Annotated in this window: 45 protein-coding genes, 3 tRNA genes and 2 pseudogenes (2 of these 50 only partly in view); 25 read left to right on the top strand and 25 right to left on the bottom strand. The window is 65.0% G+C overall.

Annotation, left to right across the window (positions count from 1 at the left end; all coding sequences use genetic code 11):
• The 5 genes and pseudogenes from SJY20_RS04700 to typA form a co-directional block, all read right to left on the bottom strand.
• Positions 1-1,201, bottom strand: the 5' portion of a protein-coding gene (locus SJY20_RS04700) for a 3-methyl-2-oxobutanoate dehydrogenase (2-methylpropanoyl-transferring) subunit alpha (RefSeq protein ID WP_380785438.1). It extends 80 nt beyond the left edge of the window; 1,201 of the gene's 1,281 nt are visible here — the first part of the coding sequence; its start codon is at positions 1,199-1,201; its stop codon lies off the left edge, out of view.
• A 125-nt stretch (positions 1,202-1,326) separates the two neighbouring features.
• Complete coding sequence (locus SJY20_RS04695) at positions 1,327-2,328, bottom strand: fumarylacetoacetate hydrolase family protein (RefSeq protein WP_380785437.1); 1,002 nt, start codon at positions 2,326-2,328, stop codon at positions 1,327-1,329.
• 47 nt (positions 2,329-2,375) lie between these two features.
• Entirely contained in the window at positions 2,376-3,602 is a 1,227-nt protein-coding gene (locus tag SJY20_RS04690; protein ID WP_380785436.1) for an NAD(P)/FAD-dependent oxidoreductase, read from the bottom strand.
• Between the two features lie 41 nt (positions 3,603-3,643).
• Positions 3,644-3,728 (bottom strand) — tRNA-Leu (locus SJY20_RS04685).
• 400 nt (positions 3,729-4,128) lie between these two features.
• Positions 4,129-5,974, bottom strand: a pseudogene (gene typA, locus SJY20_RS04680) (translational GTPase TypA).
• A gap of 191 nt (positions 5,975-6,165) precedes the next feature.
• Here typA and SJY20_RS04675 point away from each other — a divergent pair.
• The gene (locus SJY20_RS04675; protein ID WP_380788560.1) at positions 6,166-7,374 is read left to right on the top strand and encodes a toxic anion resistance protein; all 1,209 of its coding nucleotides are present in this window, start codon (positions 6,166-6,168) and stop codon (positions 7,372-7,374) included.
• 4 nt (positions 7,375-7,378) lie between these two features.
• Positions 7,379-8,089, top strand: coding sequence for a hypothetical protein (locus SJY20_RS04670; RefSeq protein WP_380785435.1), 711 nt, complete (start codon positions 7,379-7,381; stop codon positions 8,087-8,089).
• A 10-nt stretch (positions 8,090-8,099) separates the two neighbouring features.
• On the opposite strand, the gene SJY20_RS04665 is transcribed toward SJY20_RS04670, so the two are convergent.
• From SJY20_RS04665 to ubiA, 3 genes are read right to left on the bottom strand one after another with little or no spacing between them, the layout of a single operon-like run.
• On the bottom strand, positions 8,100-8,891 hold the full coding sequence (locus SJY20_RS04665) for a 3'(2'),5'-bisphosphate nucleotidase CysQ (protein WP_380785434.1): 792 nt from the start codon (positions 8,889-8,891) through the stop codon (positions 8,100-8,102).
• Entirely contained in the window at positions 8,884-10,230 is a 1,347-nt protein-coding gene (locus SJY20_RS04660; RefSeq protein WP_380785433.1) for a TldD/PmbA family protein, read from the bottom strand. The genes SJY20_RS04665 and SJY20_RS04660 overlap by 8 nt, the downstream gene beginning before the upstream one ends.
• Before the next feature lie 15 nt (positions 10,231-10,245).
• A complete protein-coding gene (gene ubiA, locus SJY20_RS04655; protein ID WP_380785432.1) occupies positions 10,246-11,154 on the bottom strand; it encodes a 4-hydroxybenzoate octaprenyltransferase in 909 nt (302 codons plus the stop codon).
• 84 nt (positions 11,155-11,238) lie between these two features.
• Here ubiA and SJY20_RS04650 point away from each other — a divergent pair, with 84 nt between their 5' ends.
• The 3 genes from SJY20_RS04650 (at position 11,239) to SJY20_RS04640 (ending at position 13,754) form a co-directional block, all read left to right on the top strand.
• Positions 11,239-11,397, top strand: coding sequence for a hypothetical protein (locus tag SJY20_RS04650; protein ID WP_380785431.1), 159 nt, complete (start codon positions 11,239-11,241; stop codon positions 11,395-11,397).
• A 166-nt stretch (positions 11,398-11,563) separates the two neighbouring features.
• A complete protein-coding gene (locus SJY20_RS04645) occupies positions 11,564-12,310 on the top strand; it encodes a 16S rRNA (uracil(1498)-N(3))-methyltransferase (RefSeq protein ID WP_380785430.1) in 747 nt (248 codons plus the stop codon).
• 76 nt (positions 12,311-12,386) lie between these two features.
• Entirely contained in the window at positions 12,387-13,754 is a 1,368-nt protein-coding gene (locus tag SJY20_RS04640; RefSeq protein ID WP_380785429.1) for a glutamate--cysteine ligase, read from the top strand.
• A gap of 135 nt (positions 13,755-13,889) precedes the next feature.
• Here the strand turns inward: SJY20_RS04640 and SJY20_RS04635 are convergent, their stop codons facing one another.
• Positions 13,890-15,167 (bottom strand): methyltransferase family protein, encoded by a 1,278-nt coding sequence (locus tag SJY20_RS04635; RefSeq protein WP_380785428.1) that lies wholly within the window; start codon positions 15,165-15,167, stop codon positions 13,890-13,892.
• Between the two features lie 115 nt (positions 15,168-15,282).
• Here SJY20_RS04635 and SJY20_RS04630 point away from each other — a divergent pair.
• Positions 15,283-15,356: transfer RNA gene (locus tag SJY20_RS04630), tRNA-Gly, on the top strand.
• 31 nt (positions 15,357-15,387) lie between these two features.
• Here the strand turns inward: SJY20_RS04630 and SJY20_RS04625 are convergent.
• The 5 genes and pseudogenes from SJY20_RS04625 to SJY20_RS04605 all read right to left on the bottom strand — a co-directional run bounded on the left by SJY20_RS04625 (position 15,388) and on the right by SJY20_RS04605 (position 20,747).
• Positions 15,388-15,786: a transcriptional regulator gene (locus SJY20_RS04625; protein ID WP_380785427.1), complete on the bottom strand. Its 399-nt coding sequence runs from the start codon at positions 15,784-15,786 to the stop codon at positions 15,388-15,390.
• A gap of 21 nt (positions 15,787-15,807) precedes the next feature.
• The gene (locus SJY20_RS04620) at positions 15,808-16,266 is read right to left on the bottom strand and encodes a hypothetical protein (RefSeq protein ID WP_380785426.1); all 459 of its coding nucleotides are present in this window, start codon (positions 16,264-16,266) and stop codon (positions 15,808-15,810) included.
• A gap of 22 nt (positions 16,267-16,288) precedes the next feature.
• Positions 16,289-17,203, bottom strand: coding sequence for a helix-turn-helix transcriptional regulator (locus tag SJY20_RS04615; RefSeq protein ID WP_380785425.1), 915 nt, complete (start codon positions 17,201-17,203; stop codon positions 16,289-16,291).
• 1,356 nt (positions 17,204-18,559) lie between these two features.
• A pseudogene (locus SJY20_RS04610) lies at positions 18,560-19,186 on the bottom strand (WcbI family polysaccharide biosynthesis putative acetyltransferase); the annotation flags it as partial.
• Between the two features lie 1,393 nt (positions 19,187-20,579).
• Positions 20,580-20,747 carry a hypothetical protein gene (locus SJY20_RS04605; RefSeq protein ID WP_380785424.1) on the bottom strand — a complete coding sequence of 56 codons (168 nt, stop codon included), beginning with the start codon at positions 20,745-20,747 and terminating at the stop codon, positions 20,580-20,582.
• Positions 20,748-21,107: 360 nt separating this feature from the next.
• On the opposite strand from SJY20_RS04605, the gene SJY20_RS04600 reads away from it, so the two are divergent.
• A complete protein-coding gene (locus tag SJY20_RS04600; RefSeq protein WP_380785423.1) occupies positions 21,108-21,362 on the top strand; it encodes a hypothetical protein in 255 nt (84 codons plus the stop codon).
• A gap of 670 nt (positions 21,363-22,032) precedes the next feature.
• Positions 22,033-24,492 (top strand): TonB-dependent receptor, encoded by a 2,460-nt coding sequence (locus tag SJY20_RS04595; protein ID WP_380785422.1) that lies wholly within the window; start codon positions 22,033-22,035, stop codon positions 24,490-24,492.
• A 144-nt stretch (positions 24,493-24,636) separates the two neighbouring features.
• Here SJY20_RS04595 and SJY20_RS04590 read toward each other — a convergent pair whose 3' ends face one another.
• Together SJY20_RS04590 and SJY20_RS04585 are read right to left on the bottom strand one after the other, a co-directional pair.
• A complete protein-coding gene (locus SJY20_RS04590; RefSeq protein ID WP_380785421.1) occupies positions 24,637-25,884 on the bottom strand; it encodes a VWA domain-containing protein in 1,248 nt (415 codons plus the stop codon).
• Positions 25,885-26,384: 500 nt separating this feature from the next.
• Positions 26,385-26,756 carry a hypothetical protein gene (locus tag SJY20_RS04585; protein WP_380785420.1) on the bottom strand — a complete coding sequence of 124 codons (372 nt, stop codon included), beginning with the start codon at positions 26,754-26,756 and terminating at the stop codon, positions 26,385-26,387.
• Positions 26,757-27,443: 687 nt separating this feature from the next.
• Between SJY20_RS04585 and SJY20_RS04580 the strand changes: the two genes are divergently transcribed.
• Positions 27,444-27,752, top strand: a complete 309-nt coding sequence (locus SJY20_RS04580; RefSeq protein ID WP_380785419.1) for a hypothetical protein — start codon at positions 27,444-27,446, stop codon at positions 27,750-27,752.
• Here the strand turns inward: SJY20_RS04580 and SJY20_RS04575 are convergent.
• The 6 genes from SJY20_RS04575 to SJY20_RS04550 all read right to left on the bottom strand — a co-directional run bounded on the left by SJY20_RS04575 (position 27,729) and on the right by SJY20_RS04550 (position 33,810).
• Positions 27,729-27,947: a hypothetical protein gene (locus tag SJY20_RS04575; RefSeq protein ID WP_380785418.1), complete on the bottom strand. Its 219-nt coding sequence runs from the start codon at positions 27,945-27,947 to the stop codon at positions 27,729-27,731. The two genes, SJY20_RS04580 and SJY20_RS04575, sit on opposite strands and share 24 nt — an antisense overlap.
• 138 nt (positions 27,948-28,085) lie before the next feature.
• Positions 28,086-28,424, bottom strand: coding sequence for a hypothetical protein (locus SJY20_RS04570; RefSeq protein WP_380785417.1), 339 nt, complete (start codon positions 28,422-28,424; stop codon positions 28,086-28,088).
• Between the two features lie 790 nt (positions 28,425-29,214).
• Positions 29,215-29,934 (bottom strand): glycosyltransferase, encoded by a 720-nt coding sequence (locus SJY20_RS04565; protein ID WP_380785416.1) that lies wholly within the window; start codon positions 29,932-29,934, stop codon positions 29,215-29,217.
• Between the two features lie 458 nt (positions 29,935-30,392).
• Entirely contained in the window at positions 30,393-31,841 is a 1,449-nt protein-coding gene (locus SJY20_RS04560; protein WP_380785415.1) for a Hint domain-containing protein, read from the bottom strand.
• 544 nt (positions 31,842-32,385) lie between these two features.
• Positions 32,386-33,204 (bottom strand): tyrosine-type recombinase/integrase, encoded by an 819-nt coding sequence (locus SJY20_RS04555; protein WP_380785414.1) that lies wholly within the window; start codon positions 33,202-33,204, stop codon positions 32,386-32,388.
• Between the two features lie 519 nt (positions 33,205-33,723).
• Positions 33,724-33,810 (bottom strand) — tRNA-Tyr (locus tag SJY20_RS04550).
• Positions 33,811-33,970: 160 nt separating this feature from the next.
• On the opposite strand from SJY20_RS04550, the gene rlmB reads away from it, so the two are divergent.
• Positions 33,971-34,717 carry a 23S rRNA (guanosine(2251)-2'-O)-methyltransferase RlmB gene (gene rlmB, locus SJY20_RS04545; RefSeq protein WP_380785413.1) on the top strand — a complete coding sequence of 249 codons (747 nt, stop codon included), beginning with the start codon at positions 33,971-33,973 and terminating at the stop codon, positions 34,715-34,717.
• A gap of 157 nt (positions 34,718-34,874) precedes the next feature.
• Here rlmB and SJY20_RS04540 read toward each other — a convergent pair whose 3' ends face one another.
• Positions 34,875-35,192 (bottom strand): 2Fe-2S iron-sulfur cluster-binding protein, encoded by a 318-nt coding sequence (locus SJY20_RS04540; protein WP_380785412.1) that lies wholly within the window; start codon positions 35,190-35,192, stop codon positions 34,875-34,877.
• 54 nt (positions 35,193-35,246) lie between these two features.
• On the opposite strand from SJY20_RS04540, the gene SJY20_RS04535 reads away from it, so the two are divergent.
• The 10 genes from SJY20_RS04535 (at position 35,247) to SJY20_RS04490 (ending at position 50,487) form a co-directional block, all read left to right on the top strand.
• Positions 35,247-35,870, top strand: coding sequence for a DNA-3-methyladenine glycosylase family protein (locus SJY20_RS04535; RefSeq protein WP_380785411.1), 624 nt, complete (start codon positions 35,247-35,249; stop codon positions 35,868-35,870).
• 497 nt (positions 35,871-36,367) lie between these two features.
• Positions 36,368-37,252, top strand: coding sequence for a VacJ family lipoprotein (locus tag SJY20_RS04530; RefSeq protein WP_380785410.1), 885 nt, complete (start codon positions 36,368-36,370; stop codon positions 37,250-37,252).
• A 269-nt stretch (positions 37,253-37,521) separates the two neighbouring features.
• Positions 37,522-38,838, top strand: coding sequence for an Nramp family divalent metal transporter (locus tag SJY20_RS04525; protein WP_380785409.1), 1,317 nt, complete (start codon positions 37,522-37,524; stop codon positions 38,836-38,838).
• Positions 38,839-38,992: 154 nt separating this feature from the next.
• On the top strand, positions 38,993-41,374 hold the full coding sequence (locus SJY20_RS04520) for a glycogen/starch/alpha-glucan phosphorylase (protein ID WP_380788558.1): 2,382 nt from the start codon (positions 38,993-38,995) through the stop codon (positions 41,372-41,374).
• Positions 41,371-43,521, top strand: a complete 2,151-nt coding sequence (glgB, locus tag SJY20_RS04515) for a 1,4-alpha-glucan branching protein GlgB (protein ID WP_380785408.1) — start codon at positions 41,371-41,373, stop codon at positions 43,519-43,521. The genes SJY20_RS04520 and glgB overlap by 4 nt, the downstream gene beginning before the upstream one ends.
• A gap of 134 nt (positions 43,522-43,655) precedes the next feature.
• Entirely contained in the window at positions 43,656-44,918 is a 1,263-nt protein-coding gene (gene glgC / locus SJY20_RS04510; protein ID WP_380785406.1) for a glucose-1-phosphate adenylyltransferase, read from the top strand.
• Between the two features lie 154 nt (positions 44,919-45,072).
• Positions 45,073-46,521 carry a glycogen synthase GlgA gene (glgA, locus tag SJY20_RS04505; RefSeq protein WP_380785405.1) on the top strand — a complete coding sequence of 483 codons (1,449 nt, stop codon included), beginning with the start codon at positions 45,073-45,075 and terminating at the stop codon, positions 46,519-46,521.
• Positions 46,518-48,137 carry an alpha-D-glucose phosphate-specific phosphoglucomutase gene (locus SJY20_RS04500; protein WP_380785404.1) on the top strand — a complete coding sequence of 540 codons (1,620 nt, stop codon included), beginning with the start codon at positions 46,518-46,520 and terminating at the stop codon, positions 48,135-48,137. Before glgA ends, SJY20_RS04500 begins: the two co-directional genes overlap by 4 nt.
• Complete coding sequence (gene treF, locus SJY20_RS04495; RefSeq protein ID WP_380785403.1) at positions 48,134-49,651, top strand: alpha,alpha-trehalase TreF; 1,518 nt, start codon at positions 48,134-48,136, stop codon at positions 49,649-49,651. Before SJY20_RS04500 ends, treF begins: the two co-directional genes overlap by 4 nt.
• Complete coding sequence (locus tag SJY20_RS04490; RefSeq protein WP_380785402.1) at positions 49,648-50,487, top strand: HpcH/HpaI aldolase/citrate lyase family protein; 840 nt, start codon at positions 49,648-49,650, stop codon at positions 50,485-50,487. The genes treF and SJY20_RS04490 overlap by 4 nt, the downstream gene beginning before the upstream one ends.
• Positions 50,488-50,597: 110 nt before the next feature.
• On the opposite strand, the gene SJY20_RS04485 is transcribed toward SJY20_RS04490, so the two are convergent.
• Positions 50,598-51,731 carry a PQQ-dependent sugar dehydrogenase gene (locus SJY20_RS04485; protein ID WP_380785401.1) on the bottom strand — a complete coding sequence of 378 codons (1,134 nt, stop codon included), beginning with the start codon at positions 51,729-51,731 and terminating at the stop codon, positions 50,598-50,600.
• 179 nt (positions 51,732-51,910) lie between these two features.
• Here SJY20_RS04485 and rimP point away from each other — a divergent pair, with 179 nt between their 5' ends.
• The 3 genes from rimP to SJY20_RS04470 are packed head-to-tail and all read left to right on the top strand — an operon-like array spanning position 51,911 to position 54,398.
• A complete protein-coding gene (gene rimP, locus SJY20_RS04480) occupies positions 51,911-52,504 on the top strand; it encodes a ribosome maturation protein RimP (protein ID WP_380785400.1) in 594 nt (197 codons plus the stop codon).
• The gene (nusA, locus tag SJY20_RS04475) at positions 52,504-54,165 is read left to right on the top strand and encodes a transcription termination factor NusA (RefSeq protein WP_380785399.1); all 1,662 of its coding nucleotides are present in this window, start codon (positions 52,504-52,506) and stop codon (positions 54,163-54,165) included. Before rimP ends, nusA begins: the two co-directional genes overlap by 1 nt.
• On the top strand, positions 54,165-54,398 hold the full coding sequence (locus SJY20_RS04470) for a 4-oxalocrotonate tautomerase family protein (RefSeq protein ID WP_380785398.1): 234 nt from the start codon (positions 54,165-54,167) through the stop codon (positions 54,396-54,398). The genes nusA and SJY20_RS04470 overlap by 1 nt, the downstream gene beginning before the upstream one ends.
• Positions 54,399-54,648: 250 nt before the next feature.
• Here the strand turns inward: SJY20_RS04470 and SJY20_RS04465 are convergent, their stop codons facing one another.
• Complete coding sequence (locus tag SJY20_RS04465) at positions 54,649-54,957, bottom strand: GIY-YIG nuclease family protein (RefSeq protein WP_380785397.1); 309 nt, start codon at positions 54,955-54,957, stop codon at positions 54,649-54,651.
• 116 nt (positions 54,958-55,073) lie between these two features.
• Between SJY20_RS04465 and SJY20_RS04460 the strand changes: the two genes are divergently transcribed.
• Together SJY20_RS04460 and infB are read left to right on the top strand one after the other, a co-directional pair.
• Entirely contained in the window at positions 55,074-55,796 is a 723-nt protein-coding gene (locus SJY20_RS04460; RefSeq protein ID WP_380785396.1) for a DUF448 domain-containing protein, read from the top strand.
• On the top strand, positions 55,793-57,671 hold the 5' portion of the coding sequence (infB, locus tag SJY20_RS04455; RefSeq protein WP_380785395.1) for a translation initiation factor IF-2. Its footprint extends 932 nt past the window's final position; only the first 1,879 of its 2,811 coding nucleotides appear in the window; it begins with the start codon at positions 55,793-55,795; the stop codon falls past the right edge of the window. Before SJY20_RS04460 ends, infB begins: the two co-directional genes overlap by 4 nt.

The following is a 57,671-nucleotide window of genomic DNA, read 5'->3' as shown; positions in this document are numbered from 1 at the left end:
TTTCCTCGAACACGCCGTCGAACAGCGTGTCGAGCGGCTGGTGCAGGCCGTGGCCGAGGATGCCGTTCTTCTCGGCCTCCTTCTGCGCCGCCTTGACCTGGTCGCCGACTTCCTTGTCCTGCGCGATGTGGCGATCCTCGTCCCATTCGCCGAGCGCGACCAGGTGATCCTTCAGCCGCACGATCGGATCGCCGAGCGGCCACGCTGTCGGTTCACCTGCGCTGCGATACTGGCCGGGATCGTCGGAGGTCGAATGGCCTTCGGTACGATAGGTGAAATGCTCGATCAGCGTCGGGCCCTGGTTGGTCCGCGCGCGCTCGGCCGCCCACTGCGTGGCCGCATAGACCGCGAGCGCGTCGTTGCCGTCGACGCGCAGCCCGGCGATCCCGTATCCGATCGCGCGCGCGGCAAAGGTCGTCGACTCGGCGCCGGCGAACCCGGAGAAGCTTGAGATCGCCCACTGGTTGTTGACGACGTTGAAGATCACCGGTGCGCGGTAGACGCTGGCGAAGGTACAGGCCGAATGGAAGTCGCCCTCCGCGGTGCTGCCCTCACCGCACCAGGTCGCAGCGATCCGGGTGTCGCCCTTGGCCGCGGACGCCATCGCCCAGCCTACCGCCTGCGGATATTGCGTGGTCAGGTTGCCCGAGATCGAGAAGAAGCCGGCTTCCTTGACCGAATACATGATCGGCAGCTGCTTGCCCTGCAGGCGATCGGCGCTGTTCGAATAGATCTGGTTCATCATGTCGACCAGGTCCCAGTTCCGCGCGATCAGCAGGCCCTGCTGGCGGTAGGACGGGAAGCACATGTCGTCGTAATCGAGCGCATAGGCGGCCGACACCGCGACCGCCTCCTCGCCCAGCGCCTTCATGTAGAAGCTGGTCTTGCCCTGTCGCTGCGCGCGGAACATCCGCTCGTCGAACGCGCGGAGCAGGACCATGCTGCGCAACATCCGGCGCAGCACGTCGGGCGACAACTTAGGGTCCCAAGGGCCGACCGCGTTGCCCTCATCGTCGAGCACGCGGATCAACGTGTAGGATAGTTCGTGGAAACTATCGGCTTTGTCCGCGGTATCTGGGCGGCGCGCCGACCCCGCGGGTGGCACGTCGACGCTGGCGAAATCCACCGCGTCGCCGGGGCGGAATTTCGGTTCGGGCACGTGCAGCGCAAGCGGCTGCAGGTTCGCGCGGTTGGTCGCCACTCGAGTCTCCTAAGGTCGTTCGCGCTGCTTCGAACGCGTCGGCAGCCTATTCGGAGCTTTGTTATTAAATTTCAAGCGTTGTGAATCGGTGTCCGGCTCCCCTCCCCGGAAGGGAGGGGGAAAGGTCAGCCTACCGTCTGTTCGATCGTCCCGAAGATCGGTCGATGGCGTTCATCTTCGGCCCAGATCTTGACCGTGTCGCCAGCCTTGAGGAACGGCGTCACCGGCTTGCCGCCTTCGATCGTCTCGATCGTGCGGAGTTCGGCGAGGCAGGAATAGCCGACGCCCCCAGCGGCGATGGTCTTGCCCGGACCGCCGTCCGCGCCGCGGTTCGACACCGTGCCCGAGCCGACGATCGTGCCTGCGCCCAGCGCGCGCGTCTTCGCGGCATGCGCGACCAGCGTGCCGAAATCGAAGGTCATGTCCTCGCCCGCCTCGGCGCGGCCGAACGGCTGGCCGTTGAGGTCGACCATCAGCTTGCGGTGCAGCTTGCCGCCCTGCCACCAGTCCCCGAGCGCATCGGGGGTGACGAAGACCGGCGAGAACGCACTGGCAGGCTTCGATTGGAAGAAGCCGAAGCCCTTGCCGAGTTCGCCGGGGATCAGGTTGCGCAGCGACACGTCGTTGGTCAGCCCGACCAGCCGGATCGCCGCCAAAGCTTCCTCGCGAGTCGCGCCCAGGGGCACGTCGCCGGTGACGACGACGACCTCGCCCTCCATGTCACAGCCCCAGGCTTCGTCGGCGAGCGGGATCGGTTCGCGCGGCCCGAGGAACCCGTCCGATCCGCCCTGATACATCAACGGGTCGTGCCAGAAGCTGTCGGGCATTTCCGCGGCGCGCGCCTGGCGGACCAGCGCGACGTGGTTCACATAGGCGGAGCCATCCGCCCATTGATACGCGCGGGGCAATGGCGACGCTGCGGCGTGTTCGTGGAACCGCCGCATCGGGATCATCTCGTGCTCGAGATCGGTCGACAGATTCTCCAGCAACGGCGCGGTGCGGTCCCAGTCGTCGAGCGCGGCCTGCAGCGTCGGCGCGATATGCGCGGCGTCGGCGTACCAGGCGAGATCCGTCGACACGACGACGAGCGCACCGTCGCGTCCGCTCTTGAGGCTGGCGAGTTTCATGGCAAATCCTCTCGTTGTTTCCCCCATCCTAGCGGTGTCGCGGGGGGCTACGCCAGCGTCTTGAGAGGAACGGCGGGGTCGGCGAGCAGCGCCGGGTCGACAACGGCACCGCGTTCGACCAACGCACGGCCCTGGACATAGTCGCGGGTGGCGTTGACGCAGTCGAGCGCGATCACGCGGCCCTGCTTCAGATAAATCACCGAGAAGGCGCGGGTGTCGGCATCGCCGCGGACGATCGCGGTGTCGTGGCCGATCGACAGGCCGACGGTCTGCAGCTTCAGGTCGTACTGGTGCGACCAGAACCATGGTATCGCGTCATAGCGCTCCGGCGTGCCGGTCAGCAGCTTGGCGACGGTGTTCGCCTGGTCGTTGGCGTTCTGCACCGATTCGAGCCGGATCGTGGCACCGTCGGCGAAGCGGTTGGCATGCGCGGCACAGTCGCCGATCGCGAACACATCGGGCAGCGAGGTGCGGCAACAGTCGTCGACCGTGACCCCGTTGCCGCCCGCCACGCCCGCAGCGAGCAGTGGCGCGACCGCAGGTTCGATGCCGATGCCGACGATCACCATCTCGCAGCTGAGGACGGTGCCGTCGGCCAGCCGCACGCCGACCGCAGCGCCGTCCCGCTCCTTGATACAGGCGACAGCGACACCCAAGCGGATGTCGACACCGTGCGCGCGGTGCTCGGCCTCGAAGAAGCGCGACAGCGGCTCGCCCGCGACGCGCGCGAGGACACGGTCCTGCGCCTCCAGCACCGTTACCTGCTTGCCGAGCTTGGTCAGGACCGCCGCGGCCTCCAGTCCGATATAGCCGCCACCGATCACGACGACGCGCGCCACCGTGGGCATCTCGGCGATCATGCGGTCGACATCGGCGCGGTTGCGGACCGAATGGACGCCGCGCAAGGCGTTGCCTGTGCAGGTCAGCCGCCGCGGCGATCCGCCCGTCGCCCATATCAGAGCGCCGTAGCCGATCGTCGTCCCGTCACTCAGCGTAACCGTCTTGCCAGCCGGATCGACCGTCTCGACGCGGCGACCCAGGAGCAGGGCAACGTCGCGATCGGCCCAGAAGGCAGGCGGGCGGATGAGGATGCGGTCGAACGGCTTGTCGCCGGCCAGATAGTCCTTCGACAGCGGCGGGCGTTCGTAAGGAAGATCGGGTTCGTCGCCGAGCAGCGCGATCGTCCCGGTGAACTTGCGCTGGCGCAACGCCATCGCGGCCTGCGCGCCGGCATGGCCCGCGCCGACGATCAGGACGTCATAGATGTCGGCCATGCGCTTCACCCGGTTGGGTCCATCAGGACCGGACAAACGCCTGGTGCGGGCGGTGGGAATCGAACCCACACTCCTCTCGGAACCGGATTTTGAGTCCGGCGCGTCTACCAATTCCACCACGCCCGCATGCGTCCCGCGGCATAATTAGCCGGGGTTTGGGGTCTATAAGAGAGCTTCCGCCGGAACTCCATAGGGGAGCGAGGGAGTTTTGTTGGCGCCCCCGCCGCCTGCGCGCCACCTGCGCCCCCCTACCCCGTCATCCCGGGCTCGTCCCGGGATCCAGGGTTACGGGCGTTGGCCCTCGTGGCTCTGGAACCCGGGACGAGCCCGGGATGACGGAGAGTCGGTGTCCCGCGGTGACGGAGGATCGATGTGTCAGGGTGACGAAAGAAAAGGGCCGGAGGTTTCCCCCCGGCCCTTCTGCATTTCCTGCCCAGCGCGCCGCGGTAAAGCCGCGTCGTCGGACCTCGCTTTAGCGAAGCCGGCCGAGCGCCTAAGGCTCTCGGCCGGCTTCGCCGTGCTGGCCTCAGGCGCTCTGCTTCGCCCGGCTCGCGCGCTTGCGCTCGTTCGAGTCCAGGAAGCGCTTGCGCAGGCGGATCGACTTCGGCGTGACTTCGACCATCTCGTCGTCGTCGATGTACGCGATCGCCTGCTCCAACGTCGCGCGCTTCGGCGGGGTCAGGCGAACCTGGTCGTCCTTGCCGCCGCTCGCGCGGAAGTTGGTCAGCGCCTTGGTCTTCATCGGGTTGACCTCAAGGTCGTCCGGCTTGGCGTTCTCGCCGACGATCATGCCCTCATAGAGCGCCTCGCCGTGACCCACGAACAGGATGCCGCGCTCCTCGAGCGGACCCAGCGCGTAGTTGTTGGCTTCACCCGACCCGTTCGAGATCAGGACGCCGTTCTTGCGGCCCTCGATCGGACCCTTGTGGGGGCCGTACTTCTCGTACAGCCGGTTCATGATGCCCGTGCCGCGCGTGTCGGACAGGAATTCGCCGTGGTAGCCGATCATCCCGCGCGACGGCGCCGAGAAGGTGATGCGGGTCTTGCCGCCGGTCGACGGACGCATGTCGGTCATCTCGGCCTTACGGATGTTCATCTTCTCGACGACGGTGCCCGAATGCTTCTTCGTCGACGTCGATGATGACGGTCTCGTACGGCTCGGTCTTCTTGCCGTTCTCGTCCTCGCCGAACAGCACGCGCGGACGCGAGATGCCCAGCTCGAAGCCTTCGCGGCGCATCGTCTCGATCAGCACGCCCAGCTGAAGCTCGCCGCGACCGGCGACTTCGAAGCTGTCCTTGTCGGCCGCCTCGGTCACCTTCACGGCGACGTTCGACTCGGCTTCGCGGAACAGGCGCTCGCGGATCATGCGCGACGTCACCTTGGTGCCCTCGCGGCCCGCCATCGGCGAATCGTTCACGGCAAAACGCATCGACAGCGTGGGAGGATCGATCGGCTGCGCGTGCAGCGGCTCGGTCACCGTGATGTCGGCGATAGTGTCGGCCACGGTTGCCACCGAAAGCCCTGCGAGCGAGATGATGTCGCCAGCCTTGGCTTCGTCGACGGGGACGCGGTCGAGACCACGGAACGACATGATCTTCGAGGCACGACCGGTCTCGATGATCTTGCCGTCGTTATCGAGCGCGTGGATCGCCTGGTTGGTCTTCACGGTACCCGAATTGACGCGACCCGTAAGGACGCGGCCGAGGAACGGATCGCGATCGAGCAGCGTGACGAGGAAGGTGAACGGCACGCCGGCGACTTCCACGGCGGGCGGCGGCACGTGCTTCACGATCGTCTCGAACATCGGGATCAGCGTGCCTTCGCGCGCGTCCATGTCGGTCGAGGCATAGCCGTTGCGGCCCGATGCGTAGAGCACGGGGAAGTCGAGCTGGTCGTCGTTCGCGTCGAGCGACACGAACAGGTCGAACACTTCGTCGAGCACTTCCTGGATGCGCGCGTCGTTGCGATCGACCTTGTTGACGACGACGATCGGCTTCAGGCCGAGCGCGAGCGCCTTGCCGGTGACGAACTTGGTCTGCGGCATCGCGCCTTCCGACGAATCGACCAGCAGGACGACGCCGTCGACCATCGACAGGATGCGCTCGACTTCGCCGCCGAAATCGGCGTGGCCAGGCGTGTCGACGATGTTGATGCGGATGCTCTCGGACTCGCCGGGAGGAGTCCAGTCGACCGAGGTCGGCTTGGCGAGAATCGTGATCCCGCGCTCCTTCTCGAGGTCGTTCGAATCCATCGCGCGCTCTTCGATGCGCTGGTTGTCGCGGAAGGTGCCGGACTGGCGGAACAGCTGGTCGACCAGGGTCGTCTTGCCGTGATCGACGTGCGCGATGATCGCCACATTGCGGAGGCTCATGGAAATTCCTGAAGGTACGTGGATATAGCTGGGCGCGCCCATAGCCGAATTGTTGCGCCGCGGGAAGACCGGCCGGTGTTTGGGGAGACAGGCGGCTTGGCGCTCCGCTCGGACAGTGTGTTGCTCCCATATACCACTTGAACGTGGAGCCGGTTGCCGTCACCATGCGTACCGCTGCACTGGAGACCGACATGGCGACGACACCCGATACGCTGACTGCCGAGAAAGAGCTGGTGCTGACGCCGCCCGATCCCGTGCCGACCGTCACGGCCGAGAAAGCCGCCGGCCTCGTCCCCGTCGATGCCGGCGTGAAGTCGCAGCTCGAGGAGCGCGTCTCAGGCTTCGTCACCGACCTCGTCGCGCAGGACGTCAACTCGCCGGAGTTCGGCAAGCGCGTCGACGCAATCACCGCGATGGGTGCGAAGGAGATCCGCGAGGCCGCCGGGCAGTCGAACCGCTTCCTCGATCGCCCGGTCAAGGCGATGGATCAGGAGACCGGGGTCGGCAAGGATCTGGCCGCGCTGCGCCGCGTCGTCGAGGATCTCGATCCCGGCAAGAAGGGCAACCTTACCGCGCCACAGAAGCTGTTCGGGATCATCCCGTTCGGTAGCAAGATGCGCAATTATTTCGACGGCTACAAATCGTCGCAGACGCACATCGCGCAGATCCTGAAGAGCCTGTCGTCGGGCAAGGACGAGCTGCTGATGGACAATGCCGCGATCGATACCGAGCGCAGCAATCTGTGGGCGGCGATGAGCCGGCTGGAGCAGATGATCCATCTGTCGCAGACGATGGACGCCAAGCTCGAGGACGTCGCCAACGACCTCGATCATACCGATCCCGCCAAGGCCAAGGCGATCCGCGAGACCGCGATGTTCTATACGCGCCAGCGCACGCAGGACCTGCTGACGCAGATGGCGGTCACGGTCCAGGGCTATCTCGCGCTCGACCTGGTGAAGAAGAACAATGTCGAGCTGGTGAAGGGGGTCGATCGTGCGTCGACCACCACCGTATCGGCGCTGCGGACAGCAGTGACGGTAGCGCAGGCGCTGACCAACCAGCGGCTCGTGCTCGAACAGATCACCGCGCTCAACACCACGACCGCGAACATCATCGATTCGACCGGCAAGCTGCTGAAGAGCCAGACCGCGACGATCCACGAACAGGCCGCCGCGTCGACGATCCCGCTGGAGACGCTGCAGCGCGCGTTCCAGAACATTTACGATACGATGGATGCGATCGACACGTTCAAGCTGAAGGCGCTCGATAGCATGAAGACCACGGTCGGCGCGCTGTCGAACGAGGTCGACAAGTCGCGCGGCTATATCGCGCGGGCGGAGGGCGCGACGCAGGGGTCGCTGAACGGCCCTGGTCCGCAGTTCAAGCTCGAGGCGCTCTGATCCCATGAGCGAAGTCGACGACGCGATCGCCAGCGCACGTAGTTCCTGGGCGCGAATTTCGGAGGACCGTACGGCGCCGCGCGCGGAGACACGCGGACGTCGTCGCACCACGCAGGCGATCGGCAAGCGGCTGACACGGATCGCGGTCGCCGACACCACGATCCTGATCGCCGCGGTGGTGATCGGGATGATCGTGCCGCTGGGGATCATGGGCGCATTGCTGGTGATGGCGCTGCTGATCGCGGCGACCTTGCTGTTCGCGATTTGGCCGACCGAGGCGGCACCGACCCCCGAACGCCTCGCTTCGGTCGATATCAAGGCGTTGCCCGCGCAGACCGAACGCTGGCTCGACGCGCAGCGCCCTTCCCTCCCCGCGCCCGCGGTGACTTTGGTCGACCGCATCGGCCTGCGCCTCGAAACGTTGTCGCCGCAGCTCGCCGCGGTCGATAACGACGGCGAGGCCGCACAGGAGGTCCGGAAACTGATCGGCGAGCAGCTGCCCGCCTTCGTCAAGGATTACGCACGGGTTCCGCCTTCGCTGCGCACCACGGCGCGCAACGGGCGCTCGCCCGATGCCGAGCTGGTCGCCGGGCTGTCGCTGATCGAACAGGAGATCGCCGAGATGACCGCCCGCCTTGCGCAGGCCGATCTCGACACGCTGTCGACGCGCGGACGCTTCCTGGAACTCAAGTACAAGGACGACGCGGCCGGCTGAGACAGGCGCGTCAGGCCATCGCCGCCTTTGCGCGATCGGCCAGGCGTTCGATCGCCGCTGCATGGATACCGGGCGTGCTGGCGAGGACACCGAACGCCTGGGGTCGCGGCTTGTTGAAGGCGAGCGTGCCGCCGAACGCGTCGCTCACGGCGGCACCGGCCTCGCTGGCGATCAGCACCGCGGCAGCGATGTCCCACTCGTTGCCCCAACGCAGCGTCGCCACCAAGTCCGCTTCGTCGGCCGCGACCATCGCGATGCGCAATGCGATCGAGTTGGGCTTATGGATCGCAGTCAGGTCGCGGTCCGCCTTGGGCAACGCGTCGCTGGGCACGCGCGATCCGGCGAACTGTGTTCGGTCGCCCGCGCGAAGGACGACGCCGTTGCGGGTCGCGCCCTGCCCCAGCGCCGCCTCCCAGCGTTCGCCGCGCGACGGCGCGTCGAGCACGCCGATCGTCACGACGCCGCGCTCGATCAACGCCACCGATACGCACCAGCCGGGCCGTGCGCGGATGTAATCGCGGGTGCCATCGATCGGATCGACCACCCACACCCGGTCGCGCGCCAGTCGGTCGGGATTGTCGGCGGTTTCCTCGGACAGCCAGCCGGCGTCGGGCAGCAACGCCGACAGCCGCGCCTTTAGCATCGCATCGACATCGAGGTCGACTTCGCAGACCGGGCTGCCGGGCGTCTTTTCCCAGCGTTGAAAATCGGTGCCGAAGCGCGCGAACGCCATCTGCCCCGCCTCGGCAGCGATCGCGGCGACCGCATCCAGCAACGTCCGATCCACCACCGGATCAGCCACTTGCCACAGTCATGCCCTCGACCCGGAGCGTCGGCACATTCACGCCGTAGCGGAACTCGAGGTCGTTGGCGGGAGTCAGCGCCAAGAACATGTCCTTGACGTTGCCGGCGATGGTGAATTCGGCGACCGGGCCGGTGATCACGCCATTCTCGATCCGGAAGCCCGCCGCGCCGCGGCTGTAATCGCCGGTCACGCCGTTGGCGCCGCCGCCCATCAGTTCGGTGACGTAGACGCCCGAGACGATGTCCTCGACCAGCGTCGCGGGCGGGACGTGCCCCGCCTCCATGAAGACGTTGCTGGTCGACACGCCGGGATTGCCGCCGACGCCGCGCGCGGCATGGCCGGTCGGCGACAGGCCCAGTTGGCGCGCCGAGGCGGAGTCGAGCAGCCAGCTTTCCAGCATGCCGCCTTCGATGATCGCGGTCGGCGATACCGGCAGGCCCTCGCCGTCGAACGGTCGCGAGCGGAGCCCGTGCGGGCGGTGCGGATCGTCGCGGATCGTCACGCCGGTTGCGAACACCTGCGTGCCGAGCGATTCGAGCAGGAAGCTGGTCTTGCGGGTGATCGACGATCCAGAGATCGCGCCGATCAGATGGCCGATCAGCGATCCGCCGACACGGCGGTCATAGACCACGGTCATCGGCCCGCTCGCCAGCCGCCCCGGATTCAATCGCGCAACCGCCTGTTCGCCAGCACGCCGACCAATGTCCTCTGGCGGTTCGAGATGCGCGCGGCGGCGGGCGCTGCTGTACGCGTAATCGCGCTGCATGCCGCCGCCCTCGCCGGCCACCACGCTGGCGGAGATGCCGTGCCCGGTTGCGGCATAGGCGCCCGCGAAGCCGTGGCTGGTCGCGAGCGCCCAGACGCTGCGCGACGCACTGGCACCGCCGCCTTCGCTGTTGGTGATGCCCGCCACAGCGCGCGCGGCATCCTCGGCGGCGAGCGCGGCGTCGCGCAACTGCTGGGGGCTGACGTCGCCGCCATCGTCGAGGTCGAGCAGCGGCGGGGCGCCGTGCAGCAGCCGGTCCTGCGGCGCGAGTCCGGCCCATGCGTCCTCGGGCGCCTCGCGTGCCATCGCCACCGCGCGTTCGACTAGCGCGTCCATCGCCGCAACCGAGAGATCGGAGGTCGAGACGCTCGCCGAGCGGCGCCCGACGAACACGCGGAGGCCGAGTTCCTCGCTCTCGGAACGCCCGACATCCTCGAGCTTGCCGAGGCGGATCGAGACATCGAGCGCGGCGTCGGCGGCGAACACCGCGTCGGCGGCATCGGCCCCCGCAACGGTGGCGCGCGCCACGATATCGGTGGCACGGTCGCGGGCTTGATCAGGGGTGAGCATCGATCCGATCTAGGGTCACAGCGTCGTACCGACAACCACACAGGCAAGGAACATCAGGAACCCAGCGAACCGATTGCTGCGGAACCGCGCGAGCGCGCCGGTGCCGTCATCGGGCCTGAGCGTCGCGACCTGCCAGCCGAGATGCAGCGCGACCGGCAGCAGCGTCGCGATCGCGAGCGGGTCGGGCCGCATCTGCCAGAACGCGCCCGCCCAGAGCGCCAGCGCGGCAACGTAAAAGGCCGCGACCCCGCCCCGAACATGCCGCCCCATCCGCAACGCGGACGACCGGACGCCGATCATCGCATCGTCCTCGCGGTCCTGCAGCGCATAGATCGTATCGTACCCGATCACCCACGCGATCGATCCCGCATAGAGCAGCCACATCGGCAGCGAGAGCGCGCCCGCGATGTCGGCCCATCCGACCAACATCGCCCAGGAGAAGACGAGCCCCAGCCACGCCTGTGGCCACCACGTGATCCGCTTCATGAACGGATAGGCCGCGACCGGCGCGAGGCTGGCCAGCGCGACCACCGCGGCGAACGGCGTCAACTGGAGGAGAACGACGAGCCCGACCAGGCACAGCAGGACGAGCCAGATCCAGGCGAGCTTGATCGAGACCAGCCCGCTAGGGATCGGCCGGGCCCGCGTCCGCGCCACCTGCGCATCGAGATCGCGATCGACGATGTCGTTGAACACGCAGCCCGCCCCGCGCATCGCGATGCTGCCTAGCAGGAACCACAGGATCAGGTCCCACCGTGCCACCGCGCCGCCCGCAAGAGCGATCCCCCACGCGCCTGGCCAGAACAGCAGCCACCACCCGATCGGCCGGTCGAACCGCGCCAGCAGCGCGAGACCCCGCAGCGTCGGCGGCAGGCGACCGACCAGGCCCTTATGTTCGCTGTCGGGGACGATCTCTGCCTGCATGGCCGCGGGGTTAGGAACAGCGGGTTTGGCGCGCAAGCCCGTAGCGGCTAGGCTGACGCCAGTGTCGCGTCCCGAACCCTTGTCATGATCGGCCTGTCGGTTGCGGTCGGCCGCTTCGTCGAGGCGCTGTTCTGGGGCATTTTCCGCGTTGCCGGGGCGGTGGCAGGGGTAATGCTGTGCGCGGCAGTGGTGCTGGTGGTGATGTTCGTGGTGGCGCGAAAAGTCTGGAAGCGGCGGCGATAGAGGCGGAGCGCTCGTATCCTTTCGTCATGTTGAACTCGTTTCAGCATCCACGGCGCCACGGGCGCTATCACGTGCGGCGCGATGGACCCTGAAACGAGTTCAGGGTGACGGAGGATGTGGACACCTTCCCCTCCCCCTCCGGCCGAGGATCGGTTAGGACCGCCTTATGCCCGCCACCCCAGCCTGGCCGCCGCAATCCACGCCGCGGCTGTTCGTCGATACCCCCCTCGCTCTCGGTGCCCGCGCCATCGACGGGCCCGCCGCGCATTATCTTGCCGGGGTGATGCGGATGAAGGTCGGCGATCCGGTCAAGCTGTTCGACGATGTGAGCGGCGAATGGCTCGCGATCGCGACCAGCGTCGGACGCCGCGACCTGATGATCGACGTCACCGAATGCCTGCGCCCGCGCGAGCCGGTGCCGGACCTGTGGCTGTGCGCGGCGCCGCTGAAGAAGGGTCGCGTCGACTGGATGGCGGAGAAGGCCTGCGAACTCGGGGTCGCACGACTCATCCCCGTGGTGACGCGGCGCACGGTGGTCGACAAGCCCAACACCGACCGGCTGCGCACGCACATGATCGAGGCGGCGGAGCAATGCGGCCGCACCGCGATCCCCGAGGTCGCGGAGCCGGTGAAGCTGACCGCGCTGCTGCGCGACTGGCCGGCGGAGCGCGCGCTGTTCTTTGCCGACGAGACCGGCGGCGTCCCCGCGCTGGAGGCGATGCGCGCGCGCGCCGGGCCGGCGGCGGTGCTGATCGGTCCCGAAGGCGGGTTCGACTCCGACGAACGCGAGGCGATCCGGGGCTGCGCACAGGCCGTCGGGATCGGGCTGGGCCCGCGGATCCTGCGCGCCGAAACCGCGGCGGCGGCGGCGGTCGCGCTGTGGATGGCGGCGGCGGGCGACTGGCGACAGTGACGTTACCGCCCGCTGGGCTACCGACCGGTACGAATCCCCCCTAGCGGGCCTGTTCATCGGCGCGTAAGGCGCGGCCATGACGACCGATCCCAAGCCCACCAGCCCGATCATCGAATCGCGCGACCAGCTGATCCAGAGTTTCGCGCGCGGCGAGAAGCCCAAGGACGCGTGGCGGATCGGCACCGAGCACGAGAAGTTCGTCTATGCGAACGGCGACCATCACGCGCCGTCCTATGACGAGGCGTCGGGAATTCGCGCGCTGCTCGGCGAGCTCGAGCAATATGGCTGGAAGCCGGTGCTCGAGAACGGCAAGCCGATCGCGATGACGGGCGCCGACGGCAGCATCAGCCTGGAGCCGGCGGGACAGTTCGAACTGTCGGGTGCGCCGCTGGAGAATTTGCACGAGACCTGCGCCGAGACCGGCCGGCATCTCGACCAGGTCAAGGCCGCGGGCGAGAAGCTCGGGATCGGCTTCCTCGGCCTCGGCATGTGGCCGGACAAGACCCGCGCCGAACTGCCGACGATGCCCAAGGGGCGCTATGCGATCATGCTGCGGCACATGCCGCGCGTCGGCAGCATGGGTCTCGACATGATGCTGCGGACCTGCACGATTCAGGTGAACCTGGATTATGAGTCCGAGGCCGACATGGCCAAGAAGTTCCGGGTCGGCCTGGCGCTGCAGCCGCTTGCGACCGCGCTGTTCGCGAACTCGCCGTTCACCGAAGGCAAGCCCAACGGCATGCTGTCGTATCGCAGCCATATCTGGTCCGACACCGACCCGCACCGCACCGGCATGCTGCCGTTCGTGTTCGAGGACGGCTTCGGCTACGAACGCTACGCCGAATACGCGCTCGATGTGCCGATGTACTTCGTCTACCGCGACGGGAAGTATCTCGATGCCGCCGGGCTGTCGTTCCGCGATTTCCTCAAGGGCGAGCTGTCGATCCTGCCGGGCGAAAAGCCGACGCTCGACGACTGGACCGACCATCTTTCGACCGCTTTCCCCGAAGTGCGGCTGAAGACGTTCCTGGAGATGCGCGGCGCCGATGGCGGACCGTGGAACCGGATCTGCGCGCTGCCAGCCTTGTGGGTCGGGTTGCTGTACGACCAGGGGGCGCTGGATGCGGCGTGGGACCTGGTCAAGGACTGGACGATCGACGAGCGCCAGGCGCTGCGCGACGCGGTGCCGAAGCTGGGCCTGGATGCGCCGGTCGCCGGTGGCCGCATCCTGCGCGACATCGCCGGGCCCGCACTCGACATCGCCAGCGCGGGCCTGTCGGCGCGCGCGCGCCTCAACCGGGCGGGCGACAACGAAACCGGCTTCCTGGATCCGCTGCGCGAGATCGTCCGCAGCGGCAAGGTGCCGGCGCAGGTGCTGCTCGATCGCTATCACGGGATCTGGGGCGGCGACGTGTCGAAGGTCTACGACGAAGCGAGCTTCTGACGTATCCCGTACACGGCCTGAAACGACGTCGTCATCCCGGGCTCGACCCGGGACCCAGAGTTACGCACGCCACCTGTGTCCCTGGGTCCTGACTTTCGTCAGGATGACGGCCAAGGGTAAGGTGACGGGCTCGGGTTATCGCTTCCGGAGCCGTGCGAACAGCCGCGGCACCAGTCCGTGGCGTGCCATCCAGGCGCTATATTCGCGATATGCCGGGTCGAGTCCCAGATGGCGCTCCTCGGTCTTCGCGCGCCAGTAATAGACCCCGCTGACCGCCATCATCAACAGCGTCGCGCGGACCGCGTCGGTCGCCGTACCCATCGTCAGCACGGGAATCGTCGACAACCACCAGAACAGGTTCTTCGACAGATAGGCCGGGTGCCGCGAGAACGCGTAGGGACCGTGCGTCAGGATGCCGCGATGCGTCAGGTTCGAGAAGCGCATCCCGAACGCCATCGTCGCCCAGGCATAGGTCGCGGTCAGCGCGACCAGCACCGACCCCAGCAACGCCAGCACCACCGGGTGATACTGGAACCAGAAATCCCAGTAGCGCGTGCCTTCGTGGTAATCGAGCGGGCCACCGGTGCTCATCAGGATGAACGGCGGGTAGCACATCAACGCTGCCAGCCACGCCACCGCGAACGGGTTGGCGCTGCGGATGTGCGAATCGAGCGGGCGGAAGGTCAGCAGGTAGCCGACCGTCGCGAACGCGACGTCGATCGTGAACATGAAGGTGATCAGCCAGTTCGCCAGCGCCGCCGGATCGTGCAGGATCTCGGCGGTATCGCCGCGGATGAAGTCGCCGAAGCCCGGCGGGACGATCGCCAGCATGAAGGCGAGGAAGAAGGTCTTCACGCCCCAGGCGCGCAAATGGCCGTAGATCGCGTCGGGGTCGACGCCGCCCTGCCCGGTCAGCCAGGCGCCGAGATGCCAGGCGCCGTCGCGCGGTTCGACGAGGTAGCGGTCGAGCCACAGCACATAGGGTATCGAGGCGACGAACAGGATCGGCGCGGCGTTGGTGAAGCACCACATCGCGAACGCGAAATTCCCGGTCCAGTAGAACCGCCCCATGAAATAGATCGTCGCGATGCCGAGCCAGGTGATCCAGAACGCGGCAAGCTTGGTCAGGCTGGTCTCGACCGTATCGCGCCACGGACGTCGCGCCGACCAGTCGATCCCGGTGCTGGGATTGCGGTGGACCTTGTCGACGAACACTGACCACAGCACCATCGGCAGCCCGCAGGCGGCAAGGTTGACCAGCGCCGCATAGGGCCCGTCCATCCCGTACCGGCGCGCCAACCCCACCCAGGTCAGCACGCCGAACAGCCCGGCCAGGCCGGCGCCGTGGCTGACCGCGGATTTCGGGCGGGGTTTGGCCTTTGCGGGGGCCTTGAGCACGGCGTCTTGGTACATGCCGCGAGCCCTAGCCGATATTGGTAAGCAAGCCGTGAAGCATTCGCCGGCTTGCGCGCGCGACGACGCGACGCTAACCCGACGCACCGACGCCGTAGCGCGCGGGAGCCCATGGGCGGGTATAGTACAATGGTAGTACAGCAGCCTTCCAAGCTGAATACACGGGTTCGATTCCCGTTACCCGCTCCACGCTCTCCACGCCGCGTTCAAGACAGGGCGCTCAAGGCAGTGCGAGCATCGCGAGCAGATTGGTCATCCGCCGCCGCCCGGTCATCGTCAGCGTGACATGCGAGCGGCGTCCGTCGGTGGCGTCGCGGATCCGCTCGACCAGCCCGGCGTCCTGGAGCAGCGACAGATAGCGCAAAGCGGTCGCGGACGGCGCGCGGGCGCCGATGCAGACCGCGGAGACACTCAGCTGGCGGTCGTCGTAATCCGAGATGAACAGGTCGAGCAGGATGTCCCAGGCGGGTTCCGAGAACAGCGAATTGCCGAGTTCGGCATCGCGCCGCTTGCGCAAGCGGTAGAGCCGCCGCGCGACCTCGACCAGCGTCGAGCCCGGCTTGACCGTGGAGACGGATCCTCGGCCAAAGACCGAGGTATCGATAAGCGCTTGATGCATGACAGTTCCGATTCGGCGAGGCTATCGGACGGTCGGATCCTGCCTGCTCCAATCGAGATCCCAGCCCTTCGACCGGATTCGCGAGGCATGCCTGATCGTACCGATCACGAGCAGCACGATGATGGGGTAGCTCCATGCCGCCGCCAGCACCGCGTACGTAAGGCGGATGACGTCGGGACTGATGGCGCGGGCAAGATGAGCACCGATGCCGAGGATGTGGAGCGCGGTGGCCCAGGCGGGCCAGAAGCGGTCGGCGTTGAGGGTGATGGCGAGCATCACCCCCAACAACGCCACGTCGACCAGCAGGACCTTCAGCTCGACCCCGGCGAACCGGATCGGCATGTCGTCCTGCAACACCTGGGTCGACACCGCCGCGAGCAGCAGGGCGAGCCCGACCAGCCGTTCCGGTGCGCCACCGCGCCATAATGCGAACGCGGATGCGGCAAGCAGGACCGCATAGAATATCCAGATGCGATCCACCCTGCCGCCCTGCCCCGCTGGTTCAGGCGACCGCGGACAACCGCGGCGCCTCTCGCACGACACCTTCGTTGGGCGGGCATTCGGAGACGTCGCCGAAGCCGTAGAACTGACCCAGGCCGATGTCGCGGCGCACCTCGATCAGCGCGCGGTGCGCATCGACGAAGCGCTGGCGGGCCTTGATGATGTCCATCGAGGCTTCGGCCACCATCTGCAGCGCGGCGCTGCCGGTCCCGACCGGCAGGTTCGCTGCAACGCGCTGCTGGAGCAGCGTCGAGACGCAGGTCGCGGCAAGCTGTGCGGCCTGGTCGACCGCAGCTTCGGCCTTCAGGAAATCCGCGGTGACCATGTCCGTTGCATGGCGTCGTTCCTTGAGCATCGTATGTCTCCCACCCATTGGCGCCACAAATGCGGCGCTGCCTGTCGGAGCGGCGGCGGCCCGGGTGGATCGAAGCAGGCTGGTCAGCGTCATGGCCAGGTTCACGATCGACATCGATGCGATGGCGATCATGACCGTGAGGCCGATCAGTCTGACGAGCCGGGTCCCCTTCGAAAGCCGGTTGCGCGCTGCTCCTTCGAAGCCGTCCGTCGGAGCAGTTCCGATGAAGCGGCGAACAAGCCCCCATGGCTCGGTCGGCCCATCGTCTGCGCTGGGGATTGGGGGGTTGGGAACGTCGATTGGTTCGGATGGTAGCCGTTCGTATGCCGGAGCGTCGCTCGCAAAGACCGGAGAGCCGCCTTCGTGGACCTGCAGCCGCCGCGCCGCCTCGAACCGCGAGCCGACGCCGAGGATCTGGATCGCCCGCTCGATGCGCTTGTCGATCGCCGACGGCGACACCCCGACGATCGCTGCGATCTCCTTGGAATTGTGATGCGCGAGGACGAGGCGCAAACAGGCGCGCTGGGCTTCGGTGAGCTGATCGATGCGTCCCCCGGTCACGCGACCGCAATACGCGTTAATCGATCGGGTTACATCATTTCTATGGTGTTACGATTGCCCGCATCGCAGCGGCGTGTGGCTCTCGCGCGGGACCACCGCGCGCCGTTATCCGCGGAGGCGGTGGTAGACAAGCCAGGGTTCGAACATAAATGGGAAGTCCGGCAGATTGCTCGTCTATCGGCAACTTACCTGCATTTCTCGCGACCACCCAATCGCTCGAACAGTAAACAGCTTGCGGCCCGGCGCGCTGCTGTGCGGCACCGCCGGCGGCTAGTGGCGTCGCCCCATGCACGGCACGCCCGCGCATCAAGACTCCGTTTCTCGGCACCGATCGCCGGCGGTTGCTTTATCGCGGCGGCAGGTCTGCCCTCGCGTCGCTGGCGTTGCCTTTCTGCTGACCAAGCGGCAGTAAGGATGGGCGGAAATACGGGCGTCGTTCGCCCTACCTTCGACCTATCTTGCGTCGCCGCCCCCCCAAGAAAATAACGCGCTAGCTCCCATGTTCTGCCCGCGCTTACGCCCAACGCACGACAGCAAAGCATAATGTTCGCCGCCCTCGTGATGGCGGCGACGGCAGGCGTTTCCGACCCGATATACCGGCGAGAGCGTCAAGCAGGCCGATAGCCACGCCAGAAGCTCTATTAGTAGCCGCGGGCCGAAGATGGCCATGTGCCCAAAGCATCACCAACTCGCGAGCGCTAAGGGAACAGCACCGGTGTCAACGCCCCGAGTGTCGCCGCGACGATGCATATCGAGTAGCGCTAAGATTCCGATCGCAGCCTCTACATGCGTGCGATCCACCGCGTGGGGTTCAAGGTCCAGTAACGGCGCAACCAAAGCATTCTGGCCTCGTCGATCCAGGAAACTCGCCGCGATGCCCAGACGAAGGGAACCAATATCCCTTAACAAAGCGGTTTCCAGCGCGTGTAGGGTGGCGATGCCGTCCCGTGATTCACCACACCTCCGATCGCGTTTGATCTCCATCGAACTGGACCGTGCATCCGTCGGCCACCGAAGGCATAGATCGCGAAGACAATTTACTTAATGCGGCAGTAACACAGGAACGTCGCTGGCGAATAAGGTGCTAGATCCAAACAATCGACCGGCGCGTGCCACCGCTTCATTAACCCACGTCACATCAAATATCGCAACGTTCTCTGTAATGAGGTAAGGTTTATCTTCGTATAGACGATAGAAGTGTTCAACGAATGCCTCAATCGAGACAACGTCCCCCGATAAAAAGGCGCCTGCCGTACCGTCTATTCCAAATTCTTTTTGGACTGATGCCGTAATTGGCCAGCATATAAGGCTTAATGGGCTAAAATCCCTACATGGTTCTAACGTTTCCACTCCTAGATTTTCCATTATTTGGTTAAATGCGTGAGTAATAATCTCCCCGCAAGGATGATTAACAGTGTGAAAGCCCCTCCAATCAGCACCCTTTTTTTCAATAATATCCGTTATTATTATTTCGCAAGATGTTTCGCGGCTTTTTAGCTCGGCCACACCATCCCGGTAGTTGGACCGAAGGAAGTTCCGGTCGAGCGCCTCGGGATCGACAAACAGCGAAACGGCGGTATCAGCGCTGGCTCCACGCGCAAAGCAATTCGCAACCAGACGGCTGTGATAACCCCAGTCAATGCCCCCGACATGAAGCCTAATCCCGCGTTCGTTTGCAAAATACGTTATATCAGGCATGTGGGCGTTTAGCCACATAGATGGCAATTCTAGTCGCTGACCTTTCAGAAAGCCGAGCAGATACTCGGTATCCGCCGGGCTCCAATGGGCGGAGATTTGTTGAAATATAAATACGTCGAGCGACGCAACCAGATCGGCCATTTCGGCCCGCTCGGACATTGACATTTCATGTACAGGTGCGATGGCGATAACATCGAATCGGTCTAAAAGTGGCCGGTAGTTTAGCATCATGGTTTGCAATGCACTCGCTTGACAGTTTCCATGTATTGCAATCTTCGGTTTCATAATAAATTCCCCCGCTCCCCATCAGCGCGCGCTAGGGTAGGAAAGCAAGCATCGAATGGCTGGCCGCGAAGGTAACTCATACCTTCGGTGAATCCGGCTACGTCATCGGCTATCGCTACCCATCGCAAATGAAAAGGAACGTAGCGTATCACTCGATTGCGATGGCGCTACACCATACGACGCGATACCACTTTATTATTGTAGAAAATAATCAGCTGCGCTCTTAACAACGAGATCGTACGGCTGTGCCATGACGGTACTGACTTCAATCAATGCCGTACCTCAAAAACACCGAGCGAGCGCTGGTGAGTGCGCTCAGGTCCGCGCGGCTTCGATACGGGCTGCCCCTTCATGGCGACAGAAAAGAACAACGGACGTCAAGGGAGGTATTTCCTTTGACGGCAACGACACCGAAAGCGTGCAACGCGATGATTTACAAACGGCCTTGGCGCGGTCGTCAACGCCCGCCGGCTTCGATCCGAACTCTGCACCCCGCACGTCATGCACCGCCGCGATGACGGCGTTGATGAAAAGAAGGTCGCGGTCCGATGATTCACGAAACCGGCGGGTACAATACGACGCCCATGGTCATGCATCACGTCTACGCCTGCAGGCAGTAGATCATCGATACAATACGCCGGCTCAGCATCGGTTCTGCTGTCCGCATCACACGGAAGCACGCACGACCCATAACTGGGAAGACGCCAAGGCTGCTAATATTACGCCTACCTCCAGGCAAATCCGCCCACCGTCGCACGGCTTAGTCCGGTGCATGCGATCACGTCGTCGATACGCAGGAAACGACCCGCTGCGCTTGCATGACCGTCTCGCTAAGCTTGGGCGACGTTCATCATGCGGCTTCCTTGATGAGTTCGGCGTCGTGCAGCTCCGCGATGCGGTTGCAGATCTGTCCGGAGGTAGGATACCGGCGAACATCAGCATGCTGAGCTGCTCGTAGCGGTTCTCCAGCTCCATATTCGGCGTGCCGTCCGCGTTCAGAACAGGACGCATCGACTTGCGATATCGCGCCCTGCCTGCGACGGGCAGGGTCACGCGAACGATACGCGGAGCCTGCCGGTTGCCGCTCGCTGCAACGGAAGCCGCTGCTGGGGCGGCTACAAACTTGGCGTTGATCATCAAATGCGTTCCGGCAAGGCGGCGGCGTTCTCGGAAGCGCGTTCCGAGCGATGGTTAAGACGGACGTGCCGAGATTAGCGGGCGCGCTTGGCCTTGGGTGGTCGCAGGCGTAGCTTGCTGGTCGCGCGGTATGCCTCAACCAGTAGCGACAGCCACCAGCGGACCAATGCGACATGGAAAACCTCGCCAGTTGGGCGTGGCCGCGGCACTGTTTCCAGCGGAGCGTACGGGTCAACCGTGTTGCGGGGTCCCACGATCATGAGAAGGTTGCGTCTTCCGACCGGTTCCAGACCTCGTAGAGAACGGCGGTGACGTCGGCCGCGATGATGGCCTTTGCTCCATCCTTGATGGCCTCGCCGCCCGCTTCTGCGCCCCATGCAAAGCGATAATCGTCGCCCTCGTCGCTCCGCCAGAGATAGGTCATTTCCTGAAGATTGGCGCTGTAGCCACCGGGATCAATGACCTTTGGTTGCTCGATGACGGTCAGGTAAGCGTTTAGGTCCGGTAAAATTCCTCGCGCTCTATATTTTTTCGTATTTCGGCAACCTCACGAGTGAGACGTCTTGCGCCGTGAATTTATCCTGCCGCTGCGAGCGGCGCATCCTTAAGCTCTTTTTACTTTTCGTCTTCACATAGCTCGAAAACGAATTTGAAGATAATCTGGTAATTATTACAATAGAATCCGTAGGGGATTATGGCATCCCTTAGTTTTTCGCACTTTGTTTACTCTGTGGCGAAGTTTTTTCTCAGTAATAAGAAGCGAACACAGACCATAGACTAGGTCATGATCCAGGCCAAACCCGTCGAAGTAGGCAATGACCTCGCGATAGACGCAGCCTATCGACAGCATTCCGTCGATCTTCACTCCGAGAATGCGGAGCTGCTTCATGATCGCGGCGATATTTGCCTCATACCAACGGAAGCGAAGCTTGAAGCCGATGCCCGTTGCGGCTGCGGCCGGACGCAGCACACGGCCGCGAACCTAGAACTTCATTACGTCCTGAGGGATCTCAGCCTTGGCCATAATATCGCCGCGTAGAATCGGCTCATGGGCAGGCATTCGTCTTCCTTGTGCTCAACTTTCGCTCAGATCTAAGTGACAAAAGATCACTCTGTAGTCGTTAAAGCGGCCTCCGTGGATGCCTTCGCCGTTCGCCGCTGCGCTATCCGCCAAAAGACGATCGTGAGATGATGGAGCGACCACTCTTGTCGCTGTCAAATCGGAAGCGCGACAAGTCGATCGAATAGACCTCGCCGACGGCACGGTCTGTCGTGGTTGGCGCGTTGTTAGATTCTTGCCGTGTGGCGGATGACCCAGGAGTGGACGCTCGGCCGGCCCTTTCGCTTCCCATCTTCAGACGCTCATTCATGAAGCCGGTCGCCATACGCAGCTAAAGCGTCGTGTCCTTAGAATGATGCTGAGTTGGGACAGTTGCCACCTGGCTGACGCGTGTTTTCATCACCAAACATTCACGGCGTCTAAAACCCGGACTCCAATGACGCAGCAACGACCCATAACTGAATGTTTAAATCGCGATGCGCTCTCAGAAGCGGACGCCTATCATCTGGGCCCGACGATCAGGAGGGGACGATAAGACGGCCCGCCGCATGCAACATGATCGTCACGGGCCTGTCGCCCCATCGTCGCAATCGCCGCCTAACCGGTCTTCGAGCGCGCTGGAACGGGGCGTGACGGGGATCGGGGACTGATGAAAAGATTTTTGGTAACGGCACGGTTGTCGAGCGGCATCGCTATGGCCGTGCTGACGTCGTCGATGGTGCAGGCGCAGACGCTGGCAGCGCCGACGGAACCGGCGGGACAGGACAGTCCGGCGTCCGAAGCCGGTGTGGCCGGTGAGATCGTCGTCACGGGCACGACGACGCGCTCGGTAAGCCAGGTGTCGGGCGTCGAGATCCAGAAGGTCCTGCCCGGCATCAGCCCGTTGAAGGCGCTGCAGACGCTCCCCGGTGTAACCTTCTTGACCGCGGATCCCTGGGGTAACAACGAACAGAATATCTCGCTGTTCGTCCACGGCTTCAACCAGCAGCAACTGGGCTACACGCTCGACGGCATCCCGCTCGGCGACCAGCAATACGGCAATTACAACGGCCTCTCGCCGCAGCGCGCGGTGATCTCCGAGAATGTCGGCAGCATCACGCTGGCGACCGGTGCGGGCGATCTCGGCACCCCGTCGACCAGCAACCTCGGCGGCACGATCGACGTATTCTCCAGCGATCCGAAGCGAGATTTCGGCGTCAACCTGCAGCAGGTCTTCGGCAGCTATTCGACGTTCCGCACCTATGGCCGCCTCGACACCGGCGATCTGGGCGACGGCACGCGGCTCTATGTATCGGGCGTGCGACAGGATGCCCGCGCCTGGGACTTCCGCGGCAAGCAGGGCGGCTACCAGGCCAACGCCAAGCTGGTCCGCGAGGATTCCCACGGCAAGCTGACCGCCTATTTCGCCTATTCGGACAAGACCGAACCGAACGAGGATGCGACCTCGATCGTCGTGCGGCCGGCGTCGGGCACGACCGCGGCGGTCGATAACCGCGGCGTCGCGCCGTATGTCCGGCCGTTCATCTACCCGGACGCCGCGGGCGCGGTGGCCTATTACGCGTCGCCTGCCTATGCCGCGGTGAATGCGGCACCGGGCGCGAACTACCGCAATTATTACAGCGATGCGCAGCGCACCGATTATCTCGGCTATCTGAAATACGACTGGACCGTCGCGCCCGGCCTGACCTGGTCGAACCAGGGCTATTTTCATCACGACGACGGCGTCGGCGTGGTTGCCGGGCCGGTGACCGCCGCGGGCCTGCCGCAGCTCTTCTCCTTCTATTATCCGGGCGCAGCGGGCAGCAGCCCGACCTCGGCGGCGAACCTGGCGCGGCTATCGACGATCTTCGGCGGCTCGGGGATCGCCACGCGTACGACCGAATACCGGATCGACCGCGTCGGCGCGATCTCGACGCTGCGTTTCGAGACCGGCGACCACAAGATCGAGCTGGGTGGCTGGTACGAGCATCAGAGTTCGTCGGCCAAGCGCCGCTGGTACGCGTTCGACATCAACAACCCGTCGACCCCGTACGATCGTCCGCTCGACCTCGCGCAGCCGCTGATCACGCAATATCACAGCGAGATCCGCGTCGATGAAATCCAGACGCATATCCAGGACGCGTGGCGGGTCGTGCCGACGCTGACGCTGCAGGCGGGCTTCAAGAGCACCTTCCAGAAGGCGAGCCAGACGATCCCGGTTCAGCCGATCCCCGGCTCGTTCACCGGCTCGCGCGAACTGCCGGTCGGCAAGCTCAACACCAACCGCGTCTTCCTGCCGCAGGTCGGCGCGCTGTGGGAGGCAAGCGAGCACGAGCAGGTCTTCGTCAACGCGCAAAAGAACATCCGGCAGTTCCAGACCAGTGCGGCCGCCGGCCTGTCGCCCTTCGCGCTCGGCAGTCAGACGCTATTCGAATTCTTCAAGGACAACACCAAGCCCGAGACCAGCTGGACCTACGAGGGCGGCGTCCGCACGCAGCGCAGCCTGGACCTCGGGCCGATCACCGGTTTCCAGGGCCAGATCAGTGTCTATCACGTCGATTTCAGCAACCGGCTGCTGTCGATCAGTCCCAATGCGACGATCACGGCGATCGTCAGCGGCGCGACGGTCCTGCAGAATGTCGGCAGCGTGAAGACCGACGGCATCGACGTCGCCGGCACCCTGCGCTTCGGCAGCGCCTTCTCGATCTACAACGCGCTGTCGTACAACAACTCGCGGTTCGAGGATAATTACCTGAACGGCACCGCGACCGTGCTGACCAAGGGCAAGAAGGTCCCGGGATCGCCGGCATGGCTCAACAAGACCGTGGCGACCGTATCGGTCGCGCCGTTCGAGCTGCAACTGATCGGGGACTATCTCGGCCGACGCTATGCGACCTTCACCAACGACCTGTCGGTCGGCGGGTACTTCACGATGTCGGGCCGGATCGGCGTTGACGTGCCGCTGAGCCAGGGCTTCGTCGCGAAGAAGCTCACGCTTAGCATCAACGTGACCAACATAACCGACAAGAAGGCGGAATCGACGCTGAGTATCGGCGCGGCGTCGGGGACGTACAACTTCTTCCCGCTTGCGCCGCGGCAGGTGTTCGGGACGATCGGCATCGGGTTCTGATGCCCTGGCGTACGGCGTGACCCTCCGCCTCGACGGGTATGTCGGAGGGCAGCGCCCGCTTGATTGGATGTTGCTAGCGATCGCCGCCAAGCCCGAACAGGCGCATGACGCTGAGGGGGGGCTGTCGATCTAGTCCTCAGCTCCTCAGCTTTGTTGCGGCACGGCGCAGCGGCCGCGATCGTACGAGCCGACTGTTCTGATCACGTCCGTGGATCTCGGCTCGACCCGCTTGCCGGTTGCAACCCCTGCCAGCACGCGCGCCAGCAACTGGTCGAGCCGACTGACGAGGTAACAGGCGACATCCGGCTCGGCGTGCGCATCGCCCACGCCACTGTCGTCCGTCAGGAACACATAGCGACCCTGGGTCATCGCTGCCATCGTGCGGAGGACATATTGCGCAGTGTCGTCGACGCCGCTCGCGGCCACCGGTACCAGCTGGACACCGGTTTCGCGGAGCTGTTCGGCGGCCTTCAGGCTGGCGGCAAGAGCATCGTCGTGCGGCGGTGCATCGGTGACCAGAAGGAGCGCCTTTGCAGCCCCTGCTCGCCATTGCAGTCGCGTGGCGGCTGCCAAGGCTTGGTCCATCGCCTCCGGCATGTCCCCGCCGCCGCCTGCCTTCTGTTGCGCCAGTAGCGCCTGGATCGCGTTCACGTCTGCGGTGAGTGGAACCGAGCGAACGACGTAGGCGTCGCCCTCGTCACGGTAGAGGATCACGCCGATGCGCAGGTCGAGCTGACCGACATTCTGCTGCAGACGCGAGACGATCGATTGCAACTCCGCGCTGAGATACGCCATCTCGTCGCCCATGCTGCCCGTCGTATCGATCACCAGGGCCAGATCCATCGCTGTGGGGCCCGTCGTCAGGCCCTGCAATCGAACCTGTACCAGTCGCGTTCCTGCAAGCGAGACGGAGCGTTGAGCCGATCCAGCCGTGGACGAAATCGCGACGGCCGTCTGCTGGGGTATGCGATCGAAGCGGGGGAAGAAAGAGGCGGTGCCGTCGGCAGCGGTGACCAGATGCAGCGCACCCCCTTGACGGCGGACCTCGGCCTTGGCGAACGGCACCGGCCGGCCACGCGCATCGACTACCTTGATGGTGACCCGGGTCCGCGTGTCCACGAAAGGCAGGGCGGTCGCCTGCCGCTGGAGGAAGCGGCTGGCATATTGGGCGTATTGCGTCGGGTTCAGCAGGTCGTCCACATCGCCTGCGGTGAGCAGGCCGGCTTGCGGAGCAGGCTGCCGCGGCGACGCAATCTCGGGTTCGATGACGACCGGCGGTGCCGACGTCGGCTCGACCGTCGTGATCTCTGTCCTGCCGCCGACGATCCCGCCGACGTGCCACTCGCTTTTCTTCGTCGTCACCTTGGGTGCCGCCTCGGGCGCAAAATCCATCGTCGGTACATCCGCCGCACCGCCGCCCGTTGGCGCCTTGCTGCAGGATGCCGAGAAGAGTGGAATCGACAGCAGCCAAAGCCAAGCAAACCGAGATCTTAGCAGCATCGAATAGCCTTCGCATGTTGACGAACAGAAGCTCTACGAACCTACTGGGAATTACAACCCTCCTACACGAAGGACCAATGACGAACACTTTCGAGGCTACCGAAACAGAATTTTTCCGGGTGAGCACACACCAGGAAGGCAGTGCTGGAGCGGCCCAACTGTCCTGAACATCGTACTTCGACGAGAGCATGGTGGCGATATACGATGACGGTTTGAGCCGCACAGGCTCGGCGCTCGGCTTACCTGTCCTTCGCCCGGTTCAACCGGAACACCAGCACCGCTAGGGTCAGACAGCAGCGGTCGCATTTTCTTCCTCCTTTATGGATTCGGTTTGATCAGCCGGCTCTTCGGTCGGCGTCGCGACCGTCGGGGGTTCCTGGCTTCACCTCGTGCTATGTGTTGACCTTGGCCTGTAGCGCCGCGAGGCGCAGGTCCGCGGCGTTGGCATTAAGTCCCGCGTCGACGGCCACCTTGAGATACCGTCCGGCCGCGGCTTCGATTTCGAACCAAGACATCTCATTCTCCGCACCGACCGGTTCGCCGTCGCCGAGCGTTGAACGCGCTTCCGCATCGAAGCCCCCGCACTCGTCGAGCTTCCGCCAGCCCAACGCCCTACCGACGTGATCGAAGCAGTTCTGGCTGTGGATCATCTCGCCGGCGAGTTCCTCCTTCGCGGTTATGGAGACCCGCGCGGCGCCGCGACGGACGCCTACCGGACTTAGCGGTTCGGGCGGCGAAGGTGGTTGCGCTGCCACCGCAGTCACCAAGGCTTCCTGCGCATTGCCTACGTCCTCGGCAACGGTGACCGATGAGTTCGCGCCGCGCGTCGTCGACGAGCATTTCCGATCGCAAACAGCAGCGTATCTGCCACGATAAGGATGAGCCAACCGTTTCCGCCTGTCTTGTTCAGACCCTTTGTCCCGATTGACTGCGTGACGTCCGATGGTTTGGGTGATCGCCGCACCGGCTTGCGTTCGACCAAGGCTTCCCCCGCGTGCTCCCCTTGGAGTTTAGGCTTGTCGTCCGGATCGGCAATCTGGATATCGAATAAATAAGGTATTGCCGTCGTTAGAACCCGATCATAGCGTTTCGAGCAAAAGCTGAACGGGGGGCGACGTGCAGGTAGTAGAAGTGTTTGTCGAGTTGTCGACCCGAAACACTCCTACGAAGTCGAAGCGGCAAAACGTATGACCATGATCTTCGATACGCTTCGGCCCGGGTGGACGGTAGACGCGTGACGATCTCGGGGGCACGAGACGAGGCGGGGGCACGACATTGCTGGCGCGTCCTGCTGCTGAACAAACGACTGGTCGATGAGCCGACGGGGATCCCCAAGTCGTCCTCGCGTCGCTGGTCGCTTGAGCTTCGTACCGCTTCGCCTTCGACCGGTAGGGCGTGGAGGCGCGCTTGCTATCATTGACGCCGGGCGCTTCTTTATCGGCACGCCGGACTTGCTCGACCGGCTGGAAGAGGAGCGGATATCGGACGGCGACCGCGCCTTCCTGCGGTCGGACGGATTCTCGATCGACAAAGGCGACCTGCTCGGGAAGGCCGCCCACATGCGCGGCATGGCTGATCGCACCACATCTGTTGGAACGCTGGATTACTTGATCCTCGTCCCGACCCTCCGCTGCAACCTTTCTTGCAGCTACCGTCGGATGTCACGTGTCGCCGAGGCCCAGCGAGGCTTCGATTGGAGCGAGGAGACGCTCGCTGCGGTCCTGACGATGATCGACTTACTGGACGCGCCTCGCCTGTAGATAGAGTGCCAAGGCAGCGAACCTACGCGCAGGCCAGACATCATCCGCGCGGTTATCGAACGCTGCGAGCGCTTCGAACACGTCGAGTTCGTTGTCTGCACCAAACTTCAGCATGTCGATGACGAGATACCGGCCATCCTCGACCGTCCGGACGTGTTCGTCAGCACTTCGCTGGATGGCGATGCGGCCGTTCACTCGCGAAACCGGACAGGCACGACCGAGGTAACGGATGCCTTCTTCTCAAATCTGCGCATGCTGGCGGATCGGCATGATCCCCGAAGATCTCCGCTCTTCCCACGATCAATCCGCCGTCGCCGCCGGAGATGGACGATCTCATCGATGCCTGCGTCGCATTGGGTTTGAACAGCATCTTCCTTCGACTGTACCGCGCACCAAGGTTTTCATTATCGATCTGTGGGTTAAGCAGAATCGTTCGCCCACAAGCTTACCAAGCTTGAATTTGAGATTCATCGGTCCAAAGCGACGGTCAGGGTCACGCATCTCTTCGCCGTTCAACGTCTCGCGCACCATTACGTCCAATTTGACATCGAGAATACAGCGCCTCAATCCCTGTTGTAACAATCGCCCGATCCCGGAACTGTCCTGTTTCACGAAGCGCCACTGGCCGCCGAGCGACTTGTTCCAGTTCTCCTCGACGACGATGTCCGCCACGAGGTCTGCAGGCGTTGTGGCGGGGCGGCAGGGCACGGAGGTAGCAGCGTGAGTAGTGGCGGGGTCGGACTGCGGCGGACATCGCTTTCCCGAAGCGATCAGATCGATGCTTGGACGAATGGGAAAGGCGCGCTTGCTGGCAACCGTGGCTCAATTTGCGGATCAGACTGCGTCCTCTCGCCCGCTTCGATCTTTAAGCCAAGCTCATGCGCGCCGTCCGTGCCCGAGAGCACTCCGCTACCAAGCCGCTGTACCTGATTTGGAACCGTTCGGAGAAAGAGTGGAAGATGCCGTCACGTGAGTGGATTATGGCCAAGGCTCAGTTCGCCGTAATCTTTGGTGAGCGCTTCATTCGAGCCATGGCGGCGTAATGCTCAACCACCTGCCCGCACCCGGAAATCCTGACATCCTCGCGGATTGCCGGTGGGGTGAGCAGCGGAGCAGTTACCTAATCTGGCAACACCGTTGTAACGCCGTCAATGTCGCCTCACAGACTGGTCGGACTAGTCGGACTAGTCGGACTAGTCGGACTAGTCCGACTATCTTCACGCTCTTGCTTCTCGACCGATACATGGCGGGTCGCTTATGTCTTTATTCTTCTTCTTCGCAGTGGGCGCCGCAGCTCAATCCGGTCCGTTTTCAACATCTCGGCGATGATAACAACATCAAGCGAGCAGGCTTCGATTTGGACAGTCAGAATCAGCGCCAACCCCCGCCGAGCGTTTTGCGAATTGCAACCGTCATTGCAGGCGCGCATGCCCGTTAAGGCATGCGCACAAACTCGAAGAGCTCATGCCCGGCTTTGCTCAGACGCAAGTCCATCATTTATCATATGGGCATAATCGAACCAGCTCATCAGGGCGCGGCTCGTAGCTTGATTTCTAAGCATCGCTATATCCGAAGGAGATTCGGCCAGCTTACATATCGCCGACGCGATCGCAGTTTCATCTAGCATGTCCACGAGAACAGTCCCGCCCCCAGGCGCGATCTCTGCCATTGATGACCCGGAATGACAGATACAAGGGGTAGCCATCCACAAGCTCTCCATTATCGGCAGTCCGAAACCTTCCTCCCATGACGGATATATCGCCGCATCGTGCCGGTCGTAGAGTGCGACGAGAGTTTCATTGTCGATCCATTCAAAAGTTGTCACGTTAGACATTCCGGTAAGTAAATGCCGAACCTCGTCTATATAGTTCGTGTACATCCCATGCGAGCCAACGATCGTTAAGCTTATAGTTTTGTTCGTAATACTCTGAGCCTGCACAAGCGATCGAAGAAGGCGCGGAAGATTTTTTCGAGGCTCCCAAGTTGAAACCGTCAAAAGCCTGAACTGATTGGCATCAAGGGACGAGTGTTTCGACGTGCGCCGGCTACAATTTGCCAATTGAGCGGGTAGCTGGACAACAAGTATACGCGGTACGGGAAGCCCCCGCGCTGCGAGATATGCTCGAAATTCGGCAGCTACATAGTGGGTTGTTGTGATAACAAGGTCGGCGTTGACGAACATCGAGTAATAGCGATTGTACAATTCTCTTGCGGGACTGTCGTAATACTCACTGAGCTTAAGGGGAATAAGGTCATGCAAGAGCGCTGCCACACGCAAGCCGAAAGACCTGCCAATTTGGACCGGATCCGCCCCATCCGTAAGAACACAGCTCGGTATCTCAGGAACAAGCAGCCAATCAGCGCGCCAGTCCTCCCCATTTACAAGGGCACTGTCAGAATTCCAACCCTCAGCGTCGAATTGACGAAGTCGGGGTATTTTTTGGGTCGAGTCCCAAAAAACCTCAACAAGCTCGGAGCCTACGTCGCGTAGACCCCGAGCTAACTGACGCACTACTCGCTGAATACCCGTTTCAATTGGCATTTTAGCGGTATGACCGGACCAATAGAGAATCCGGAGGTGATTTTTCTGACCGCTGACCAATGATACATCCGGATTAGAACGAGCAATGCGGCGGCAATTTATGCTGCCGATGCCAGCCGAAAGACATCCTCTACGTCAGCCTTGGGGCGTTGCGGCGGCGCCCACCGCGGAAGGCAGGGCGCGGCAAACGAGATCCGGAATATTGCGATATCCTTGCACCCTTCCCACAGCTTAGCGGGTAGTCGAGACTTCCCAGCCGTCCAACGCCACGTATCTTCGGTCTCAATTCCGTGAAAGCCAACGCAAAGCAGGTCATCATCCAGCGCTATGTCACGTTGAACGGAAAGCCCGTCGTCAATCGATATCGCTTCGAGCTGGATTCCCAGCGATCGACGATCAGACGACCCCAGAACGTGATACGGAACCGATGTCTCCGAAAGAAGCCATACGTCCTTGGCGTTTGCCGGCACGATGAATCTTGCCTGGTTATTATAAAAAGCTGGCTCAATTATCTTACCATCTGCGGATAATTGGAGGTTCGGATCGGTCGCAATCTCAAGCGTCCATCCCATGGCAAAGGCCTTGTCCCTCAGCGCTTTATGAACGGCATCGACGACATATCCCTCTGCGAAGAACGGACGGCAGTAATCATCGAATGTCCGGGGCGCTCGGTCGGGGGGGAGGTAACCCTCCGTAGATTGGAAGAAAGATCGATTGTCGACGTCAATATAACTTTCCGCCGGAAGCCCGTTTGCGAGCAGGATATCATGCGTTGCCAGCTCAATATGCCAATAGGTAACCTCGTCCGTCTCGATTTGGGCAACCGTTGCACCATTTACCAGCGACAGCGCAGGGATCAAAACCCCCTCATCCATGAACGGAACCCACACAGCGTGGCCCGGGGAGAGGTAAAGATCTCGGTGAGGCTTCATCTCGCCAAAAGCGTTGGCCGAAATGCGGATGGGCCACGCAGAAGTCGGATCAAAGCAGCGGTCGCAACGAACCGCGTGGCTTCCAATCCACTGAACTGGAACCTCATTGCCGGCAGCGGTAACGACGACGTCGCCAACCTGAAGATCCTCGACAAGCACCTCTCCGCTTGTTGTCAATATTCCTGTACCAGAGACGAAACAGGGGGGAGGAACGTTGTTAGTGTAGACAGGCACGGAGGTGTTGACGCTGACCGAATTGTCGCGGGCGTCGTACACGGTCCCCTCGATTTGCGTCTGGACGCTAAACCCACCCGAGGGCAGCTGGGTAAACACGCTGACGGGCGAGAGGTGATATTGATAGCCTGCCGAGCCCGGCGTCCCGTCGGAAACCGTCAGCGACACGCCTTGATTGCTGAATCCATAGTCAAAGCTGTGCCTCGTATCGGAATACAAAGTGTTATCGGGCGCGTGGGTCGTCCCCAGGCCAGTAACGGTGTAGTTGCCGGCGACCGTTCCAGTAGCACTGACGATCGTATACGTGTTGTTGCCTGCGTTCTCGACCACGAAACTAACGTTGCCGTCGGGAAAAGTGTAATTCCACGTAAATTGCGCCACAAAAATTACCCCTCTGTTGCCGGCCTCTGCTCAGCCGTTGGAACGCGACGACCCATGCCTTCGGCCATCGCCATATGATCGCCGGGGCGTTCTTTATATATATTGTGCTAACTAGCACAATAGGCGCGATTATGTCCTGACGCCCCCCTGTTTTTAGTCCCTTTGAGCGAGGGTTTTTCGGCCTCAAAACGCCTTCGGGCGAGGAGCCGGCAATGAAGAAATCCAGGGTACACGGACGAGCAGCTTGCCTTCGCGCTGAAGCAGGCGGAAACTCGGATGCCGGTGGCAGAAGTCAGCAGCGTCGTGCGACGTCCGCTAACGCCATCTGCCTTCCGAATAGCGGACGGTCCGCATTCGACCAATCTCGTCGGCCCCGAATTGCACACCTAAATACTGCGAAAGCCCCCCGCCTTGCCCGCGGGCTTTTCGTGTCGCAAACGGTGCGATCACAGCGGTGGCGGAAACCGGCCGCAATCCCCGGGTTTGGGGTTTATGAGAAATATCGATCACCGGCGCAGTACGGTGCAGCAACGGCTGAAATAGCTCACCATTCGCGCGCCAGATCGCGTCGACACGGCATACACGCGGCGCGATTGTACGCCGCCTCTACGCCCTCCGGGACATTCGCGAGCATGAGATCGATGATCGGACGATCCCCCACCCGATTCTCCACCGCGGCCAGCTCGTTCATGACGGTCGAGTAGGTCGACCGCCAGCCGTGCGGAATGTGCAGCCCGGAGAAGCCGGCTTCGCGATATGCCTTGCTGATCTTGCTGTCGCTGATCGGCTTGCGCGGATGACGCACACTCCGAAAAATCAACGGTTGGTGCGCACCGGTGAACTCGATCGCCATTTTGACCAGCTCCACCGACTGCGGTGCCAGCGGCACGATGAACTCGCAGGCCGCATCCTCCTTGCGCTCCAGCACGAGCTTCATTTTCGCGGCCGGTATGCGCCAGATCGGATTGAGCCCGTCGAGAGCCTTGAACTCTTTCGGCTCGGCCAGCCTGAGAACGCCCGAGCGAACCGCGGTGAGTGCCAGGAGGCGCGACGCCAGCTTCGTAAGCGGATGCCCCAGCTGCGCCTCGACCGTCCGCAGGACCTTCCGCGCCGCATCGAGCGTGCGCACGGGCGGATATTTGCCCTTCTTCACTTTCGACAACGCGCGCGCTGCGACGGTCGCCGCGTCGCTTGTCGCAATGCCGCTCGCGATTGCTCGAGCAAATATCTCCGAGATCCGCTGGCGAACGCGGTGCGCCGTCTCGATCGCTCCACGCTGCTCGATCGCTCGAAGAACCTGCAACACGATCGGCGATGAGCCGAGCCGCGGAAGAACGTCGATATCCAAGCTCCGCCGTACCACCTTTGCATACCGAGGCGACGAGGTCCGTTCCTGGCTCGCATACCAGTCGTTCGCTACCGCTCAGAAGGTACGCCCGCCCTCGCCATATGCGCAGCTCCGCGCTGACGCTTGTCCACAGACGGATCCACGCCGACGGTTAGCTGCCGGGCCGCGTCCTCGCGTAGGCTGCGCGCTTCTACCAGGGTGACCTCCGATAGACACCGAAAACTAGTCGGTTCTCCTTGCCCGTAGAGCGGTACTTCCACCGCCAGCTCTTGTAGCCTTTGGGCGTCACTTATAGGTGCAAATTCTGCGCATCCGTGAGTTTGTATGGCCTGTCTTGGGGCTTCGCCTTTTTGCAGGCCGTATCGGTCAGCACGCGATACCCCCAAGGGCATTTGCCAATGCCCCGGTGTGCCCCTCATTCGATCGCGCTGCATGGAGACACTGCGGACGCTGCGAGACAACGCACAACTCTCAAATCAGCGCTTTGCCGCCTCTTTCTTCCGAAACGGCGTGAGACAACCTGAAATGAAGGGATGGTGGACAGGGTAGGGTTCGAACCTACGTAGGAGAAACTCCGGCAGATTTACAGTCTGCTGCCTTTAACCACTCGGCCACCTGTCCAGGTGTCGCTTTCTTCAAGCGAGGCGGCTCCATGGCGAAGCTTGCCGGGCGTGTCAACGCGACTTGCGTCATCGGGCGTCGCCGCATAGCGCTTTCCGCACGTTATGCGACCAGATGAAAGACCGACGATGACCGACACATATCCAGGCGGAACGCGCTGATGGCCGCGCGGAAAGGCCATCGGCCGAGCAAGGCGCCTGCGGGCCGCCCGCGCTTCTGGGGCAAGCACCCGGTCGCTGCCGCCTTTGCCAACCCCGAGCGGGTGGTGCGGAAAATCATGGGCACGCGCGAGGCGCTGGCCGGGCTCGACCTGCCGGCGAACGTTCCGGTGACGTTTGCCGAGGCCACCGACCTGGCGCGGCTGGTGCCGGGCGATGCGCCGCACCAGGGCGTGGTGATCGAGGTCGAGCCGCTGGAGGACATGTGGCTGGCCGACCTGCTGGAGCACGGCAAGGACGACAACCGGCCGCTGGTGATCCTGGACGGAGTCACCGACCCGCACAATGTCGGCGCGATCCTGCGGTCGGCGGCGGCGTTCGACGCGCTGGGGATCGTCACCCCCGACCGCAACGCGCCGCCCGAATCGGGGACGATCGCGCGGGCCGCATCGGGCGCGCTGGAGACGGTGCCGTGGATCCGCGTCGTCAACCTGGCGCGCGCGTTGGAGGAGATCGCCGCGGCCGGGTTCTGGCGGATCGGGCTGACTGGGCACGCCACGCAGACGCTGGGCGAGGCGATGGGCACGCAGCGGATTGCGATCGTGCTGGGCGCCGAGGGCGAGGGCATGCGGCAGAACACCGAGCAGCATTGCGACGAGCTGGCCAAGCTGCCGATCTCGGACAAGGTCGAGAGTTTGAACGTGTCGAATGCCGCGGCGATCGCGCTGTATGCGGTGACCACGCGGTAATCCTACTCCCTCTCCCCGCCGGGGAGAGGGAAGGGGCCCGCCGCGCTTGCGGTGGGAAGGGTGAGGGGCTCGAGGCTCGGGACGGTGCGTCCCAACACCCCTCACCCTTCCGGCGCAAGTGCGCCTCCCTCCCTCCCTCCGAAGGGGCGAGGGAAGTTTAGTCTTCTTCGGCGATCCGGACCTTCAGGCCGTCGAGCGCGTCGGTCATGGCGATCTGGCAGGACAGTCGCGAATAGGCGTCGCGGTGGCTGGTCGAATCGAGCAGGTCGTCCTCGTCCGGGCTGACCGGCTTGAGTTTGGCCGCAAACTCCGGGTCGACATGGACGTGGCAGGTGGCGCAACTGCAGCAGCCGCCGCACAGCGCGAGGATCTCGTCGATCCCGGCGTCGCGGATCACTTCCATGACCGACAGGCCCGCCTCGCCCATGATCTCGCGTTCTTCCCCTTCACGCGTCACGACGATAAGCTTGGGCATGATAATCTCCGAAAAATTTTCCCATGCCTATCCGCACTCCGTCGGGCAAGCATCATGGGGCTGACCGCCGAACAGCTCGACGCGTCGATGGCGGCGCTGTGCGCGGTCGAGCCCGCGTTTGCCGCCGCGGTCGCGCAGGCTGGCTCCCCTGCCCCTCGGCTGAGCGACCGCGGCTTCGCGACCTTGCTGCGGACGATCGTGGGGCAGCAGGTCAGTGTCGCCTCCGCCGCTGCAGTATGGCGCAAGCTGGACGCGGTAGTGGAGGGCGCCGCCGACCCTGCGAAGATCGCGGCGGCGAGCGACGAGACGCTGCGCAGCGCCGGACTGTCGCGGCAGAAGCTCGGCTATGCGCGCAGCCTGGCGGACGAAGTGACCAGCGGTCGGCTCGATCTCGAGAACCTGCCCGAGGACGACGAGGAGGCGATCGCGGCGCTGGTGCGCGTGAAGGGGATCGGGCGGTGGTCGGCGGAAATCTATCTGCTGTTCGCGGAAGGCCGCACCGACATCTGGCCGGCAGGCGACCTGGCGGTGCAGATCGCGGTCGGGCGGATCCTGGGGCATGACGCGCGGCCGAGCGAGAAGCTGACGCGTGAGGTCGCCGAGGCCTGGCGGCCGCATCGCGGCGCGGCGGCGATTTTTGCGTGGCATCATTACCAGGCGGACATGAAGGTGATTTGAGCCGGGCGGGTCGCGGAAGGTCACAAAGGTCACGCCGGAGACGGTGTTCTTCGTCATCACCGCGGCTGGGGTCTCCCTGTAGAGAGCGCACGGCTCGAACCGGGAGATGCCAGCCTTCGCTGGCATGACGGGCGGGGAGATGGCGTGGATGGCGGGGGGTGAGTGAGGGGACGGCGTTGGAGAGCGTCCTACAGTCGCCGGGATGAGAAATAGCGCGACTCGGGTCTGACGGAACGCTCGCACCTGTCGGGCGTGTAGGACAGCGATTTCATTCGGCTGTCATCTATTGCCTATTGGTCTGCGCTGGCGTTTGAGGGACGGACAGACCGGGAGCGACGTGCGTGCTTATACTGACGATGGCCTTGCTTACAGCGCCCCCGCAAATAGCAGACCCCGCCCCGCCCCTGATTGCGACGGCGCCGGCTGCTCCCGTACAGGCCGCGCCGCCGGTCGTTGCGCCCTCTGAGGGTGCGCCCGAATCCGATCACAGCAAGGGCGTGCCATCGGGGAACCCGCGCCGCGATGCGCAGGCGACGATGGCGGTCGAGACGAAGCGCGCCGAGACTCGGCAGGCGGCCGCGGCGAAGGCGGCGGGGATCGAGCTGAAGGACGACGATATCCTGGTGCTCGGCCGGACCCGCGAAGGCGATCCGTTGCAGGGCGCCAATTTGAAAGCGTTCGGCGCGACCCAGGCGGTCGACAGCGCGGTGCTGGGGCCGGTGGCGCGCGCCTACAAGCGCAAGGTGCCCTCCCCGATCCGCAGCGGAATTCACAATTTCCTGTACAATCTGAAGGAGCCGATCGTGTTCCTGAACTTCCTGCTGCAGTTCAAGGCGGGCAAGGCGGCGGAGACTGCGGGGCGGTTCGCGATCAATTCGACCGCGGGTGTCGCCGGGCTGTTCGACTTCGCCAAGCGCAAGCCGTTCCGCCTGCCGCGGCGGCAGAACGGGTTCGCTGATACGCTGGGCTTCCACGGTGTGAAGAACGGGCCGTTCCTGTTCCTGCCGATCGTCGGGCCGACCACGGTGCGCGACCTGTTCGGCGGCTTCATCGACCGCCTGATCCTGCCGACGACGATTGGGTCGCCGTTCACCAAGGTCGCCTATACCGCGCCGCTCGGCGCACTGGGTGCACTGGATCACCGCGCCGATTTCGACGAGACGCTGGAGGTGCTGCACGACGGATCGGTCGACCCGTACACCGCGTCGCGCGAATTCTATCTGCGGCGGCGGCAGGCGGAGATCGACCATCTGCATGGCCGCGACCGGGTAACGCCGCCGCCGGTGGTGCGGACGTTGCCTGAGACTGCGTTGGTTTCTGCGCCGACTCCGATTGAGCCGCTGTCGACGCCCGTGCCGGTGCCAGAGACCGTTACGCCGTAGACGCTGCGTCATACCGGGCTTGTTGCGGCATCCATGGCTCCGCAAACTGGCCGATCACGTAAGACGTGTTTCCCCGCGAAGGCGGGGACCCAGACTGGGCTCCCGCCTTCGCGGGAGAACAAGGAGGGGCATGACACCGTAAGACTGCGGCTCGTACATGGTCGACGGGGATTACCTCTGGCTAAGTCCGGAGCGATGAAAAATCTGGAAGCGACTTGGACGACCACGGGCGCTTGTCGCTCCCCGAGCATTACGGCAGAGCGGCGGGCATGGATGCAGTGACCCCCACCCCCTCCTCGATCGGCGCCTCGCTCGGCGACAGCCACCGCAGCGTCGCGGTGCCCGCGGGAGCTTCGTTCTGGCGGCGGTTGTTTGCGTTTGCGGGGCCGGGGTATCTGGTCGCGGTCGGGTATATGGATCCGGGCAACTGGGCGACCGACATCGCCGGCGGGTCGGCGTTCGGCTATACGCTATTGTCGGTCGTGCTGTTCTCGAACCTGATGGCGATGGTGCTGCAGGCGCTGTCGGCGCGGCTGGGGATCGTCGCGGGGCTCGACCTGGCGCAGGCGTGCCGGGCGCATTATTCGAAGCCGGTCTCGGTGGTGCTGTGGGTGCTGTGCGAGATCGCCATCATCGCGTGCGACCTGGCCGAGGTGCTGGGCACCGCGATCGCGCTGAAGCTGCTGTTCGGGCTGCCGATCCTGTACGGCGTGTGCCTGACCGCGCTCGACGTGTTCCTGATCCTGGCGCTGCAGCGGTTCGGGTTCAGGAAGCTGGAGGCGTTCATCGTCGCGCTGCTGGTGATCATAGCCGGGTGCTTCATCTTCGAGCTGTTCCTGGCGCGGCCCGACATGGCGGGCGTGCTCGGCGGGCTGGTGCCGACGACGCAGATCGTGACCAACCCGGCGATGCTGTACATCGCGATCGGGATCCTGGGCGCGACCGTGATGCCGCACAATCTGTATCTCCATTCCTCGATCGTGCAGACCCGCGCCTTCGCCAAGGACGAGGCGGGCAAGCGCGACGCGATCACGATGGCGACGATCGACGGCACCGTCGCGCTGGGCCTCGCGTTCTTCATCAACGCCGCGATCCTGATCCTGGCGGCGGCGACCTTCCATGTCGCGGGACGCACCGACGTCGCCGACATCGACCAGGCGCATCAGCTGCTCGCGCCGATGCTCGGGATGGGTGCGGCCAGCGTGGTGTTCGCGGTCGCGCTGCTGGCGTCGGGGCAAAATTCGACGATCACCGGCACGCTGGCCGGGCAGATCGTGATGGAGGGGTTCCTCAACCTGCAGATGCCGGTGTGGGCGCGGCGGCTGGTCACGCGGTTGCTGGCGATCGTGCCGGCGGTGATGGTGGTCGGCGCGATGGGCGATGCCGGCGCCACCAAGCTGCTGGTGCTGAGCCAGGTCGTGCTGAGCCTGCAGCTGCCGTTCGCGGTGGTACCGCTGGTCGCCTTCACCGGCAGTACGACGATCATGGGGACGCTGGTGAGCCCGGTGTGGCTGCGCGTGCTGGCCTGGGCGATCGCGGTGGTGATCATCGGGCTGAATGCGACGTTGCTGTGGGGGATGCTCTGAACACGCCCCCTGCGAAGTCGCGGGTGACATTGCCGCCATTCCGGTTAGGATCGCGTCAACCGTAACGACTTCCGGGACCAGCGTGATTTCAGACACCGTACAGCCGCCCGTCCCGTCCGCGCAGGCCACCGCCGACCAGCAGCTCGCCGATTCGATCCTCGACACGCTGGTCCACCGCATCGGCAAGGATGCGCAGGCGGCGCGGCCGCACGACTGGCTGGCGGCGACGATCCTGACGGTGCGCAACGACATCGTCGAACGCTGGATGGCGTCGACCAAGGCGGCGCATGCGGCGGGCGCCAAGCGCGTCTATTATCTGAGCCTGGAGTTCCTGATCGGGCGGCTGCTGCGCGATGCGGTGACCAATCTGCAGCGCGGCGATGAAGTCGCGCGCGCGCTTGCGATTCACGGGCAGACGCTCGCCGAACTGGAAGAGATCGAGCCCGACGCCGCGCTCGGCAATGGCGGTCTCGGCCGGCTGGCGGCGTGCTTCATGGAGAGCCTCGCGAGCCTCGACCTGCCCGCCTATGGCTACGGCATCCGCTATGTGAACGGCATGTTCCGCCAGCGCATCGACGATGGCTGGCAGGTCGAGATGCCCGAGAACTGGCTCGCGCACGGCAACCCGTGGGAGTTCGAACGCCGCGAGAGCGCGTATTTCGTCGGCTTCGGCGGCGAGGCGACGGTGATCGACAACCGCGTCCACTGGAGCCCGTCCGAAGCGGTCGAGGCGACCGCAGTCGACACCCCGGTGGTCGGCTGGCGCGGCAAGCGCGTCAACACGCTGCGGCTGTGGACCGCGCGGGCGTTCGATCCGATCAAGCTCGACAAGTTCAACGCCGGCGATTTCGCGGGCGCACTGGGCGACCAGCTGCGCGCGGAAACGCTGACGCGGGTGTTGTATCCGAACGATTCGACCCCGGCGGGGCAGGAACTGCGGCTGCGGCAGGAATATTTCTTCTCGTCGGCGTCGATCCAGGACATCGTGCGGCGGCACATCCAGTATTTCGGCGACATCCAGACGCTGCCCGACAAGGCCGCGATCCAGCTGAACGACACCCACCCCGCGGTGTCGGTCGCCGAGCTGATGCGGGTGCTGATCGACCATCACGACTTCGCGTTCGACGCGGCATGGGACATCACCAAGCGGACCTTTGGCTATACCAACCACACCCTGCTGCCCGAGGCGCTGGAAAGCTGGCCGCTGCCGCTGTTCGAGCGGTTGCTGCCGCGGCACATGCAGATCGTCTATCAGGTCAACGCCAAGCTGCTGCGCGAGGCGCGCGCCGCCGGTGCGGACGCCAGGATCGACGACCGCGCGATCGCCGCGATCAGCCTGATCGACGAGAGCGGCGAGCGGCGGGTGCGGATGGCGAACCTGGCGTTTGCCGGGTCGCATAGCATCAACGGCGTCGCCGCGCTGCATACCGATCTGATGAAGAAGACGGTGTTTGCCGATCTGCACCGGCTGTATCCGACGCGAATCAACAACAAGACCAACGGGATAACCCCGCGGCGCTGGTTGCAGCAGTGCAACCCGGGGCTGACCGCGCTGATCCGCGAGGCGATCGGCGACGGATTCCTCGACGATGCCGAGAAGCTGATCGATCTGGATGGATTTGCAGACGATCCCGGTTTCAGGGACCGCTTTGCCGCGGTGAAGCGTTCGAACAAGGTCATGCTGGCAAACCACATCTTCGAATCGATCGGGCTGCGGATCGACCCGGACGCGATGTTCGACGTCCAGATCAAGCGCATCCACGAATACAAGCGGCAGCTGCTCAACATCGTCGAGACGGTGGCGCTGTACGACCAGGTCCGCAGCCATCCCGAACGCGACTGGGTGCCGCGGGTGAAGCTGTTCGCGGGGAAGGCGGCGTCGAGTTACCAGAACGCCAAGCTCGTCATCAAGCTGGCGAACGACGTCGCGCGGCGGATCAATGCCGACCCGATGACGCGCGACCTGTTGCGGGTCGCGTTCGTGCCCAACTACAACGTGTCGCTGGCCGAGAAGATCGTGCCGGCCGCCGACCTGAGCGAGCAGATCTCGACAGCGGGGATGGAGGCGTCGGGCACCGGCAACATGAAGTTCGCGATGAACGGCGCGCTGACGATCGGCACGCTGGACGGCGCCAACATCGAGATCAAGGACCGCGTCGGCGACGACAACATCTTCATCTTCGGGATGACCGCGGACGAGGTCGCCGCCAAGCGCGCCAACGGCTATGACCCGCGTACGGTGATCGAGGCATCGCCCGAGCTGCGCCAGGCGGTATCGGGAATCGCGTCCGGCGTGTTCTCGCCCGACGATCCGGCGCGCTATGCCGGGCTGATGGGCGGACTGTACGACGGCGACTGGTTCATGGTCGCCGCCGATTTCGACGATTATGCCGTCAAGCAGCGTGACGTCGACGCCCGTTGGACCGACCGGGACGCGTGGACCGCCTCGGCGATCCGAAACGTCGCACGCGTCGGCTGGTTCTCGTCCGATCGCACCATCCGCGAATATGCCCGCGAGATCTGGACGGTCATGTGAAGCCACCCCCCGGTGCCATCGTCGCCCTGATCGAGGGGCGGCACGACGACCCGTTCTCGCTGCTGGGGCTGCATGCCGGACCCAAGGGCGTGTTCGCGCGCGCCTGGATACCGGGTGCCGAGACCGCGAAGGCGCATGACCTGTCGGGTGCGCTGATCGGAACGCTCAAGCGGATCGACGATCGCGGGCTGTTCGAGGGGATCGTCGATGGCGAAGTCCAGCCGGTGCGGTACCAGGCACAGGGCGGCGGCGCGGAATGGTGGGTGACCGATCCGTACAGCTTCGGTCCGGTGCTGGGCCCGATCGACGACGTGCTGATGGCCGAGGGCACGCATCTGCGGCTGCACGACAAGCTGGGCGCGCACCTGATCGAGCATGAAGGCGTGCGCGGCGTGCATTTCGCGCTGTGGGCCCCGAACGCGCAGCGGGTCTCGGTGGTCGGCGACTTCAACGACTGGGACGGCCGCCGCCACGCGATGCGCAAGCGCGGCGGCGTCGGGGTGTGGGAGATCTTCATCCCCGACCTGGCGGAATATCGTAGCTACAAGTTCGAGATCGTCGGTGCCGGGGGTGAGATTCAGCCGCTCAAGGCCGATCCGTTCGCGTTCGCCGCCGAACTGCGCCCCGCGAGCGCTTCGATCACGCGCGACATGGTGCACGATTGGGGCGATGCCGATCACCGCGCGCACTGGGCCTCGGTCGATCCGCGCCGCGTGCCGATCAGCATCTACGAAGTCCATGCCGGATCGTGGGAGCGCGACGCCGACGGCTGGTTCCTGACCTGGGATGCGCTAGCCGACCGGTTGATCCCGTACGTGGTCGAGATGGGCTTCACGCACATCGAGTTCATGCCGATCAGCGAGCATCCGTACGATCCCAGCTGGGGCTATCAGACCACCGGACTGTACGCGCCGTCAGCGCGGTTCGGCGATGTCGACGGCTTTGCGCGGTTCGTCGACGGCGCGCACCGCGCCGGGCTGGGCGTGCTGCTCGACTGGGTGCCGGCGCACTTCCCGACCGATGCGTTCGGGCTGGCGCACTTCGACGGCACCGCGCTGTACGAACATGCCGATCCGCGGCTGGGCTTCCACCCCGACTGGAACACCGCGATCTATAATTTCGGGCGGCGTGAGGTGGCGTCGTTCCTGGTCAACAACGCGCTGTTCTGGGCCGAGCGCTATCATATCGACGGGCTTCGCGTGGATGCGGTCGCATCGATGCTGTACCGCGATTATTCGCGGAAAAGCGGCGAATGGATCCCCAACGAGGATGGCGGGCGCGAGAACTGGGAGGCGGTGAAATTCCTCCAGGCGGTCAACCGCGAAATCTATGGCCAGCACCCCGGCGTGTTCACCGTCGCCGAGGAATCGACGTCGTGGCCCGGCGTGTCGAAACCGGTCCACGAGGGGGGATTGGGGTTCGGGTTCAAGTGGAACATGGGCTTCATGCACGACACGCTGCAATACATGCAGCGCGATCCGCTGCACCGGAAGCATCACCACGGCGAAATCAATTTCGGGCTGGTCTATGCGTTCAGCGAGAATTTCGTCCTGCCGCTGAGCCATGACGAAGTCGTCCACGGCAAGGGATCGCTGCTGACCAAGATGCCGGGCGACGACTGGCAGCAATTCGCCAATCTGCGCGCCTATTACGCGTTCATGTGGGGATACCCCGGCAAGAAGCTGCTGTTCATGGGACAGGAGTTCGCGCAGCGCCGCGAGTGGAGCGAGGATCGCGCGCTCGACTGGAGCCTGCGCGTCAATCGCAGCCACGAGGGCGTCCGCAACCTGGTCCGCGACCTGAACCAGGTTTATCGCGACAAGCCCGCGCTGCACGGCCGCGACTGCGAGAGCGAGGGTTTCGAGTGGCTGATCGCCGACGACGCCGCCAATTCGGTGTTCGCGTGGCTCCGCAAGAGCCCGGGCGCCAAGCCGATCGCGGTGATCGCGAACATGACGCCGATCGCACGCGCGCCGTATCGGATCCCCCTGCCGCACGACGGGCGCTGGTGCGAGATCATCAACAGCGATGCGCGCGATTACTGGGGCAGCGGGCTCGGCAATCTGGGCGGCGTGGTCGCCAAGGATGGCGCGGCGTGGGTGTGCCTGCCCCCGCTGGCGACGATCATGCTGGAATACGAGGGATAGCATCCGTCATACCGGGCCCGTCCCGGCATCCAGGGTTCCGCAGCCCCGTCGGCTGTGGGGCGCGGAACCCTGGACCCCGGAACAAGTCCGGGGTGACGAAGGTATAGAAACCGAAGAATCGGGGAGAGACGGAAATGGTCGAACGGCGCGGACAACCGCTGGCACGCGATGCGATGGCTTATGTGCTGGCGGGCGGCCGCGGCAGTCGGCTGATGGAGCTGACCGACACGCGCGCGAAACCCGCGGTGTATTTCGGTGGCAAGGCGCGGATCATCGACTTCGCGCTGTCCAACGCGATCAATTCGGGCATCCGCCGGATCGGCGTCGCGACGCAGTACAAGGCGCATTCGCTGATCCGGCACCTGCAGAGCGGCTGGAACTTCCTGCGTTCGGAACGCAACGAGAGCTTCGACATCCTGCCCGCATCGCAGCGGATCAGCGAGTTCCAATGGTACGAAGGCACCGCCGACGCGGTCTACCAGAACATCGACATCATCGAGAGCCACGCGCCCGAATACATGGTCATCCTGGCCGGCGATCACATCTACAAGATGGATTACGAGCTGATCCTGCAGCAGCATTGCGAGACCGGTGCGGACGTCACCATCGCATGCCTGGAAGTGCCGCGGATGGAGGCTGTCGGGTTCGGCGTGATGGCGGTCGACGAGCAGGACCGCGTCACCGCGTTCGTCGAGAAGCCCGCAGATCCGCCGTCGGTGCCGGGCAATCCCGAGATCGCGCTGGCATCGATGGGGATCTATGTCTTCACCACGAAGCTGCTGTTCGAGGAGCTGCGTCGCGATGCCGAGACGCCGGGATCGTCGCGTGATTTCGGCAAGGATATCATCCCGTACCTGGTCAAGCACGGCAAGGCGATCGCGCACCGCTTCAACGACAGTTGCGTCCGATCGGGGCTGGAAGAAGAGGCGTACTGGCGCGACGTTGGTACCGTCGATGCGTATTGGGAGGCGAACATCGACCTCACCGATGCGGTGCCGAAACTCGATCTCTACGATCACAGCTGGCCGCTATGGACCTATGCCGAGGTCACGCCGCCGGCCAAGTTCGTCCATGCCAGCGACGGGCGTCGCGGCGAGGCGGTGTCGAGCCTGGTGTCGGGCGACTGCATCATCTCGGGATCGTCGATCCACCGCAGCCTGATCTTCACGGGAACGCGCGCGCACAGTTATTCGGCACTCGACCAGGCGGTGATCCTGCCGCGCTGCCAGATCGGACGCGGGGCGCGGCTGTCGAAGGTGGTGGTCGATCGCGGTGTCGTCATTCCCGATGGACTCGTGGTGGGCGAGGACCCGGTGCTGGATGCGCAGCGGTTTCGGCGGACCGACAATGGCGTGGTGCTGATCACCAAGTCGATGATCGATGCGCTGACGCCGTGAGGCGCGACGCCGCTTCTGCTCCCCTCCCTGAAAGGGAGGGGTCGGGGGTGGGTTTGCCCTTGGCGAAACGCCGTTCGTGCCACAAGCCGACACACCCCCAACCCCTCCCTTCCAGGGAGGGGAGAGGACTTGCTGACCCTTCGGAATTGATTCGATGACCCGCGTTCTGTCCGTTGCTTCCGAGGCGTATCCCCTGATCAAGACCGGCGGGCTGGCCGATGTCGTCGGCGCGTTGCCGGCCGCGCTGGCGCCGCACGGCGTCGAGATGACGACGTTGCTGCCGGGCTATCCCGCTCTTGCAGCCGTCAGCAAGGGCGCGAAAATGGTGCATCGCTATGCCGACCTGTTCGGTGCGCCGGCGCGGGTGCTGGCGACGCGGATCGGCGAATATCCGCTGCTGGTGCTCGACGCCCCGAAATTGTTCGCGCGCGGCGGCGGGCCGTATGGCGATGCGAGCGGCGCGGACTGGGACGACAATTGGCGCCGCTTCGCCGCGCTCGCACGGGTCGGTGCCGACCTCGCCTCCGGGGTGGTCGCAGGCCATGACTACGACATCCTGCACGCGCACGACTGGCAGGCAGCGATGGCGCCGGCGTTCCTGCGCTGGGCACCCGGCCCCGGAGCACCCGCGCGGTCGGTGGTGACGATCCACAACATCGCGTTCCAGGGCCGCTACGGCGCCGATATCTTTCCCGAGCTCGGACTGCCCGAAGCTGCCTTTGCGATGGACGGCGTCGAATATTATGGCGGCGTCGGCTATCTGAAGGCGGGGCTGGAGGCGGCGGACGCGATCACCACGGTCAGCCCGACCTATGCCGCCGAGATCCGCCGCGCCGAATTCGGGATGGGGCTGCAAGGCCTGATCGCGACGCGCGCGGCGCGGGTCACCGGAATCGTCAACGGGATCGACCCGGCGGTGTGGAACCCGGCCAGCGACCCTGCCCTGCCTTCGCGCTACACCGCGCGCGCGATCGGGCGGCGCCGGGTCAACAAGCGCGCGGTCGAGAAGGCGTTCGGGCTCGACGTCGGCGACGGCCCGCTGTTCACCGTCATCAGCCGACTGACCGCACAGAAGGGCATGGACGTGCTCGCGGCGGTGCTTGATGATCTGGTCGCGATGGGCGGCCGGCTGGCACTGCTCGGTTCGGGCGATGCCGCGCTGGAACGCGCGTTCCTCGACGCGGCCGAGCGGCATCCCGGGCGGGTCGGCGTCCGGATCGGGTATGACGAGCCGGTCTCGCACCTGCTGCAGGGCGGCGCCGACGCGATCCTGATCCCGTCGCGGTTCGAACCCTGCGGGCTGACGCAGCTATACGGGCTGGCCTATGGCTGCGTGCCGGTGGTGGCGCGGACGGGCGGCTTGTCGGACACCGTGATCGATGCCAACGAAGCCGCGATCGCCGCGGGCGTCGCGACCGGCATCCAGCATGACGGCGTCGCGCCCGAGACGGTGTTGCACGCTCTGTCGCGCGCGATCGCGCTGTTCGCGGTGCCGGAGCGCTGGGCGACGCTGCAGCGCAACGGCATGCGCGCCGATTTTTCCTGGGGCGAAAGCGGTCGCCGCTACGCCCAGCTCTATGCGAACCTGATGGGGACCCCATGATCCGTACCGTACCGACGACGCCCTATACCGACCAGAAGCCCGGCACGTCGGGGCTGCGCAAGAAGGTGAAGGTCTTCCAGCAGCCCAACTACGCCGAGAATTTCGTGCAGTCGGTGTTCGACGTGGTCGACGAGAAGGCCGGCGCGACTTTGGTGATCGGTGGCGATGGCCGCTTCCTCAACCGCGAGGTGATCCAGGTCGCGATCCGGATGGCGGCGGCGAACGGCTTCGGCCGCGTGGTGGTTGGGCGCGGCGGGATCCTGTCGACACCGGCTGCGAGTCATCTGATCCGCAAGCGCGGGGCGATCGGCGGGCTTATCCTGTCGGCGAGCCACAATCCCGGCGGTCCCGACGAGGATTTCGGGATCAAGTACAACATCGCCAATGGCGGCCCGGCGCCCGAGAAGGTGACCGACGGCATCCTCGCGCGGACGCTGACCATCGATCGCTGGCTGACCGTCGAGGCCGACGACATCGACCTGGATGCGGACGGCGTGGTCGAGGTCGGCGGGATGCCGGTCGAGGTGGTCGACCCGGTCGAGGATTATGCCGCGTTGATGGAGACGCTGTTCGACTTCGACGCGATCCGTGCCGCGAAGCTGACGATGGCGTTCGACGCGATGAGCGCGGTGACCGGGCCGTATGCGACCGAGATCCTCGAGGGACGGCTGGGCTTTGCGAAGGGCACCGTGCGCAACGGTACGCCGTTGCCCGATTTCGGCGGGCAGCACCCCGACCCGAACCTGGTCCATGCGCACGAGCTGTACGAGACGATGATGGCCCCCGACGCGCCCGATTTCGGCGCGGCGTCGGACGGTGACGGCGATCGCAACCTGATCATCGGCCGCCACAGGTTCGTGACGCCGTCGGACAGCCTGGCGATGCTGGCCGCGAACGCGCATTTGGCGAAGGGGTACACCGGCGGGCTGAAGGGTATCGCGCGGTCGATGCCGACCAGTGCGGCGGCCGACCGGGTCGCCGAAGCGCTCGGCATCCCGGCATTCGAGACGCCGACCGGGTGGAAGTTCTTCGGCAATCTGCTCGACGCCGGACGCGCGACGATCTGCGGCGAGGAGAGCGCGGGGACCGGATCCGACCATGTCCGCGAGAAGGACGGGCTTTGGGCGGTGCTGTTGTGGCTCAACATCCTGGCGGTCCGCGGCGAGAGCGTCGATGCGATCGCGCGCGATCACTGGGCGAAGTTCGGGCGCAATTATTACGCGCGCCACGATTACGAGGCCGTCGAAAGCGACAAAGCGGACGCGCTGATGGCGGCGCTGCGCGGGTCGCTGGCGACGTTGCCCGGCACGCAATTCGGGGATCTGACGGTCGAGTCTGCGGACGATTTTGCCTATACCGACCCGACTGACGGATCGGTCAGCCGCAACCAGGGCGTTCGCGTGCTGTTCGAGGGTGGCAGCCGCGTCGTGTTCCGGCTGTCGGGGACCGGCACCAGCGGCGCGACGCTGCGGGTGTATCTCGAACGCTATGAAGCAGTCGGCGGCGATCTCGACCGCGAGACGGGCGAGATGCTCGCCGATATCGTCGCGGCGGCGGATGCGATCGCCGGGATCGTCAAATTCACCGGGAGGACTGCGCCGGACGTCGTGACGTGAAACTCGGCTATGTCCTGCCGGCGCTGCTGATCGCGGCAGCGCCGGCGCCCAAATCTCCGGCGCAGCTGTTCGGGCCACTCTATCATGCGGTCGAGATGCGCGGCATCTTTCCCGACTCGAAGACCTTTGCCGATGCCGTGCCGAAACGCACCGCCGCGGCGATCCTCGCCGACTACGCGAGATGCCGGTGCGACGACGACACGGCGCTACGCCAGTTCGTCCGGGTCAATTTCGACTTACCCGGCACACCCGCCCCGCCGCCCTCGTCCGAGCGGCTGCCGCTGAAGGCGCATATCGACGCGCGCTGGCCGCAGTTGACCCGCGCGACGCCGCGCGTCCCGGCCGGATCGTCGGCGATCAGCCTGCCGCGCCGCTACGTCGTGCCTGGCGGGCGGTTTCGCGAGATGTATTACTGGGACAGCTATTTCACGATGCTGGGGCTGGCGCGGTCGGGGCGGCAGGACCTGGTCGAGGAGATGGTGGTCGATTTCGGCAGCCTGATCGACCGCTATGGCCGCATCCCCAACGGCACGCGGACCTATTATCTCAGCCGTTCGCAGCCGCCGGTGTTCTACCTGATCGCCGGGCTTTCGCGCGATGCGAGGACGCTCGCCGTCCGCAACCGCCAGCTGCGCGCGGAACATGATTTCTGGATGGCCGGCGCCGATACGCTGAAGCCCGGGCAGCAACGCGCGCGGGTGATGCGACTGGCGGATGGCGCGCTGCTCAACCGCTATTGGGACGACCGCGACGGTCCGCGCGACGAGAGTTATCGCGAGGATGTCGAGCTGGCCGATCGCACGCCGGGCCGCGACCGCCGCCAGCTGTTTCGCGAACTGCGCGCGGCGGCGGAAAGCGGTTGGGACTTCTCGTCGCGGTGGTTCGGCGATGGCCGCAGCCTCGCGACGATCCGCACCACGCGGTTCGCGCCGATCGATCTCAACAGCGTGATGGTGGGCATGGAACAGGCGATCGCGGCAAACTGCGCCACGCTGGGCGATCGAGCCTGCGCGGCGTCGTATCGCGCCAAGGCGGACGCGCGTATCGTGGCGATCCGGGCGCATCTGTGGACCGGGCGGTTCTTTGCCGATTACGATATCGATACCGGCAATCCCTCCGGATTCGTGAGCGCGGCGATGGCGTTCCCGCTGTTCGCGGGGATCGCCACCGACGACCAGGCGCGCGCGACCGCGGCGGCGCTGGTCCCGCTGGTCGGCGAGGGCGGTATGCGGACCACGCTGATCGGCAGCGGGCAGCAATGGGACGATCCCAATGGCTGGGCGCCGCTGCAGTGGATCGCGGTCGCGGGCCTGCGGCGCTACCGCGAGACGGCGCTTGCGGACCGGATCACCACCGCGTGGCTCGGCAGCGTCGAGCGCGAATACGAGGCGAGCGGGAAGCTGCTCGAGAAATACGACGTGGTCGAGCGGCGGGCCGGCGGCGGCGGCGAATATCCCAACCAGGACGGTTTCGGCTGGACCAACGGCGTGACGCGCGCGCTGATGGCGCCATGACGATCCGCCGCCGCCGCACCGCGCTGTACATGCCCGCCTCCAACGCGCGGGCGATCGCGAAGGCGCGGACGCTGGCGTGCGACGTCGTGATCCTCGACCTTGAGGACGCGGTCGCACCCGAGGAAAAGGCGCGCGCGCGCGACCGGGTGGTCGCCGAGGTCGGCGCGGGCGGGTTCGGCACGCGCGAACTGGTGGTGCGGATCAACGGCCTCGATACGCAATGGGGCATGGACGACGCCGCGGCGGTGCGCGCGATCGGCGCCGATGCGGTGCTGGTGCCGAAGGTGTCGGGGGTCGACGACCTGATGGCCGCGCGCGCGGTGCTGGGCGAGGACGGGCCGGCGATCTGGGCGATGATCGAGACCTGCGCCGGGATACTCGCGTTGCCGGCGCTGTCTGCTGCTGCGAATGCGGCGAGGCTGGCGGTGATGGTAGCCGGCACCAACGACCTGGCGAAGGAGATGCGGTGCCGGCCCGGTGCGGACCGGATGCCGCTGGTCCCGGCGCTGGCGGGGATCGTGATGGCGGCGCGCGCGGCGGGGATCGCGGCGCTGGACGGGGTCTGCAACGCGATCGACGCGCCGGACCGGCTGGCCGCGGAATGCGCGCAGGGGGCGATGCTGGGGTTCGACGGCAAGACGCTGATCCACCCGGCGCAGATCGGCGCGGCGGAGGCTGCGTTCGGGCCGAGTGCGGAGGAACTGGCGTGGGCGCGGGCGGTGATTGCGGCGTTTGCGGTGCCGGATGCTGCGGACAAGGGGGCGATCCGGCTGGACGGCCAGATGGTTGAACGGCTGCATCTGGCCGAGGCCGAGGCGATGGTGGCGGAAGCGTGACGATCTGAGCCCGTTCCCCCGCGAAAGCGGGGGCCCAGGGTTCCGAACGGTACGCTTGTAACCCTGGGCTCCCGCTTTCGCGGGAGAACGGTTGGTCTGTGATGGTGCCCCTACTTCGCCGGCGTCAACTTAATCAGCCGCCCCTGCGAGTCGCCGCCATCTTCCAGCACCCAGATCGCGCCGTCCGGTCCCTGCTCGACCTCGCGGATGCGGGCGCCCATGTCCCATTGGTCGCCCTTGGCCGCATTCGTGCCGGTCAGGTGGACGCGGACCAGCGATTGCGACGACAGGCCGCCGATGAACGCGTCGCCCTTCCACTGCGGGAACATGCTGCCCGAATAGATCATCAGGCCGCCCGGCGAGATCACCGGGTTCCACCAGACTTTCGGCGCTTCATAGCCGTCGCCAACCTTGTGATCGGGGATGTCGCGGCCGTCGTAATGGCTGCCGTTCGAGGCGTTGGGCCAGCCATAGTTGAGACCGGGCCTGATCAGATTGACCTCGTCGCCGCCCTTCGGCCCCATCTCCTGCTCCCAGAGATTGCCGGCCTTGTCGAACGCGATGCCGAGCAAATTGCGGTGGCCATACGACCAGACCTCCGGCGCGAAACCCTTGCTCGCGAGCGGATTGCCGGGGGCGGGCTTCCCGTCGAGCGTCAGGCGCAGGACTTTCCCCAGCGTGGCCTTCGGGTCCTGCGCAGGGGTAAATTTCTGGCGCTCGCCGTTGGTGAAGAACAGGTATCGGCCGTCGGGCGAGAAGGCGATGCGGCCCGAATAATGGCCGTTGCCCTCGACGAAGGGACGCGCGCTGAACAGCGCCTCGATTTCGCCGAGGTGTTCGCCGCCGCCACCGTTCGGACGCAGGCGTCCGCGCGCGAGGACGACGCCCTTGCCGCCCTCCCCTGCGGTCGAATAGCTGAAATATACGCGCTTGCTGGTCGCGAAGTCGGGCGCGAGGACGATGTCCATCAAGCCGCCCTGCCCCGCCGAATCGACGGTGATCGTCGCGACCGTCTGGCGTGACTTGCCATCGGCGGAAACGAGCAGCATCTCGCCCTTCTTCTCGGTAACAAGCATGCGCTTGTCTGGCAGGAACGTCATCGCCCAGGGTGAATCGAAGTCGGCGACGACGGTGCGGGTGAAGGGCGCGGCGGACGGCGGCGTGTCGGCAACCGCAGGGGCGGCGGCGTTCGACGCCCCGGCGATCAACGCGATCGGCAAGGCTAGCAGGTGGTGGCGCATCATTTCTCTCCCGGGAAAATCTCACGTCCAACGCGCGTTAGCAGCGATCGGATGCGCAAGACCGTACGGCGGGCTTGTACGGGGCGGACAACCCGCGTATATCCTCCACCTACTCTAAATCGTCAGATGAAGAGGCTGCGGGGTTCTCCCCGCGGCGCCAACGACCCGTGTTTGGAGCCATGATGGCGGATATCGCCCAATTGACCGCGTTGATCGAGCCCGAGGCGCAAGCCCTGGGGCTGAGCCTGGTGCGCGTGCGGATGCAGGGCGGCAAGTCCGACCCGACGCTGCAGGTGATGGCCGAGCGTCCCGACACCCGCCAGCTGGTGATCGAGGATTGCGCCGAACTCTCGCGCCGCATCTCGGACAAGTTCGACGCGCTCGAGGAAGCCGGCAAGGATCCGATCCCGGTCGCCTATCGCCTGGAAGTCTCGAGCCCGGGGATCGACCGGCCGCTGACCCGCCTGCAGGATTTCGCCGACTGGGCCGGGCAGGAAGTCCGCATCCGCCTTACCGAGCCGTTCGAGGACCGGAAGCAGATTTCGGGCAACCTGATCGGCGTCGAGGGCACCAGCATCACGGTCGACGTCACCAAGCACAAGCTGATGACGATCGACTATACGCGGGTCGCCGACGCGAAACTCGTCATGACCGACCGACTCATCGCCGCCACCGCCCCGCTTTCGATCGAAGGCGCGGACGAGGTGTTCTATCAGGATGTGCCAGACGAGTCCGAGACTCCGGCCGCCGAGACCAACGAAAAAGGACAGCATTGATGGCTACGGCAGTCACCTCCGGGACCTCTGGCGTCACCGCCAACCGCGCCGAACTGATCGCGATCGCGAACTCGGTCGCGTCGGAAAAGATGATCGACAAGGCGATCGTGATCGAGGCGATGGAGGACGCGATCCAGCGCGCCGCGCGCTCGCGCTACGGCGCCGAGAACGACATCCGCGCCAAGCTCGATCCGAACACCGGCGACCTTCGCCTGTGGCGCGTCGTCGAAGTGGTCGAGGCGGTCGATGACTATTTCAAGCAGGTCGACGTCAAGGGCGCGGAGAAGCTGCAGCCCGGCGCGGTGATCGGCGACTATATCGTCGATCCGCTGCCCCCGATCGAGTTCGGCCGCATCGCCGCACAGGCCGCCAAGCAGGTGATCTTCCAGAAGGTTCGCGATGCCGAGCGCGAGCGCCAGTATGAGGAATTCAAGGACCGCGCCGGCGAGATCATCACCGGCGTCGTCAAGCGCGTCGAGTTCGGCCATGTCGTGGTCGACCTGGGCCGTGCCGAGGGCGTCATCCGCCGCGACGCGCAGATCCCGCGCGAAGTGGTGCGCGTCAACGACCGCATCCGCTCGCTGATCCTCAACGTCCGCCGCGAGAACCGTGGACCGCAGATCTTCCTCAGCCGGGCGCACCCCGACTTCATGAAGAAGCTGTTCGCGCAGGAAGTGCCCGAGATCTACGACGGCATCATCGAGATCAAGGCTGCGGCTCGCGATCCGGGTTCGCGCGCGAAAATCGGCGTCATCTCGCATGATTCGTCGATCGATCCGGTCGGCGCCTGCGTCGGCATGAAGGGGTCGCGCGTTCAGGCCGTCGTGCAGGAAATGCAGGGCGAGAAGATCGACATCATCCCGTGGTCGCCCGACACCGCGACCTTCGTCGTCAACGCGCTGCAGCCGGCTTCCGTCAGCCGCGTCGTGATCGACGAGGAAGAGGACCGCATCGAGGTGGTCGTTCCCGACGATCAGTTGTCGCTCGCGATCGGTCGGCGCGGCCAGAACGTCCGTCTCGCCAGCCAGCTGACCGGCAGCGCGATCGACATCCTGACCGAGGCCGATGCGTCCGAGAAGCGCCAGAAGGAGTTCGTCGAGCGTTCGGGGATGTTCGAGAAGGAGCTCGACGTCGACGAGACGCTGGCACAGCTGCTGGTCGCCGAGGGCTTCACCAGCCTCGAGGAAGTCGCCTATGTCGAGGTCGAGGAGATCGCCGGGATCGAGGGCTTCGACGAGGACCTCGCAGGCGAGCTGCAGAACCGCGCGACCGAGGCGCTGGAGCGCCGCGACGCCGCCAATAAGGAAGAGCGGACCGCGCTGGGCGTCGACGACGCGCTGATCGACATGCCGTATCTGACCGAGGCGATGCTGGTCACGCTGGGCAAGGCGAACATCAAGACGCTCGACGACCTCGCCGATCTGGCGACCGACGAGCTGGTCGAGAAGAAGCGCGTCGAACCGCGCCGCCGCAACGAGGACGCCCCGAAGCGTCCGGAACCGAAGGGCGGGATCCTCAGCGAGTATGGCCTGAGCGACGAGCAGGGCAACGAGATCATCATGGCCGCGCGCGCGCACTGGTTCGCGGACGAGGAGCCGGCCGAGGCGCCTGCTGCCGAAGCTGCTGCCGAAGCCCCAGCGTCGGAGGAGAACGAAGCCTGATGCCGTTCGTCAGCATCCGCATCTCCGGGTCCGCGACCAAGGACCAGAAGGCCGGCATCGTCGCCGACGTCACCCAGTCGCTCGTCGAGCGGCTGGGGAAGAACCCGGCTGCGGTGCAGATCGTGATCGAAGAGATCGCGGTGGAGAATTACGGCGCCGGCGGACTGCTGATCGCCGACCGCGACAAGACGCCTCCGGTGCGGGAGGACGCTCGTGCGGAATCCTCGCAATGAGACGCTAGGGCGTTTTTCACGCGCGCCGTCACCCCGGACGCGGTCCGGGGTCGACCGGTCGGCTTGTTCTCAGGCCGATGGGTTCGGGGAGCCGTGGCTACCGGACCCGAGCGATGAGACGCTAACGCGTTTCACCATTCGTCATGCCGGGCTCGTCCCGGCATCCAGGGTTAGTCTCCGTACCCCTGTTGCGCTCTACGACTCTGGATGCCGGGACGAGCCCGGCATGACGGGGGGTACGCCGGACGGGTCAGTCGAGCGGCGGCAGTTCCAGGTCGACCGCGAGATCGCGCCAGTGCGGGTTTTCGCGTTCGATCAGGTTGAGCTTGTAGCGACGCGGCCATTTCTTGATGCGCTTTTCGGCGTCGATGGCGCCTTCCATGGTGTCGGCCATCTCGAACCACACCAGATGGGTCACGCCGTAGCGCTTGGTGAACCCTTCGAATGTGCCTTCGCGGTGCTGGATGATACGGCCGATCAGGTTGGACGTCACGCCGATGTACAGCGTGCCGTTGCGCCCGCTGGCGAGGATGTAGACGCACGGCTGCCGGTCCCTCATATCGCGGAGACTGCCGCGCGATGGACCCCGGAACAAGTCCGGGGTGACGGAGAGCTATTTCGTCATGCCGGGCCTGTTCCGGTATCCATCTCTCCGCGGGCGTGGAGGATCGCGGCATGACCGAAGACCCCATCCGCCGGTGCATCCTATCCGGCGAGCGCGACTCGCGCCCGCATCTCGTCCGCCTGGCGCTCGCGCCCGACGGCACGATTCATCCCGACGTCCGCGCGAAGGCCCCCGGGCGTGGCGCCTGGATCGGCGTCACCCGTGCCGAACTCGAGGTTGCGCTGAAGAAGGGCAAGCTCAAGGGCGTGCTGACTCGGGCGTTCAAGACCGCCGAGTTCACGCTGTCGCCCGATCTGCCCGCGCAGGTCGAGGCGGCGCTGGAGCGCAATGCGATGGACCGGCTGGGGCTCGAATCGCGTAGCGGCACGGTGCTGATCGGCTCCGACCGGATCGCGCAGAACGCGCGGTCGGGGAAGCTCGCCAGCCTGTATCACGCGTCCGACGCGAGCCAGGACGGCAACCGCAAACTCGACCAGGCGTGGCGGATCGGCAACGATGTCGAGGGCTCCGGGCTGCGGGGGTTGGCACTGCCGGTCACGCGCACCATATTGGGATTGGCGCTGGGCCGCGAAAATGTGGTACACATTGGCCTGACTGATCGTGCTGCGGCAAAGCGGGTGAGCGAAGCGCTCGACCGCTGGCTGCATTTTATCGGACCCGAACCTACCCCCGTGCCTTGCGAAACGGCCTCGCAGGGCGCATCGGCGTCCGAACTTTCTGGCGAACTTTCCGGCACCCGACCGGCCGCAAACGTACACGAGGAATTTGAGTGAGCGACACCGACAACGAGAAGCCGAAACTTGGCATGCGCGCACCTCTGGGTGTGAAGCGCACGGTCGAGACCGGTCAGGTGAAGCAAAGCTTCAGCCATGGCCGGTCCAACACGGTGATCGTCGAAACGAAGCGTGCGCGTGTCCTGCGCCGGCCGGGCGAGCCCGAGCCGGTCCAGGAGGCGGCACCCGCACCGGCGCCCGTCGCGGCTGCTGCTGCGCCGGCACCCCAGGCGCGTGCGCCCGAGCCGGTCGCACCGCGCCCGGTGCCGAGCAACCTGTCCGCGCAGGAGCGCCAGGCGCTGTTGCTGCGCCAGGCCGAAGAGCAGCGCATGAACACGCTGGAGGAAACGCGTCGTCGCGCCGAGAGCGATCGCACGCGTGCCATCGAGGAAGAGCGCCAGCGCGCCGAGAACCGGGCGAAGGCCGCGGCCGAGAAGGCAGCGCCGGCTCCCGAGCCAGCCGCTGCTGCCGAGCCGGCCCCTGCGCCTGCCCCCGAGCCGGTCGCGGCTCCCGTGGCGACGCCGGTCGTCGCCGAGCCCGCCGCGGCGCCGACGCCCGCGCCGACCCCGGCGCCAGTGGTTGCCGCGCCTGTGCCCGCTCCGGCACCTGTCGCGGCGCGTCCCGCTCCGGTGCCCGCCCCTGCCCCGACTCCGGCTCCTCCGCCGCTGACGGTCGAACTGACGCGCGATCCGTCGATGCCGGCACCGCGCCGGTTCTCGCCGGTCGCCCGTCCCGAGCGCCCTCCCCCGCCGCCGCCCAAGCCCGTCGAGGCACCTGCTCCGGCAGCGACCGCGACGACGGCTGGTGCTGCGCGTCCCGGTGCGACCGGTCCGAACGCGGTTGCCGGTGGCGTTCGCCGCGACGCGGTGCCGAGCCGTCCGCAGCAGCGCGACCGCAAGGGCGACGATCGTCGCACCGCGGGCAAGCTGACCGTCAACCGCGCGCTTGGCGATGGCGATGGTGCGCGTGCGCGTTCGCTCGCCGCGCTGAAGCGTGCCCGCGAGAAGGAACGCCGTGGTTCGGGTGGTCCGCGCGAGCCGCAGATCAAGCAGGTCCGCGACGTCGTCGTGCCTGAGTCGATCACGGTGCAGGAACTCGCCAACCGCATGGCCGAAAAGGGTGCGGACCTGGTCAAGACGCTGTTCAAGATGGGCATGCCCGTCACCATGACGCAGACGATCGACCAGGATACCGCCGAGCTGCTGGTGACCGAGTTCGGCCACAACCTGACCCGCGTCAGCGATTCGGACATCGATATCGCGTCCGACTTCGAGATGGACGAGGAGGACACGCTGCAGGCGCGTCCGCCGGTCGTCACGATCATGGGGCATGTCGATCACGGCAAGACCAGCCTGCTCGACGCGCTGCGCGGCACCGACGTCGTGCGCGGCGAAGCGGGTGGCATCACCCAGCACATCGGCGCCTATCAGGTGACGTTGAAGGACAAGTCGAAGATCACCTTCCTCGACACGCCGGGCCATGAGGCGTTCACGCAGATGCGTGCGCGTGGTGCGGACGTCACCGACATCGTCGTGCTGGTCGTCGCGGCCGACGACGGGCTGATGCCGCAGACGATCGAGGCGATCAACCACACCAAGGCGGCCGGCGTGCCGATGATCGTGGCGATCAATAAGATCGACAAGGAAGGCGCCAATCCGCAGAAGGTGCGCGAGCGCCTGCTGGAGCATGAGGTGATCGTCGAGGAGATGTCGGGCGACGTCCAGGACGTCGAAGTCTCGGCACTCAAGAAGACCGGTCTCGACCAGCTGATCGAGAAGATCCAGCTGCAGGCCGAGCTGCTCGACCTCAAGGCGAACCCGAACCGCGCTGCGGAAGGCACCGTGATCGAGGGCAAGCTGGACAAGGGCCGTGGCC

This window comes from Sphingomonas sp. R86521 (assembly GCF_042466235.1).
Taxonomy (GTDB): domain Bacteria; phylum Pseudomonadota; class Alphaproteobacteria; order Sphingomonadales; family Sphingomonadaceae; genus Sphingomonas.
This window is presented reverse-complemented; position numbering and strand designations above follow the sequence as displayed.

Coding starts and splice junctions, on each gene's coding strand:
- SJY20_RS04690 (WP_380785436.1), bottom strand. CDS start 3,602: ATGGCCGACATCTATGACGTCCTGATCGTCGGCGCGGGCCATGCCGGC.
- rimP (WP_380785400.1), top strand. CDS start 51,911: ATGGCGGATATCGCCCAATTGACCGCGTTGATCGAGCCCGAGGCGCAA.
- SJY20_RS04605 (WP_380785424.1), bottom strand. CDS start 20,747: ATGACCTATCTCTGGCGGAGCGACGAGGGCGACGATTATCGCTTTGCA.
- nusA (WP_380785399.1), top strand. CDS start 52,504: ATGGCTACGGCAGTCACCTCCGGGACCTCTGGCGTCACCGCCAACCGC.
- SJY20_RS04625 (WP_380785427.1), bottom strand. CDS start 15,786: ATGCATCAAGCGCTTATCGATACCTCGGTCTTTGGCCGAGGATCCGTC.
- SJY20_RS04465 (WP_380785397.1), bottom strand. CDS start 54,957: ATGAGGGACCGGCAGCCGTGCGTCTACATCCTCGCCAGCGGGCGCAAC.
- SJY20_RS04650 (WP_380785431.1), top strand. CDS start 11,239: ATGATCGGCCTGTCGGTTGCGGTCGGCCGCTTCGTCGAGGCGCTGTTC.
- SJY20_RS04460 (WP_380785396.1), top strand. CDS start 55,074: ATGACCGAAGACCCCATCCGCCGGTGCATCCTATCCGGCGAGCGCGAC.
- SJY20_RS04635 (WP_380785428.1), bottom strand. CDS start 15,167: ATGTACCAAGACGCCGTGCTCAAGGCCCCCGCAAAGGCCAAACCCCGC.
- SJY20_RS04565 (WP_380785416.1), bottom strand. CDS start 29,934: ATGTTCGTCAACGCCGACCTTGTTATCACAACAACCCACTATGTAGCT.
- SJY20_RS04645 (WP_380785430.1), top strand. CDS start 11,564: ATGCCCGCCACCCCAGCCTGGCCGCCGCAATCCACGCCGCGGCTGTTC.
- SJY20_RS04640 (WP_380785429.1), top strand. CDS start 12,387: ATGACGACCGATCCCAAGCCCACCAGCCCGATCATCGAATCGCGCGAC.
- SJY20_RS04675 (WP_380788560.1), top strand. CDS start 6,166: ATGGCGACGACACCCGATACGCTGACTGCCGAGAAAGAGCTGGTGCTG.
- SJY20_RS04595 (WP_380785422.1), top strand. CDS start 22,033: ATGAAAAGATTTTTGGTAACGGCACGGTTGTCGAGCGGCATCGCTATG.
- glgA (WP_380785405.1), top strand. CDS start 45,073: ATGACCCGCGTTCTGTCCGTTGCTTCCGAGGCGTATCCCCTGATCAAG.
- SJY20_RS04590 (WP_380785421.1), bottom strand. CDS start 25,884: ATGGATTTTGCGCCCGAGGCGGCACCCAAGGTGACGACGAAGAAAAGC.
- SJY20_RS04490 (WP_380785402.1), top strand. CDS start 49,648: ATGACGATCCGCCGCCGCCGCACCGCGCTGTACATGCCCGCCTCCAAC.
- SJY20_RS04660 (WP_380785433.1), bottom strand. CDS start 10,230: ATGCTCACCCCTGATCAAGCCCGCGACCGTGCCACCGATATCGTGGCG.
- SJY20_RS04670 (WP_380785435.1), top strand. CDS start 7,379: ATGAGCGAAGTCGACGACGCGATCGCCAGCGCACGTAGTTCCTGGGCG.
- SJY20_RS04540 (WP_380785412.1), bottom strand. CDS start 35,192: ATGCCCAAGCTTATCGTCGTGACGCGTGAAGGGGAAGAACGCGAGATC.
- SJY20_RS04535 (WP_380785411.1), top strand. CDS start 35,247: ATGGGGCTGACCGCCGAACAGCTCGACGCGTCGATGGCGGCGCTGTGC.
- SJY20_RS04500 (WP_380785404.1), top strand. CDS start 46,518: ATGATCCGTACCGTACCGACGACGCCCTATACCGACCAGAAGCCCGGC.
- SJY20_RS04525 (WP_380785409.1), top strand. CDS start 37,522: ATGGATGCAGTGACCCCCACCCCCTCCTCGATCGGCGCCTCGCTCGGC.
- SJY20_RS04600 (WP_380785423.1), top strand. CDS start 21,108: ATGATCCAGGCCAAACCCGTCGAAGTAGGCAATGACCTCGCGATAGAC.
- ubiA (WP_380785432.1), bottom strand. CDS start 11,154: ATGCAGGCAGAGATCGTCCCCGACAGCGAACATAAGGGCCTGGTCGGT.
- SJY20_RS04470 (WP_380785398.1), top strand. CDS start 54,165: ATGCCGTTCGTCAGCATCCGCATCTCCGGGTCCGCGACCAAGGACCAG.
- SJY20_RS04485 (WP_380785401.1), bottom strand. CDS start 51,731: ATGATGCGCCACCACCTGCTAGCCTTGCCGATCGCGTTGATCGCCGGG.
- rlmB (WP_380785413.1), top strand. CDS start 33,971: ATGGCCGCGCGGAAAGGCCATCGGCCGAGCAAGGCGCCTGCGGGCCGC.
- glgC (WP_380785406.1), top strand. CDS start 43,656: ATGGTCGAACGGCGCGGACAACCGCTGGCACGCGATGCGATGGCTTAT.
- SJY20_RS04695 (WP_380785437.1), bottom strand. CDS start 2,328: ATGAAACTCGCCAGCCTCAAGAGCGGACGCGACGGTGCGCTCGTCGTC.